Here is a 55,419-nt window from a genome sequence, read left to right as displayed (position 1 = left end):
GGTTCTGCACCGTCGCGCGCGCGACGCGCAACTGCTTCGCGAGCGCGACGACCGACAGCCGCGCGTTGTCACGCAGCAAGCCGATCAACTGCCGATCGACGTCGTCCAGCGTGATCATCGGGGCGAACCTCCTGTCGTGCGTCCTGTCCGTGCGCAAGCGCGTCCGCACCCGCATTTCCGAGCATTATGCTCATTCAAGTCGGCATTTTGCCAAACATCCGGACAAATCTGACACTTTTGCTGTCTTTTTGTTGGCTGTCGTCCCGGAAATAATGTCTCCAGTACACGGCGCACGTCGCCGCATCCCAACTTGGTGGAGACATTGCATGACCCGCTTTCTCGACGTTCCCGCAACCGCCCGGCTGATCGCGCAAACCGGCATCACCCGCTTCCTCGGCGAGCTCGTCGACACGCTGCGCGCCGACTACCTGCGCTGGAACGAATTCGACAAGTCGCCGCGTGTCGCGAACCATTCGCACGACGGCGTGATCGAGCTGATGCCGGTCGCCGACGCGACGCACTATGGCTTCAAGTACGTGAACGGCCATCCGATCAACGCGTCGCGCGGCATGCACACGGTGATGGCGTTCGGCGCGCTCGCCGAGGTCGAGACCGGCTACCCGTTGCTGCTCGCCGAGCTGACGCTGACGACCGCGACGCGCACCGCCGCGACGTCGGTGCTTGCCGCGCGCGCGCTCGCGCGGCCCGATTCGCGCACGATGGCGCTGATCGGCAACGGCGCGCAGAGCGAGTTCCAGGCGATCGCGTTCCACACGCTCGCCGGTATCGACGAGATTCGCGTGTACGACGTCGATCCGCGCGCGACCGACAAGCTCGTCGCGAACCTTGCCGCGTGGCCGAAGCTGCGCGTCGTGCGCGCCGCGTCGCCGCACGACGCGACGCGCGGCGCCGACATCGTGACGACCGTGACCGCCGACAAGGCGTACGCGACGATCGTCACGCCCGACATGATCGAGCCCGGCATGCACCTGAACGCGGTCGGCGGCGACTGCCCCGGCAAGACCGAACTGCACGCGGACGTGCTGCGGATGGGCCCGGTGTTCGTCGAGTTCGAGCCGCAGTCGCGCATCGAGGGCGACATCCAGCAGATGCCGGCCGACTTCCCGGTCACCGAGCTGTGGCGCGTGCTGCGCGGCGACGCGGCGGGCCGCACGGACGCCGCGCAGGTCACCGTGTTCGACTCGGTCGGCTTCGCGCTCGAGGATTTCTCCGCGCTGCGCTACCTGTACGCGCTCGCGCAGCGGCACAACGCCGGCGTCGAGATCGCGCTGATCCCGCCCGCGGTCGATCCGAAGAACCTGTTCGCGCTGATCGACGATCCGTCGGCAACCGCCGGCCGCCCGGCGCCGCTCGCGGCCGCCGAGGCCGCGCTCGAGCCCGATGCAGCACTCGCGCGCTGATCGCGTCATGAACCGGCGGGGCGCGTGCCCCGCCGCCCCGCAGACCTTCGCCACCCGCATCCCTTTCGATGAACCCCGTATCGATTCAGGCGCCGGCCGCCGTCGTGATGATCCGGCCGCACCGCTTCCTTCCCAATCCCGAAACCGCCGCGGACAACGCGTTCCAGCGCAACGCAACCGCCGATAGCGATGGCGACGACGGCGCGCGCACGCTGTCCGCCGCCGCGCGCGACGAGGTGAGCACGGCCGCGCAGACGCTGACGGAAGCCGGCGTGCGCGTGCACGTGTTCGACGACCACGGCGAGCGCGAAACGCCGGACTCGGTGTTCCCGAACAACTGGTTCTCGACGCATCCGGGCGGGCACGTCGCGCTGTATCCGATGTACAGTCCGAGCCGCCGGCGCGAGCGGCGCGGCGACGTGATCGAGATGCTGAAGGCCGAATACCGGGTGCAGGACGTGATCGACTACTCGGGCCTCGAATACGACGACGTGTTCCTCGAAGGCACGGGCGCGATGGTGCTCGACCACGTCGCGCGGATCGCGTATGCCGCGCGGTCGCGCCGCGCCGATCCGGTCGCGCTCGAACGCTTCTGCACGCACTTCAACTTCGAGCCGATCTGCTTCGACACCGCCGATGCGAGCGGCCGGCCGATCTATCACACGAACGTGATGATGAGCGTGGCGACCGAGTTCGCGCTGGTCGGCCTCGAGCTGATCGCGAACCCGGCGCGCCGCGACGAGATCCGCCGCCGGATCGCCGAGACCGGCCGCACGGTGATCGCGCTGACGCCCGCGCAGATCGCGAACTTCGCCGGCAACGCGCTCGAGCTGTCGGGCCGCGACGGCCGCGTGCTCGCGCTGTCGCAGCGCGCGTTCGACTGCCTGACGCACGACCAGCGCGCGCAGATCGAGCAGTCCGCGCGCCTGCTGCCGCTCGACGTGCCGACGATCGAGATGGCGGGCGGATCGGTGCGATGCATGCTCGCGGGGATTCATCTGTCGCGGCGATGAGCGCCGCGCGAATGCGCTCCGCGGTATTCACCGCGTGAATGGATCCGCATTAGCACAATGAGTTTGACAACGCGGGGGACGCGGGCGAACACTACTCCGTTATCCCCTCGTTGACTGGAGCGATCTCGATGTCCTCCCTGGAACAAGTGCGCCCGCCGGCCGGCCAATCCGGCTGCACGCCCGAAGAATGGGCAATTCGCGTGGAACTGGCCGCGCTGTACCGCCTCGTCGCCCATTTCCGCATGACGGACATGATCGACACCCACATCTCCGCGCGGCTCCCCGGCGATGTTCCGACCTTCCTGATCAATCGCTACGGCGTGCTCTTCCACGAGATGCGCGCGTCCGATCTCGTGAAGATCGACCATGCCGGCAACGTGATCGACGAGCGCGCCGAGGCCGAGCCCGAGCGCTTCCGCGTGAACGCCGCCGGCTTCACGATCCATTCCGCCGTCCACATGGCCCGCGACGATCTGCATTTCGTGATCCATACGCACACCGCCGCCGGCATCGCCGTGTCCGCGCAGAAGGAGGGCCTGCTGCCGATCAGCCAGCACGCGCTCAAGTTCTACGGCAAGCTCAGCTATCACGATTACGAAGGCGTCGCGCTCGATCTCGGCGAACGCGAGCGCCTCGTGCGCGACTTCGGCCCGAACAAGTCGATGATCCTGCGCAATCACGGGCTGATCGTCGGCGGCGCGACCGCCGCCGAAGCGTGGCACGAGATCTACTTCCTCGAACGCGCATGCCAGGCTCAGGTGCAGGCGATGGCCGGCGGCGCCGCGCTGAACTTCCCGCCCGTCGCAGTCCGCGAGCTCACCGCGAAGCAGTTCGCGCAGGCGGTGCCGATGGGCATCGTCGACATCGGATGGAAAGCCGCGTTGCGCCTGATCGACGATCCGCATTCCGATTACCGCTGCTGATTCCCCGTCACGTCCCATTCACGCGCTGGCCATCCGCGCCGGCGCACGCCACGCCCGCGCCATGACCACCATCGTTCTGCTGAGCAAGAGCACCGACCTGTCGTTCCTGATTTCCTCGATCCAGCGCAGCGCGCCCGAACTCGACGTCGTCACCCACGACGATCCGCGCGCGCGCGACGCGGAGATCGCCGTGTGCTGGGAGCCGCCCGAAGGCGCGCTCGCCGCGCTGCCGAAGCTGCGCCTGATTCAAGGGATCGCGGCCGGCGTCGACAACATCCTGTCCGATCCGACGCTGCCCCGGCTGCCGGTCTGCCGGATCGTCGATCCGCAGCACGCGCGCGGGATGAGCGAGTTCGTCACGTGGGCCGCGCTGCATTACATGCGCCAGCTCGACGTGGTGCTGCGCAATCAGCGCGATGCGGTGTGGTTCCGGCCGAAGCAGGCGCATCCGTCGCAGTGCTCGGTCGGGATCATGGGCCTCGGCGAGATCGGCAAGCACGTCGCCGCCGAACTGCATCGCCTCGGCTTCGCGGTGCGCGGCTGGGCGCGGCAAGCGCGCGATTTGCCCGGCATCGAGGTGTTCGCGGGCGCGGACAACCTGGGCGCGTTCCTCGCCGGCACCGACATCCTCGTGTGCCTGCTGCCGCTGACGAACGAGACCCGCGGCATGCTCGACGCGAAAACGTTCGGGATGCTGAAGGCCGGCGCGAAGCTGATCCACGTCGGGCGCGGCGAGCATCTGGTCGTGCCGGATCTCGTCGCCGCGCTCGACAGCGGGCAGCTCGGCGGCGCGATCGTCGACGTGTTCCCGGTCGAGCCGCTGCCCGCCGACGATCCGCTGTGGCGCACGCCGAACCTGATCGTCACGCCGCACATGGCGTCGGTCGCGAGCCCGAAGACGATGGCCGAGCAGATCGCGGAGAACGCGCGGCGGCTCGTCAACGGCGAGCCGCTGCTGAACGTCGTCGACGTCGCGCGCGGCTACTGATCGCCATCGGCGCCGCCGCAGAAGCCGCCGCCGCGCGCGCCGCGCATCATTCGCCTTCGGCCGCGAGCCGGTCGACCAGCGCCGTCGCGCACCGCACGGCCAGCTCCGCGCTGCGATCCGGATCGACGCTCGCGCCCGCCGCGAGCGTGCCCCGCACGATCGCGCCGAGCAGATCCTTCGCCAGATCGGCAATGTCGTTCTGTCGCTCGGTCATGATGGTTCACCTCCTCGGAGTCGGGTACCGTCCCGTCGACGATTGTCCGCCCGTTGGCCGACGCGCGCACACGCGGGCGCGGCCGACGTCATCGCGCGGCCGCCCGCACGACGATCTGCGCGTGCGTATCCCGGTCGATGCGTTCGAGCGACGCGCGCATCGCGTCGAAATCGTCCGGCGTGCAGACCTGGCGGCCGAAGCCCGCGCGCAGGCGCCGCGTGATCTGCACGGTGCGCGTCGCCGGGTCGAATACGTAATGCGACGCGAAATCGATGAAGCGGTCGCGCACCGCCGTATCGGCCGGCACGTCGGTGACGACGACGCTCGCGGGTAACGCGATCTGCGCGGTCTCGTCGAACGTGCCGTCGAAGCACACCCACGGCTGCGTCCGCTCGGGCTCGTCGAGCCAGTTCCGCACCTGCGTCGCAATCCCGCCGCTCAGGCTCGACAGCGCCGGCAGCGCGGTCGTGCCGTTCGGCCAGACGACGTGATCGAGCGCGCCGGTGATCTCGGCCGAGAACGGCCCGCCCGTCGCGCCGACGTCGCTCGTCGATAGCCGCGCGGTGCCGCGCAGCCCGCTGAGTCGCAGCCGATCGAGCGCGATCTGGTTCGCACGCTCGCGCGTCGCGCGCCGGAACGCGGTGCGTTCTAGCTCGGCGGTCCAGCCCGCATCCTCGACGTAGAACTGATAGCGCGCCGCGTTCGGCTGCGTCGCGTCGATCTGCAGGCGCGCGGTGCGCATCCGCGGCTGCGTCGCCGGCGTGCGGGACAGCACGCCGTCGTCGACCAGCAGCGCGGGCCGGTCGAGCACGATCGGCGGCAGATCGCCGAACGCGATGCCCGGCGTCGTCGTATCCGCATAGAGCCCGAGATCGGGCAGCCACGTGATCGCGTGATTGATCGCGCTGCCGCCATAGCCCGGCACCGACGGCAGCGTGTAGATCGAGCCGAGGTTCAGCAGCACCGGCTCGCTGCGTATCCCGACCGCCGCGAGCAGCGCGCCGAACAGCGCGACGTGATCCTTGCAGTCGCCGTAGCGGTTGCGCAGGATGTCCGTCACGCGATGCGGCGCCGCCGCCGTTTCGCCGAGAAAGAGCGCGACGTAGCGGACGTTCGCCTGCACCCAGTCGTACAGCCTGCGCGCCTTGTCGCGCGGTGTCGAGGCGTTCGCGGTCAGCGACCGCGCGAGCTGCTCGACGGCCGCGTCGCGCGCGCTCGGGTCGACGGCCGACGCGTGATAGCGCGCGGCGAACGCCGCATAGTCGGGCAGCGTCGACACCATCAGCCGGTCGCCGTACGTCGCGTAGCCGACCGCGCCGCTCTCGATCCGCGGGTACGCGCCATGCCGGTAGTCGAACTCGTAGCGCGTGCGGCCGTTCCCGGTCACCGGCTCGCGCGCGACGTAGCCGCGCGCGTCCGCATGGAGCGGCATGTCGGCGGGCAGGTCGAAGATCAGCCGCTGCTCGTCGACCGGCTCGCGCGACGGCTCGACGAAGTACGTAAAGAAGCCCGGATTGAGCGGCTTCGTGCGGGACTTGCGGAACACGAGGCGCGTGCGCGAGCCCGCCTCGACGCCGGGAAACACGACCGTGCGCAGTATGCCGTCCTGGAACGTCGGCGCGCCCGCGGAGCGCGGCTCCTGCACGTCGCGGATCGCATCCGGACCGACCGCGTGCACGGTGCCGTCCGGGTCGATCGTGTCGGCCTCGAGCAGTTCGACTTTTTCGATGTCCTTGTCGAACCACACGTAGCGCTGCGCGATCTCGTCGACACCGCTCGCGGTGTTCGCGCGCAGCGTCGCATCGTCGTACTCGTCGAGCGAACCGTCACGCTGGAGCACGAACACGTGGACGTCGCTGACGAGCGTCGCCGGCGCCTCGTCGCCAGTATCGGCGGCGGGCGACACCGTGTCGGCACTCGCGCCGGCACTCGCGCAGCACGCGGCGACGCACGCGCACGCCGCGCCCATCCATCTGACGAAAGAATGCATCGAATCGCCCTTGTTGCGCGTTGCCCTTGTTGCGCCCGCTCGGAGCGGAACCGCACACCGGCACCGTATCCGAACCAGTGTCGGCCGACGGGCGCGCCCCCGTCAAGCGCGGGCCGGTCGCGCACATGGGCGGCCACGCACGAGACCGGATCGCGCTTCCGACCCGCTTTCGAACGTCGCGCGCGAGCGCCGTCAAACGGCTGCCGTATATATCACATCATGACATATACTTCGTGCATGGCCGGTCGCGGCGCCCGAGCCGTCGCAGCGTGCGACGAGCCGACGGGAAACGAAGCCGGACCGGAGCGGGCCGGCGCGCCCGTCCGACCGAGGCCGATACGATGACGCCCTATCACCGCGTACTACTCTGCTATGACGCCAGCGTCGAAGGCCAACGCGCGCTCGCGCGCGGCGCGCTGCTCGTGCGCCGGCTCGGCACCGACGCGCACCTGCTCGCGATCCTCGACAACACGCGCCGCGTCGGCGGCTACGACATCGTGTCCGCGATCCCGTACGAGCTCGACGAGGAGGCCGCGAAAAGCATCCTCGAGGACGGCGTCGCGCGAATGACGTCAGAGGGCATCACGGTGCACGGACATCTCGCAATCGGCGATCCGGTCGACATCATCACGCGATACGCGAACGAGCTCGACATCGATCTCGTGGTCGTCGGCCATCACCCGACGAGCCCGATGAAGCGCTGGTGGAACGGCGAGCATCACAAGCAGCTGATCGACAAGCTGCCGTGCGGCGTGTTGTTCGAGATTGTCCGGTCGTAGCGCCCCGCCGGCATTGCAACAGGAGTCTTCATGATGGATCAGCGCTTGTATCTGACCTACCGGCACTGCGAGATCTGCGCGCGCGCACTCGTCGATCCGGTCGCGGGCGAAGGGCTCGAGCTCGGCGCGTTATACGAGGCTGTCGCGGTCGTGCGCTGGAACGACGGCTGCGGCTGTCACGAAGCGCATCTGCTCGATCCGAAACATCACGTATTCCGAAGCGATCACGACGCGCTACGCATCTCGGTCGCGCTCGCGAAGCGCTTCATCGACACGAAGCTGAGCGATGCGGCGACACCGGCGGACTGAACGCGCGCCATCCTGCGATAGCCGACTTCGTCCCGATCCGGAGGCAGCATGGGAAACGATATCGTCAACACCGTGATGGGCATCGCGGTCGTCGCGTTTGCGCTGGTCTTCTTCGCCGGGCTGGTCAGGCGTGGCCGGATTCGCGAACGCCTGATGGGCAGGCCGATGCGCGGCGTCACCCGACGTTCATAGGCAGCAACACCATCTGCTTGCCCTGCATGTGCAGGCGCGCCTGCAACTCGACCGGCGTCTGATTGTGCAGCCACGCGGTCAGGAAGTTCACGCGCTTGAAGATCAGCTTGCTCGCGAAGCACACGCTGTTCGGGAATTCGTCGAGCGTGTTCGACGTCAGATCCATGAACTCCAGAACCGGATTCGTGCCGAACGCGATCCGGTAATCGGCTGCGATGCCGTACCGGCGGCAATGCGCGACGTAGTAGTCGAGCGATTCCGTGATCACGTGCCTGAGCCGTTCGAGATGCTCGTGCCCGTCGTACGCCTTCGCGTCGACTTCGCCGACCGCGAGGAAGATCATGTTGCGGAAGTGCCCGGGGAACAGCCGGTTGACCCACAGCAGCGCATGCATGCTCGCGCCGCGATGCTTGCCGACGAGCACCACCGCGGTCGGCAGCGACGGGTCGGGCTTGCCTGGCGCCTGCGCTTCGTCGACGGCGGGCGCCGGGCCCGAGAACAGCCCGTCTTCCTTCGCGAGCTGCGCGCGCGTATCGACGTAGTGCCGCTTGATCAGCAGGCACGCGACGATCACCGCGCTCGTCACGAGCACCGTCAGCCAGCCGCCGGCGGTGAACTTCTCGATCAGCGTGATCACGAGCACCGTCGCCGTCACGCACAGGCCCAGCGCGGACAGCGCGAATTGCTTGAGCCAGGCGCCTTCCGACCGATGCTTCCACCAGTAGAGGCACATCCCGAGCAGCGACATGCTGAACGTCAGGAACACGTTGATGCTGTACAGCACGACCAGCACGTCGACGTTGCCATGCGTCCAGAGCAGGATCAGGAAGCTCGACACGCCGACGACGATGATCCCGTTCTGCCGCACGAGCCGCGCGGACAGATCGCGGAAATGGCGCGGCACCCACGAATCGGACGCCATGTTCGACAGCACCGCCGGGCCGTCGAGGAAGCCGGTCTGCGCGCCGACGAGCAGCAGCCCCGCCTCGAACGCGAGCACGGCCGCGAGCAGCGCATGGCGCGCGAGCGACGAGCCGAGGCCGAGGTGATCGATCACACGGCCGAACACGACCGCGTTCAGCGTCTGGCCTTCGACCGGCGTCGCGTGCCACAGCATGTACAGCAGGATGATGCCGCCGGCCGTGAACGCGAGCGACGTCGCCATGTAGAGCATCGTCACCTTGCCGCTCGGCACGCGCGGCTCCGCGAGCATATTCACGTTGTTCGACACCGCTTCGAGGCCCGTGTACGTGCCGCCGCCGAGCGAGAACGCGCGCATCAGCAGCGCGAGCATCACGAGCGGCCCGACCGCCTGCGACATCCCGTGCGCTTCGTGCACCGCGTCCGGCACGACCGCGGCCAGACGGCTGCCGTGCGCCGCGACGCCGTAGACGATCAGCGCGAAATGCAGCACGACGAAGCCCATGAAGATCGGCAGCAGCACCTTGATCGATTCCTTCATCCCGCGGAAGTTGAGCCCGGTCATCAGCACGATCAGGATCAGTTCGGTCGCCAGCTTGAACGTCTGCGCGCCGACGGGCAGCAGGCTGAAGAACGCGTCGACGCCGCTCGAGAGCGACGTCGCGACGGTCAGCACGTAGTCGACGAGCAGCGCCGCGCCGGACACGAGCCCGGGCTTCGGGCCGAGCAGCGCGGTCGCGACGCGATAGCCGCCGCCGCCCGTCGGGAACAGCTCGATCACCTGGTTGTAGCCGAGCGCGATGATGAACACGGTCGCCGCCGTCGCGAGCGCGAGAAACAGCGCGAGCGGCCCGTGCTGGCCGAGCGCGAGGAACGCTTCCTCCGGGCCGTAACACGACGACGACAGGCCGTCGGCGCCGAGGCCAACCCACGCGAGCAGCGGTGTCACCGCGATCGCGTGCCGCGTGCGCGGATCGAGCGGGTCGAGGGGCTTTCCGACGAATAGCTGCCACATCTTCTGGAGTGCGGTCATGATTCCTCCGGCGTGCGCGACCCGACAGGTCCTCGCGTTGCAAAGGTAAATGACTTCCGCGCGGGCTGCCAGCCCCGTGTATTCCTTAGGGGTGGAGCATGTCGCGACATTCTTTCATTTGGCCGACGCACATGTTAGTCGGGATGGCGAAACGTCGCCGGATTGTAAGAAGATGCGTCGTCGAATGCGGGGCAAACCGTCGGCCGCGGATTGGTCGGATAAATAGTCTGCACAAAAAAGACGCCGGTGGCCGCTCCGCGGCCCCGGCGCCCCTGTCGATCACGTATCCGGCGGGCGATCACATATGCACGGTATCGTCCTCCGTCCGGTACAGAACGCGCATCGGCGCCCGGGTCCGCTGCCGGTCTTCCCAGCCTTCGGCAAGCCCGACCTTCGCACCGGACGGCGTCAGCATCGCCTTCCCGCGCACGATATCGGACGCGCGTTCGGCCAGCATGATCGTCGGCGCGTTCAGGTTGCCGTTCGGCTCGGTCGGAAACACGGACGAATCGATCACGCGCAGCCCGGCGACGCCGCGCACACGCAGCTGCGAATCGACGACCGCCATCTCGTCCTCGCCCATCCGGCACGACCCGCACGGATGCATCGTGCTCTCGAGATTCGCGCGAACGAACGCGTCGATCTCGTCGTCGGTCCGCACGTCCGGGCCGGGCGCGAGCTCGACGTCGCGGAAACGGTCCATCGCGGGCTGGCCGATGATCTCGCGCGTCAGACGCACGCAGCGCCGGAAGCCCTCCCGGTCCTCCTCGCGCGCCAGGTAGTTGAAGCGGATGTCCGGATGCACATGCGGATCGGCCGATTTCGCGTGCACGTGGCCGCGGCTCTTCGGCTTGTTCGGCCCGGTCAGCACCATGAAGCCATGCCCCTTGAACGGCTTGTCGCCGTCATAGCGCATCGCGGCCGGCAGGAAGTGGAACTGGATGTCGGGCCAGCGCAGCCCCGCTTCCGAACGGATGAATCCGCCCGCTTCGAAGTGGTTCGACGCGCCGAGCCCGTCCTTGAACAGCAGCCAGCGCAAGCCGATCATCAGCTTGCTGAAAGCGTCCATCTTGCCGTTCAGCGTGACCGGCTCCTTGCACGCGTACTGAATGTAGATTTCCGCGTGATCCTGCAGATTCTCGCCGACGCCGGGCAGATCGTGCGCGACGGCGATGCCTGCGTCGCGCAGCACGCCGGCCGGCCCGATACCGGAACGCTGCAGCAGGTGCGGCGAGCCGATCGGCCCCGACGCGATCAGCACCTCGGCCCGGCAGCGCGCGACGTGCGTGAGCCCGCCGCGCTCGTACTCGACGCCGACCGCGCGCTTGCCTTCCATCACGACGCGGCGCGTCATCGCGTGCGTGACGACGCGCAGGTTCGGGCGCGTCATCGCCGGACGCAGGTACGCGTTCGCGGTCGACCACCGCACGCCGTCCTTGACCGTCATGTGCATCGCGCCGAAGCCTTCCTGCATGTAGCCGTTGCAGTCGTCGCTCGCGTACGTCGACCTCTACTCGGAGCCGGACGCGCTCTATTGCAGCGGAAGCCACCCGCTTTACGCGCTCGACGACGACGATCCGTCGATGCACGATGCGATCGCGTCGAGCCGGATCGTCGCGCGCGGATATCTGCAGCAGCACGACCTGCGGATGCTGAGCGCGAGCAAGGCGGCGGCGACCGTCGACAACGTCGAGGCACAGGCGATGCTGATTCTGTCGGGCGCGTACATCGGCTATCTGCCGCGGCACTATGCAGCGCGCTGGGTCGCGACCGGCGAAATGCGGCCGGTCAGCCCGGCGCGGTATGGCCTCGAGTGGCCGTTCTGCGCGACGATCCGCAAGGGCGCGTCGACGCCGCCGATCCTGAAGGTGTTCATGGTCGACCTGCAGCAGAGCTTCGAAGCGTTCGCGCAGCGCGACGCGCGCACCCGGGAGAGCGCGAAGGCACCGTCAAGGAAACGCTGAGTCACGCCACGCGGGCGCATACGGCCGTGCTAGCGTGCGGGGGCCGCGACCGAGCCGCGTTCCACCAGCGGACACGGCAACAGCACGCGATTGCCGGAGGCGGGCGCGTCGCCGAGCAGACGATCGACGCCCCAGCACCCCATCTCGTAGTGCGGCAACTGCATCGTCGTGAGGCCCGGCAGCAGATGTGCGGCGATCACTTCCTGGTTGTCGAAGCCGATGATCGACACGTCGTCGGGCACGTGCAATCCGAGCCTTTGCAGCGCCATGTACGCGCCCATCGCAACACGGTCGTTGAAGCAGAACAGCGCGGTCGGCGGATCGGGCTGCTGCATCAGTTGCAGCGCGCCCTGGAAGCCCGCCTCCTGCTCGCCGACGAGGCGCAGCACGCGGTCGTCGCGCACCGGCAGCGAGGCTTCCTCCATCGCGAGCCGATAGCCTTCGAAACGCCCCGCGGCCGCTGGAATCCGGTCGCTCTTGTTCAGGAAACCGATGTCGCGATGCCCGTGCTCAATCAGATAGCGCGTCGCGTCGTAGCCGCCCCTGACCTCGTCGGGCACGACGGACGGCACCAACGCGCCCGCGTCGAAGCAGTTCACAAGCGCGACCGGAATGTCGCCGAGCCCGGCCGGCAGGCTGATCTCGTGGTGGTACATCGTCGCGAACATCAGGCCTTCGACCTGATGCTTGAGCAGCGCCTCGACGGCCTTGCTCTCGAGATCCGCGCGGCAGTCGGTGTTGACGAGCGTAAGGATCCGGTTGTACTTCCACGCGGCATCCTGCGCGCCGCGGATGATGAGACCGGCATAGGGCGTCGTCGCGACTTCGTCGGTCACGAGTCCGATCAGGTTGGATTTGCCGAGCCGCAGCGCCTGCGCCATCGCGTTCTCGCGGTAGCCGAGATCGGCGACGGCCTTGTGAATGCGGGCGCGCGTCTCCTGCGGAATGTTCGCGTCTGCGCGGTTGTTCAGCACGAACGACACGGTGGTTTGCGATACGCCCGCCGCCTTCGCGACGTCGGTCATCGTCGGGCGCGACGCGCGCATGCCGGATTTTGGAGTTCGAATACTCATCGGAACAGGGATCGAGGCCGGCCGGCGATCCGCGCACGTCGACTGGCGGATCCCCGAATTGGCCTCAATCATATTCGAATGAGCGGATTATTGCTGGCGCGTGTCGCCTGCCATGATTCTGCGCCCGCGACATATCGCGCGTCACGAACCGCGTCCGGACACCCTCACCGTCAGGCGGCTGACCACTTCAGCGCCCCCGGCGACGCTCTGCGCATATCGCTTCGCGCGATCGATCTGCGCGTAGTCGGGCACCGTACCTTCGAGGATCACGCGCTGCTGCCCGCCAAGGACGGCGATGCGCGACACATTGACGTCGGACGCGCCGGCGAGCGCCGCTCGCACGCTCGTCGCGAGCGCGCGGTCGGGCTGCGTGCTTGCTGCACCTTGCGCATGGGCGCCGGGAACCGCGGCCGCGAGCCCGAGCGACAGCATCAGGATCGAGAATCTGGCATGCATTTTCCTTCTCCTTCAAAAGTGACGCGGCCATCACATACAGCCCCAATTCAATTCGCCGATACCGGAGAGCGGAGTCCTGACGTGAGCGCGCTTCGACAGCATAGTGCGAATCGAGCGTATCCGCTTTTCGTGCGGGATGGGCGAACTCGGGACATTCGGGAACAAAAAAATGCGCGACGCCCTTTCGGGACGCCGCGCCAATACGCGCTCTCGCAGCAGCGTGGAACCGGTGTTGGAATCGATCCGGTCGACTGGCCTAATCAGAAAGAATGCTGGATACCGACGTAGACGCCCGACATGCTGTGGCCGTACAGCGGATTGTCGTTGTATGTGCCGTTGACGTTGCCGCCGGGGCCTTCGGCCGCGTTCGGATCGAGGCTGAAGTTCGCGGTCTTGCTGTTGTGCAGCGTCGCGACCTGGAAGTCGAGCAGCGTTCGCTTGGACAGGTTGTACGAGCCCCCGATCGTATAGATCGTCGCGTTGCCGCCGCCGTTGTTCGCGTTCACGTGATAGACGGCGCCCGTCAGCGCCGCTTCCGGCGTCGCCTGCCAGGTCGCGCCGCCCCACACCAGGTTCGTCGTGGTCGGCGTGCCGTACGCCGCGTTGGTCATGCCCGACGTCCGCGAAGCCTGGTAGGCCGCACGCAACGTGACCGGCCCGAGGAACACGTTCGCGCCGGCGAAGTATTCGCGCGATGCGGTGAACGGATTGTCGAGCTTGCCGTTGAGCGGATCGCGAATCTCGTCGTAGATGCCGCGCACCTGGAACAGCGCTGACGTGTAGGTCAATTGCATACCGGCGTTGCGACCTTGCGGCGTCATGCCGTTGCCGTTCCACGACGTCGAGTTCGACAGCGAATACTGGCCGTACACGTCGAAGCCGGCAAACTTCGGCGATTGATACATGATGTTGCTGCTCGACTTCTGCCAGTTCCGGCCGCGCACCAGCGTCGCAGTCGCCCAGGCGGTCTGGCCGAACGGATCGAAGTCCCAGATGCCGTTCGAGATGAAGTTGTTCCGGCCGATGAGGAACGTACCGTATGAATCGTTCTGCAGGCCGACAGTTGCCTGATCGAAGAACATGTAATTGGTGCCCGCACCCTGCCCGTTCATCGTGTTGAACGCGCCTTCCATCTGGAACAGTGCCTTGTTGCCGCCGCCGAGGTCCTCGACGCCCTTCACGCCCCACAGGCTGCCGCCCCAGTTGCCGGCTTCCGCGCGAACGCGCGACGTCGAGCCGGTGTAACTGGCGGTCGGCAGGCCGCTCACGTACTCGAGACCGGCGTCGATGCGGCCGTACAGTGTCACGCTACTCTGCGCGTGTACCGTGACGGCAAAGGTCAACAACGAAGCAACGCAAATCAGCTTTTTCATTTTAGGAGTCTCCAAAAAAATATTCCGACTCGGCCGGGCGAGGCGTCGACGGTGTCAACGCCACTTCCGCCCGACAATTTCGAATCTTTATGTCGTCATGCAAATTGATCGATCTGGTGCTCGGCACGCGCAGGCCCCGACCACGAACGAATCCTTCTAGATTTTCTCTCCTCCCTTTCATTTATATTCGGACTACGAAATATATTTTTGCCTCGACATCCCTTTACGCTCGCCGAGTACCGGTCGCCCTTACGGGCGACCGCCCATCAGGCCGCCAGGCGCTCCAGATCGCGCGTTTGCGCGAACGACTGGTCGTCGGCGTCGAACACGTGCAGATGCTCGGCATCGAATACGAGCTTCACGCGGTCGCCGATCCTGACGCGCACGGTGCCGCCCGCCTTCGCGATGACCGTCACGCCGGACTGCAGCGCGACGTGCACGTAGCTGTGCTCGCCGAGGAATTCGGCGAACACTACCTCGCCGGCCTGCCCCGGCTCCGCGCCGCCCGCGTCGGCCAGACGGATATGCTCGGGCCGAATGCCGACCATCAGCGGATCGCCGGCGCACGCGCTCTGCGCCGCGTTCGGCCGAACGCACGCGGCGAGCTGGCCGCCGCCCTTCAGCGCGACCGTGCACGTATCGGGCTCGACCTTCTCCAGCGTCGCCGGCAGGAAGTTCATGTTCGGCGATCCGATGAACCCGGCGACGAACCGGTTGCGCGGCCGGTGATACAGCTCGAGCGGCGCACCGACCTGCGCGATGCTGCCGTATTTCGCGACCGCGTCGCCCGCGTTGAGCAGTACGATCTTGTCGGCGAGCGTCATCGCCTCGACCTGATCGTGCGTCACGTAGATCACGCTCGCCTTGCCGAACTCGCGATGCAGACGCGCGATCTCTATTCGCGTCTGCACGCGCAGCGCCGCATCGAGATTCGACAACGGCTCGTCGAACAGAAACAGCTTCGGCTCGCGGACGATTGCACGCCCGATCGCGACGCGCTGCCGCTGGCCGCCGGACAGTTGCTTCGGATACCGGTCGAGCAGCTTGTCGAGCTGCAGCACCTTCGCCGCACGCTGCACCTTCTCGTCGATCTCCGCCTGCTTCAGCTTCGCGAGCTTCAGCGCGAACGCCATGTTCTGCGCGACCGTCATGTGCGGATACAACGCGTAGTTCTGAAACACCATCGCGACGCCGCGGTTCGCGGGCGGCACGTCATTCACCATGCGGTCCGCAATCCGCAGCTCGCCGCTCGTGATCTCCTCGAGCCCCGCGACCATCCTCAGCAGCGTCGACTTCCCGCAGCCGCTCGGCCCCACGAACACGCAGAACTCGCCGGCGTCGATCTGCAGATTGAAGCGGTTGATCGTCGGCCGCGCGTCGCCGTAGGCCTTGTTGATCCCCACCAGTGAAACGTTCGACATGTGTGTGCTCCTCTCCGGTCTCTCACCGATACTGTTGTTCGCGCGTCCGTCGTCGATCGCGGGCGCGCCGTCGGCCGCTCGTCACGCCGGCTCGCCGTAGATGTCGCCCATCTGCCACGCCTTCAGCGCGACGTTCGCGTACCCCTCCGCAAACACGGACGCGCCGACGCTGCTGCCGAGCGTCGGGTAGACACGGCTCGTCAGATTCACGCGATCGTTCGCGTATACCTCGATCACGGTCGCATCGAGCAGCACACGCAGGCGCAGCGGCTCGCCCGGCTCCAGATACAGATGCGCGTGCTGGTTCTGCCGCTCGGTCTTCGGATTGAACGAGCTGCGCGCACGTTCGACCGTCAGGCGCCGCATGTTCGGGTTGTAGACGATGCGCGTCGCTTCGAGACCGTCCGGGGACGCAAGCAGCGTCAGGCCGACCGGCTTCGCGTCGAGCAGCTCGACGTCCAGTTCGATGTCCAGATGGCGGCCTTCGAACGCCACAGTCTCGGCGCCGCCGACCCGGCACGTCGCGGCGGCGGCGACATCGCCGCGCAGCGCGCCGATTTCATCGACGGGCCGGATCGTGAGCTGGCCCGCATCGGTCAGGCCGAGCACGCGCGGCACAGTCATCGCCCCAGCCCAGCCGTCCGCGCGCATCAGGTCCGCGCTGCGCTGCTCGTTGATCCATGCCCATTGCAGCGCACGACCATCCGGCGCCATGAAGGTCAGATGCGCGAACGCGCTGCCGTCGACGTCGAGCACGTCGTCGAACTCGGGCACGAAGCGCTCGTTCTCGAAACGGCCAACGAAATAGTGCGCGCCCATGTTCTGCCACACCGACACCGATAGCACCCACTTGTCGCCGATCGGAAAGAAGTTCGGGCATTCCCACATCACGCCGAGCTGCAGGCGCGGCGATGTGTACAGCGGATGCAGATATTTCCAGTCGCGCCCATCGTCGCTGCGATAGAGCAGACATTGCCCGCGCTCGCCGTTCAGCGACGCGCCGACCACCATGTACCAGACGTCGCGATGCTGAAATACGTACGGATCCCGGAACTGATCACGCGGCACGCCGGCCGGCGGCAGCTCGATCAACGCGCCGTCGACCTTGCGCCAGCGCTGCAGATCGTCGCTCGTCGCCATGCACTGCACCTGCGCGGTATCGGTGTATCCGGTGTAGTAGATCGTCGGCTGACCGTACACCAGCGCGAAGCTGCCCGAGAAGCATCCCCCCTCGTCCGGGCCGCTCGACGGCGCGAGCGCGACAGGCTCGTCGCGCCACCGCACGAGATCCGCACTGCTCGCATGGCCCCAGTGGATGTCGCCCCACAGCGCATCGTTCGGGTTGTACTGGTAGTACAGGTGATACCGCCCGTCGTGATGGCAGATCCCGTTCGGATCGTTCATCCAGTTCATCGGCGGCGTGAAATGAAACCGCGGGCGGTGCGGATCCCGCACGCGCACGGCGTCGACCGCCGGCTTGTTGATGTTTTCTGTCATGCTCATGAATTAACCCTTGACGCCACTGCTGGCGACACTCTGGACGAACCAGCGCTGGAACGTCACGAAAATGGCCAGGACCGGCAGCGTCACGAGCGATGCGTACGCCATGATTTGCCCCCAGGCCGGCGAACGGTTGAAGAATTCCTGAATGCCCGGCATCAGCGGACGCACGTCGCCACTCTGCACGACCATGATCGGCCACAGGTACTGATTCCACATCGTCAGGAACTGCAGGATCGCGACCGTCGCGATGACCGGCCTCGACAGCGGCATCACGATCCGCCAGTAGATCTGGAACGGCGTCGCGCCGTCGAGCCGCGCCGCTTCGTCCAGCTCGATCGGCAGATCGCGGAAGAACTGGAAGAACAGAAAGATCGTGAACGCGTTCGCCGCGAACGGCAGGATCTGCACCGTGTATGTGTTGAACATCGAGTCGCTGAACGACAGGCCGTGCAGCCCGAAGTCGACGCCCGGAAACTGGCTGACGAGCATCACGAGCGGAATCGCGATCGCTTCGAACGGGATGATCAGGATCGCGATCACGAGCGCGAACACCCCCTTCCGCCCGCGCCAGTGCAGCCGCGCGAGCGCATACGCGGCCATGCTGTTCACGACGACGCTCAGCACGACGGTGATCGACGTGACCACGACCGAGTTCACGAAGTAGCGCTCGAAATTGCCGCGCTCGAACACATAGCGATAGTTTTCGAACGTCAGGTCGCCGACTGGCAACAGCGCTCGCCACGAACGCAGATCGGCGAAGATCGCGGTCGTATGCTTGAAGCCCGAGACCAGCATGAACAGCGTCGGCAGCAGGAACACCAGCGTGAAGAGCGTGAGCAGCGCATAGCTGACGGCCTGGCCGATCCGGCGCCGATGTTTCAGAGTGAGATCGCTCATCGCTGCTTCCCCGCGATCAGGCGTCGCTGCACGAACGCGAAGCCGAGAATGAAGAGGAAGAACACCACCGTGATCGTGCTGCCGTAGGCGATGTCCTGTTCGCGGAAGCCGCTGTTGACCGCGTGATACATGACGGTCACCGTCGAATTGTCCGGGCCGCCCTGCGTCATCACGTCGATCTGTGTGAAGAGCGAGAATGCCTGCATCGTCGTCGCGGTCAGGATGAAAACCAGCGTGTTGCGCAGGCCCGGCAGCGTCACGTTGACGAAGCGCTGCCACGCGTTCGCGCCGTCGAGGCACGCGGCTTCGTACAACTCGCCCGGAATGCCCTGCAAGCCTGCGAGGAAAATCACCATCTGGAAGCCCATTCCCTGCCACGCACTCATGATCACGATCGCGAGCATCGCGACGTGCGGATTGCCGAGCCAGTCGATCGGCTGGATGTGACCGAACGACATGGCGGACAGCATCTGGTTGATCAGGCCGAACTGCCGGTCGTAAAGGAACGACCAGACGATGCTGATCACAACCATCGAGATCACGACCGGGCTGAAGAATGCCGCGCGGAAGAACGTGATCCCGCGCAGCTTCCGGTTGATCAGCAGCGCGGTTGCCAGCGCGAGGCCGCACTGAAGCGGCACGACGAGCAGCGCGAACAGCACGATGTTCGCGAGCGAGCGCCAGAACACCGGGTCTTTCGCCACGAGCATGTAGCGCGCGCCGGACACGTCGACGCTCGTCATCTCCTTGTAGCCGCGCAAGCCGCCGCCGTCGCGCTCGAGCGAGCGCAGGCGCGGATAGCTCGGCTGCCCGTCATCGCCGGGAATGATCCTGCCTGTTTCGTCGCGCACGGGTTCGATCTTCACGACCGTGACCGCGAGCAGACGCTCATAGTTGCGCAGGCCGACGAATTCAGTCGGGTTCGGCGACATCAGGCGCTGGTCGGTCAGGCTGAACACGGCCGCCATCACGAACGGCAATACGACGAAGACCAGCAGGCCGAGCAGCGCGGGCGTGCTCATCAGCCACGCCGTCCACGTTTCGCGCCCGAGCTTCGCGCCGCGCGCGTGCGCGTTCGCGTCGGGCGCCGCGAGCCGCGGATCGTTGGTAGTCTCAAGCATCTCCATTCCCTCCTGCGCGGTGGGCCGTCGCGCGGCCCACCGGCTCTGCCGCTTCGATCAGATCCTGAAGCCGTAGCCCTTGTTGTCGCGGATGTTCCGTTCAATCGCGTCAGTCGCGTCGTCCAGCGTCGACTGCACATCGGCGCCGTTGATGATCTCGCGCATCGACTTCTCGAACGTGCTCGTGATGATCGGATACGCGGGTGTCGGCGGGCGGGGCACCGCGTAGCGCTGCGCGAACTCGAAGTAGAAACGCAGGTCGCCACCGGAACGATAGTCGGTCGACAGGTTCGCGGCGGATTGCGTCGTCGGCAGCACCTTGGTCTGGTCGACAGTCTTCGCGACTTGCTGCGGCTGCATCATGTAGTTGATGAACGCGGCCGCGCCGTCCGGCGCCGCGCACGTCGTGCTGATCCCGTATTGCCACGACGCGGCGCCCGTCTTCGGGCCGCGACCGAAATCCGGCGGCGGCAGCACGATCAGGTCGTTGCCCCACTTCGCCTTTGCGTCCGCGTAATTCCAGTTGCCCGAGTAATCGAGCGGCACGCGGCCCAGTACGAACGACTTGTCGTCGACCGGGCGCTTGTTCGCGTAGCCCATCTTGAACAGGCTCTGGAACCACTTGCCGAACGCGACCGCCTGCTTGCCGTTCAGCACGCCGTCCGCGCGCGTCATCGTCGTCCGGTCGATCAGATCGCCGCCGAAGCTCTGCAGCCACGGTGAATACGCGTACGTCCACCATTCACCGTCCGCGTTGTTGTGCATGTCGATCACGTATTCGTAGCCGGGCAACTTCTTCAGCTTCGCGAGCGCGTCATTGAATTCGGCGAGCGTCCACGGCTTGTCGATGGTCGGGATGCGCACGCCGGCCGCGACGAGCGCCGACTTGCGCGCGAAGATCCCGAGCGATGCGTCGTACGGCCCGACCGAATACAGCGCGCCCTTGTACTCGCCCTTGCCGCCGGCCGTCAGGCTCGCGGCAACCTTCGGGTCGAGCAGTCCGGCGAGCGGACGCAGGTAGCCCGACCACGCGAAGTTCGGCACCGTCGGCTCGTCGAGGTCGAGCACGCACGGCAGCTTCTTCGACACCGCGGCGGCCGTCACCGACTCCGTGTACGAACCCTTCGGCAGGTTCTCGTACACGACGCGATATCTGGATTGGGAACGATTGAAGCTGTCGATCAGTTCCTTCGTTATCCTTACTTCGGCGTCGCCGCTGTCGTGCCGCCACAGCGACACGTTGACGGGCGCCGCCGCGGCGATGCCGATGCCGCCACACGCCAGCAGCGCGGCGGCCATGATGCATTCGAACTTGAGGTGTGACACCGTCTCCTCCTGGTAATACGTATTACTTTCTCGTCGTGCTTATAGATACCACCCCAATCGCGAACCATTTTTTTGTATGCGCTCGGCAGGGGGCGGGCCGCTAGTAATTCGAATTACTAGCGGAGCGGAGTATGGAAGTGGGGCGATGGGTTGTCAAGGGAATCTCAAAAAAAACCGAAAACGGATGAGAGGCGGGATGGTGGCTAGAGCAAGACGAGAAGCGGCCGCCCACCGGCCAATCGGCGAATCGGCGAATCGGCGCCGTCATGCGCGCGGCCCGACTGGACCGGACCGGCCGGATGCGAGAAGATCACACGCCGCGTTCCTGCCCGAGCCGAACCTGCCGGGCCGCGCGCACGACGGCGCCGCGCTCGCGATGTGCGCCCACCCTTCCCTTCGACGGAGCATCAGCGATGATCAAAGTGAGCGTGTTTTACCCGAATACCGACGGCGGCACCTTCGACTTCGCCTATTACCAGGACAGTCACATGCCGATGATTCAGCGGCTGGTGGGCGACGCATGCAAGCGCATCGAGATCGACGAGGGGCTCGCGGGCGGCCTGCCGGGGCAGCCGCCGACCTACCGTGCCGCCGGCCACCTGTTCTTCGAATCGCTGGAGGCGTTCCAGACGACGTTCGGGCCGCATGCGAAGGCGATCCTCTCGGACGTGCCGAACTACACGAACCTGGCGCCGATCGTGCAGATCAGCGCGGTGCGGACGTAGCCGCGTCATAGGCCCGCGCGAGCCGCGCGACGCCTTCGCCGATCTGCTCGACGTTCGGCGCGGCGAACGACAGCCGCAACGACGACTCGTCGACGTCGTCCGCAAAGAACGCGCCGCCGGGCACGAACACGACCTTCTGCGCGATCGCGTGCTCGAGCAGCCGTTTCGACGAGACCGCCGGCACGCGCGCCCACACGAACATCCCGCCTTCGGGCCGATGAAACGCGATCGCGCCGCCGAGCTGCTCGCGCAGCGCATCGCACATCGCGCCGCCCTTGCGCCGGTACGCATCGGCGATGCGCGGCAGATGGCGCTCGAGCGCGCCGGCGGCCAGATATTCGGCCGCGATCGCCTGGGTCCACGGCGCGCTGCACAGATCGACCGTCTGTTTCGCGATCACGCAGCGTCGCACGATCTCGGCGGGCCCGATCGTCCAGCCGACGCGCAGCCCCGGCGCGACGATCTTCGACAGGCTCGAGAAATGCACGACCCAGTCGCGCGCGCCGTCGACGTCGTCCGCGAGCGCGAGCAGCGACGGCACCGCGTCGCCGTCGAAACGCAGATCACCGTACGGATCGTCCTCGACGATCAGGATTCCGTAACGCACCGCGAGCCGCAGCAGCGCGACGCGCCGCTCGCGCGTCAACGTCGCGCCGGTCGGGTTCGCGAACGTCGGCACCGTGTACAGCAGCTTCGGCCGGCTCGCCGCGGTCGCCGCATTTGCTGCATTTGCCTCGAGCCACGCGGCGAGCCGGTCGACGTCGAGGCCGTCGCGGTCGACCGGCACCGTGACGATCCGCGCCTGCTGCAACCGCAGCGCCTGCAGCGTCGCCGGATACGCGGGCTGCTCGGTCAGCACGACGTCGCCCGGCGCGACCATCACGCGCAGCAGCAGATCGAGCCCCTGCTGCGAGCCGGTCGTCACGAGCATGTCGGCCGGCGTGCAGCGCGCGCCGCGGCGCGCGGTCAGCGCGATCAGCTCGTGCTTCAGCTCCGCGAGGCCGTCGGTCGGGCCGTACTGCAGGCAACGCGCCGGCGCCGCATACGCGCGCGCGGACGCGGCCTGTAGCCCGTCGACGTCGAACAGGTCGCCGGCCGGATAGCCGCCCGCGAACGAGATCATCCCGGGCTCGCCGAGATACTTGAACAGCTCGCGGATCGGCGATCCAGCCGGCTGCTCGAAGGGGGAAGTGAACGAATACATAGGGATCGTTAAACGACGTTCCTTTCTACGATCGGCCGATTCTCGAGCACGCGCGTCCAGCTCAGCTTGGACAGATCGAGTGTCGCATGGCGCCCGCCGAGGATCCGCTCGCTGACGCCGCGCCCGGTTGCGCGAGCGTCGGCCAGATCACGTCGTCGCGATGAACGGCGCGGCCCGAAGGCCGCGCCGCGGACGACGCGGTGCCGGCGCCCGGCTTCAGCCGAGGTTGAAGTCGATCCCCTGCGCGAGCGGCAGCGCCGACGAATAGTTGACGGTGTTCGTCGCGCGGCGCATGTAGGCCTTCCACGCGTCGGAGCCGGACTCGCGGCCGCCGCCCGTCTCCTTCTCGCCGCCGAACGCGCCGCCGATCTCCGCGCCGCTCGGCCCGATGTTCACGTTCGCGATCCCGCAGTCGCTGCCCGATGCGGCCAGGAAGCGCTCGCTCTCGCGCATGTCGGTCGTGAAGATGCACGACGACAGCCCGTGCGACGCGGCATTGTTCGCGGCGATCGCGTCGGACAGGTCGCGATATTTCAGCACGTAGAGGATCGGCGCGAACGTTTCCTTCAGCACGACCGGCGTCTGCGACGGCATCTCGACGATCGCCGGCCGCACGTAGAAACCGCGCTCGTGGCCCGCGACGGCGTGGCGCTCGCCGCCGTGCACGGCGCCGCCCTCTTCGCGTGCCTGGCGCAGCGCGGCCTGCATCCGTGCGAACGATTCCTCGTCGATCAGCGGCCCCATCAGCACGCCCGCTTCGAGCGGATTGCCGATCGCGACCTTCGAATACAGCGCCTTCAGCCGCTCGACGGTCTTGTCGTACACGCTTTCATGCACGAACAGGCGGCGCAGCGTCGTGCAGCGCTGGCCCGCGGTGCCGACCGCGGAGAACACGATCCCGCGCAGCGCGAGCTCCATGTCCGCGGAACCGGTGACGATGCCGGCGTTGTTGCCGCCGAGTTCGAGCAGCGAGCGGCCGAAGCGGCGTGCGACCTCGACGCCGACCGTGCGGCCCATCTCGGTGCTGCCGGTCGCGCTGACGATGCTCGAGCGCGGATCGGCGACGAGCTTCGCGCCGACGTCGCGGCCGCCGTTGACGAGCGCGGTCAGGCCTTCCGGCGCGTCGCCGAATTCGCGCAGCGCGTCCTGCAGGATCCGGTCGGCGGCGAGCGCGGTCAGCGGCGTTTTCTCGGATGGCTTCCAGATCACCGCGTTGCCGCAGACGAGCGCGAGCGCCGCGTTCCACGACCACACGGCGGCCGGAAAGTTGAACGCGGAGATCACGGTGCACACGCCCATCGGATGCCACGTCTCGGCCATCCGGTGGCCGGGGCGCTCGGATGCGATCGTGAGGCCGTAGAGCTGCCGCGACAGGCCGACCGCGAAATCGCAGATGTCGATCATTTCCTGCACTTCGCCGAGGCCTTCCTGCAGGATCTTGCCGGTTTCGAGCGAGATCAGCGCACCGAGCGCGCGCTTCTTCTCGCGCAGTTTGTTGCCGAGAATCCGCACGAGCTCGCCGCGACGCGGCGCGGGCACGTCGCGCCAGACCGTGAACGCGGCCTGCGCGCGCGCGAGCGCCGCGTCGGCCTGCTCGACGGTGTCGCTCGCGACGCGGCCGATGAGCGCGCCGTCGATCGGCGAATGGACCGCGAGGTCGCCCGTCTGCGCGAGAGGGGCGATGCCGAGTTCGGAGAGGATGTCGGATGCTTTCACTGGATGGCCTTCAGGATTTTCGATTCGGGATCGTGGAGGGTCCGTCGGCGGCAGGTGCCGCGCCGGACGGGGATGACGAGATTGTCCGCAGTCAATGCTGGCGCGGCAACCGACATATCGGAACAAGGTGTTGAGAATTTTGCATCAAGTGGGGATGTTGCTTGAAGTTCTGGGCCGGGAAACGTCCACGATATTGCGCTCAAATTTTAAGCAAAATGCGCATTTGCTATCTCGAATTAATATCTTGACATTGATTTGTTATACATCAAATCTCGGTAAATTTTGCATTGCATTCTCATGCATCCCCGATACCATTCGAATTCGGTGCCGAACATATAACTGACAGGCAGTTATATGCCAACTTCGTTTTTGCCAGGATATTTGACAATGAATGAATTGACAATTAACGAGATGGAGCAAGTCGGTGGCGCTTTTGGGCCGGTCGGGGCTGCAATTGGAGCAGCCGGTGGCGCCGCAAGTTATTTTTTGCAAAACCGGATCGGGGGATCGCCGTGGTCATGGACAGGCTTTGGTGCATCCACGATTGGCGGCGCAGCGGCTGGAGCTGTGGCCGGGCCCGCGGCAGTAGTATGGAGGTTTAACGCCGCAGTTGCCGGCGGAACTGCGAAGGGAATCGCAGATCACTACGGCTGGTAATTTCATGGCGCTCATCAAGAGAAAAATTGCGATGGCTGCGACTGCTGTGATGGGCGTCATCTTTATTTTATCAATTTTCTTCAAGAGCTCGCAGTCATTTCCCACATTCACCGCCAGCATCACTCTATTGAGTGCCATGTGGGAATATAACTCGGTATTTTCATTCAATAATAAATTTCTTCTATTTTGTTGGTCGCTATGGATTTTTTGTATTTTTACGTGGATTTCAAACAGTCTTTTGGGATGGTTCACATGGTAACGCTCACCCAACAGGCTAACACCCAGCTTCCGACGAAGCCACATCACAAATGAAACTCGCCCTGATTCTCCCGCTGCTCATCATCGCCAATCCATACTGGTTCGGCCGGCTCCCCATCGTGACCAACGGTCAACGGCTTTTCCTGCTCCGTGAGCTCCCGTTCGACCGATTCGACTTTCCCCGCTGGCAGTCCGTGCTCGCGATAACGATGATCGGCCTGCTGAACGGAATGGCCCCCTCCATGACTACCGCGCACCACGGCGTACCCGCCGCTCCGCTGTGGCTCGCGTTGTCGCTCGGCCTCGTCACCGTCTGGATCGGGTTCCTCGCGTCCATTCTGATCCTGCGCCTGTGGATGAAACGCGGCGGGCGCTGGGACGGTCATGGCAATCTGTTCAATCTGATCGCCGCCGCCGGACTGGTGGCCGACACCGGGAGTGCCGCAGTCACCGCGCTCGGCGTGCCTGCACTGCTCGTGCTGCCTCTGTGGTTCTATTCGATCTGGGTCGGCGGCAATGCGCTATCGGGCGCGATGCCCAAAGCCAGCCTCGGCTATAGCACCGCAGGCATCCTAGTCTCCATGATCCCGGTCATCGCCCTATCCATGTCAATAGGGTTCGCATTGGCGCTGCACGCTATCGCGGCCCGGTGAAGCACCGCCCGCGCCCATCACGCCGTCTTCACTTCGTTCGCCGTCATCTTGAAAATGCCCTGCGCGTTGCCGGCATCGAAGCGCAGATCGGTCACCCAGCGGCGCGCGGCCTGATCGAACGTGCGCTTGCGCGTGATGAACTCGTAGAACGAGCCCGGCACGCTGCGCGTGACGAGCGCGCCGTCATGCGTGCGGAACTCGCGCTCGACGACGTCCGCGCGATACGCGGTCTGGAACACCCGCCCCGAGCGCGAGCGCTCGACGTCGGGCTTCATCGGCCGGCCCTTCGCCTTTTCGTCGTCCGACAGACTGAACACATCGGCGACACGGTCCGTCGCATGATTGAACGCATTGCCTTCGGTCGCGATCCACGCCATCTCGGCCGATTCGGCGAGCAGCACCTCATAGTCGGCTTCGCGCGGCACGTGGTGTTGGCGCGCGAACGCGCCGACGACCACCGGCAGCAGTACCGCCGCCGCATCGAGCGGCAGCCAGCCATCGCGCTCGATCTCCCACAGCAGCCCGACCGCGGCAGGCGTCAGCGGATCGCGCGACGATCCGACCACGTTCGTCACCGCCTGCCGGAATTCGGCGGAGAAACGCTCCGGATGCAGTTCGCTCACGAAGAACTGCGCGATCTCGTCCGGCGCGTCCTCGTGCGCATAGGCGCGGCCGGTCATCCCGAGCTTGTCGAGCGGATAGCGGCCGTTCAGCCGGAAGCCGAGCGGACGCAGAATCCGCGTGAACGCCGCCTCGCCCGGCGGCAACGCGCCGTTGTGCGGCCAGCGCACGGTGCGCAGCGCACCGTGATCGAAGTAGACCGAGCCGCCGTTCGCGATCGCGTCGTCCGTATACGCGCGGCCGTTCGGCGAGCGCTCGAGCAGCCCTTCGAACAGCGCCATGTTCATCGCTTGCGCGAGCTCCGCGCGCGTGACGACGCCGGGCTCCCATTCGTCGAACAGCGCGGGGATCGTCAGCGTCGCGAACAGCGCGTCGGTCTTCGCGCGGCCGAGCACGCGCGTCAGCAGGGTGTCGATATTCGGATTACGCATCGCATTTCTCGTCTGGTGAGTCGCGCCGGCGCCATCGCCGGCAATGCACAGGCCAGCGCACGAATCGCCAGCCTTGCCTGGCACGCATTATTCGAATGGTTGCGGTACGCGTAAAGCGAGATTAAATTGCCATGTAATGAGTTTTTGGAATGATCATGCGCAAATTCAAGATCCCGAACATGGGCGCGCTGGTGGCGTTCGAGGCCGCGTCCCGGCACGAGAGCTTCACGCTCGCGGCGAAGGAGCTGTTTCTGACCGAGAGCGCGGTGTCCCGGCAGATCGCGACGCTCGAAGCAAGCCTCGGCGTGCGGCTGTTCGCGCGCGTGAAGCAGCGCGTGGTGCTGACGCGCGCCGGCAGGCTGTACGGCACGCAGGTGCGGCGTGCGCTCGAGTCGCTCGACCGCGACACGCTGTCGATCATCGCGCACGGCAGCGGCGGCGGCTACCTGGAGCTCGCGGTGCTGCCGACGTTCGCGTCGCACTGGCTGATCCCGCGGATCAAGGATTTCAACGACCGCACGCCGGACGTGCGCGTGAACATGGGAATCCGCACCGACATGTTCTCGTTCGAGGACACGCACTTCGAGGCCGCGATCCACTACGGGAAACCAACGTGGCCGGGCACGTCGGCGGATTATCTGTTCGGCGAGGAAGTCGTGCCGATCTGCTCGCCGTCGCTGCTGACGGGGCCGGTCGAGCGCGTCGACGACCTGCTCGCGTACCCGCTGCTGCATTCGACGACACGCCCCGGCGCGTGGACGCAATGGTTCGACGCGCACGGCGTCGAGGACAACCGGACGATGCACGGCGTGCGCTACGAGCTGCACACGATGCTGATCAGCGCGGCCGCCGCGGGGCTCGGCGTCGCGCTCGTGCCGAAGTTCTTCGTCGACGGGCAGCTCGCGCAGCTCGGGCTGATTGCGCCGTTCGACGCGACGGCGGTCGAGGACGGGGGGTACTACTTCGTGTACCCGACCGAGCTCAGCCATGGCAAGCCGCTCGAACGATTCCGCGCGTGGCTGCTCGAGCAGGCGAGCGCGTATGCAGGGCCAGCGTCCGACGCCTGACGCCCGATGCCTGACGTGCCGCGCACCCGATCTTCCGCGCGCGGCACACGATTGTTGTAAGCACTTGCCCGAACATTCGAGCTTGCATCCGCCCGTGCATTCCTTTTTAATGGAACTGGTTCCATTCCGCATTTCGCAGATGCCGGCCCATCGCGCGCCGCCGTCTGCGCGTCATCATCACGCCGCAGAATCGAAGGCCCACGGAGATTCCGCGCCGCCCGGACACTTACAGACAAGCGAGGTCGTCATGCCCGATTCCGATTCCCTGCAGAAACTCTTCCCGGCTTTGTCGGACATTCCGGCCGAGGTCCGGCTGAAAGCGCCGATTCATCAACGCGTGTCGCTCGTCGACGGCGAGCTGGTGCCGTGGGACGGCGCGAGCAAGACCGTGCTGTCGCCCGTCTGCGTGCGGCAGCCGGACGGCAGCGTCGAGCAGCTCGAGATCGGCAGCTACCCGGTGATGGGCGAGCCCGAGAGCGACGCGGCGCTCGACGCCGCGGTGCGCGCGTACGACGCCGGCCGCGGCGCATGGCCGACGATGAAGGTCGCCGAGCGGATCGCGTGCATGCAGGACTTCATCAGGCGGATGGTCGCGCAGCGCGAGCTCGTCGTGAACCTGATCATGTGGGAGATCGGCAAGAGCCTTGCCGATTCCGCGAAGGAATTCGATCGCACTGTCACCTACATGACGCAGACGATCGACGCGCTGAAGGAGCTCGACAACGGCAACTCGCGCTTCGTGATCGCGGAAGGCACGATCGGCCAGATCCGCCGCACGCCGCTCGGCGTCGTACTGTGCATGGGGCCGTACAACTATCCGCTGAACGAGACGTTCGCGACGCTGATCCCCGCGCTGCTGATGGGCAACACCGTCGTGTTCAAGCCGCCGCAGTACGGCACGCTGCTGTTCGAGCCGCTGCTCGAGGCATTCCGCGACGCGTTCCCGAAGGGCGTGATCAACACGATCTACGCGCCGGGCGCGGTCGTCGTGCCGCACATGCTCGCATCGGGCAAGATCAACGTGCTCGCGCTGATCGGCTCGAGCAAGGTCGCCGACCATCTGAAGAAACAGCATCCGAAGTCGCACCGCCTGCGCGCGATCCTCGGCCTCGATGCGAAGAACGCGGCGATCGTGTTGCCCGACGCGGATCTCGAGCTGACCGTGAAGGAATGCCTGCTCGGCGCGCTGTCGTTCAACGGGCAGCGCTGCACCGCGCTGAAGATGCTGCTCGTGCATCGCTCGATCGTCGAGCGCTTCCTCGCGCGCTTCACCGAGGAGCTCGCGAAGATGAAGATCGGAATGCCTTGGGAGAAAGGCGTCGGAATCACGCCGCTGCCCGGCATGCATCGCACCGCGTACATGACCGATGCGATCGACGACGCGAAAGCGAAGGGCGCGCGCGTCGTCAACGAATCGGGCGGCGTGTTCTGCAAGACGCTGTTCTATCCGGCGGTCGTCTATCCGGTGTCGGAAGGCATGAAGCTGTATCGCGAGGAACAGTTCGGGCCGATCATTCCGGTCGCGCCGTTCGACGACGTCGAAACCGCACTCGATTACGTGACGACGTCCGACCACGGCCAGCAGGTCAGCATCTTCGGCTCGGACCCGGAACAGATCGGCGCGCTCGTCGATCCGCTCGTCAATCAGGTGTGCCGCGTGAACATCAACTGCCAGTGCCAGCGCGGGCCGGACGTGTTCCCGTTCGCTGGGCGCAAGGATTCGGCGGAAGGCACGCTGTCCGTGACCGATGCGCTGCGCGCGTTCTCGATCCGGTCGATGGTCGCGGCCAAGCAAACCGACGGCAGCAAGGCGCTGCTCGATGCGATCGTGTCCGAACACTACTCGAAGTTCGTCAATACCGGGTTCATTTTATGAAGTAAAAAGAATGTATCGCCGCTCGATGACCGTCGTCACGGATCGTCCGACGATTTCTTCAAAGAGCCCAAGCGAGGTCATCGTGAGACAAGTGCTGCTTCTGATTGCCGGCCTCGCCGGCTTTCTGTGTTCGACCGCGAACGCCGGCGCCGACATCGCCGGTGCGGGCAGCACGTTCGCCGCGCCGCTCTATGCAAAATGGGCCGACGCTTACCGAAAATCGGGCGGCGACAAGGTCACGTACCGGGCCGTCGGTTCGACGGAAGGCATCAAGGCGATCATCGCGAACCAGGTGGACTTCGCCGGTTCCGACGAACCGCTGACGGACGTCGACCTGCTGAAGAACGGATTGCTCCAGTTTCCGGCCATCACTGGCGGTGTCGTGCCCGTCGTCAACATTCCCGACATCCGGCCCGGCCAGCTGACGCTCTCCGGCAAAGTGCTCGGCGACATCTATCTCGGGAAAATCGTCAACTGGAATGCGCCCGCGATCGCCGCGCTGAATCCCGGGCTCAAGCTGCCCGATCTCGCGATTGCCGTGGTGCGTCGCCAGGACGGCTCCGGCACGACGCGCATCTGGACCCATTACCTCGCTCAGGTGAATGCCGACTGGAAAGGCACGGTCGGCGAAGGCAGCGCGGTGCATTGGCCGCGCGGACTCGGCGGCCTCGGGAACGAGGGCGTCGCCACTTTCGTGCACTACGTGCCGGGCGCGATCGGCTACGTCGCGTGGGACTTCACGAAACGGAATCATCTGGCCTACGTCGCGATGAAAAACGCCGCCGGCGCCACGGTTGAACCGGAGCCCAGAACCTTCCAGGCCGCGGCGGCGAGCGCCGACTGGTCGGGCGCGTACGATCAGTTTCTGACCAATGAGCCGGCTTCCGATGCATGGCCCGTCGTCGGTGCGACCTACGTGCTGCTGCGCGCCGACAGCGGCAAGCCGGAGCGCAGCGACGCCACGCTGAAGTTTCTCGACTGGATATACGAGAACGGCAATCAGGCGGCCATCGCGCTCGACTATATTCCGCTCCCCGCGCAAGCGCTGACGGAGATACGCGAGCGATTGCACGCGCAGGTTCGAGTGGGGTCGACGAACACGAACGACGATCGGTGACGCGCCGCGCCACGCGCGCCCTAGGCCAGCAGCCGCGCGCCCCGCGCGGATGCCCCGCCCGCCGCGGCACGCAGATCGGCCAACAGCGCGTCACCCGTCCACGATGGACGCACGTCGCTTCGCTCGGCCTGCCGCACGAGCTCGCAAAGGCGCTCGTTCACCGGCGCGCCGTGCCCGACACGCCGCGCGAGCTTCACCACTTCGCCGTTGATCCAGTCGATTTCCGTCGCGCGCCCCGCCGCAAGGTCATCGGACATCGACGAGCGCGCCAGCGGATCGATCGTCAGCATCGCGCGGCCGAGCCGCGCGAACCACGCATCGGGTATCGCGAGCACGCGCGGCATCCACGCGGGCGGAATCGGCGTCAGACGGGCCGGCCGGATGCCGGCGCGCGCCAGCAGCGCGAGCGCTTCCTTCTGCGCGAGGCCGAGGCAGACGCGGTAAGCGCGCTGCGAAAGCTCGTCCTTCAGCGGCCGGTTCGACAGCGCGTTGATCGCGTTGTTCAGGTTGAGCAGCAGCTTCGCCCACTGCACCGTCAGCATGTCGTCGTGCTGGATCAGCGGCAGCCCCGCCCTGTCGAAATCGCCGACGAACGGCTGCAAGCCCGGCACGCGCCGGATCTCCAGTTCGCCCGCCGTGCCCTGGTGAAACGCGCCGGGGCCGCTTTCGACGACGTTGAACGGCACCATGCCCTCCAGCACCGTGTTGCGCGGCAACGCGGCCCGCAACACGTCGGCGTTGCCGACGCCGTTCTGGAAGCTGACCACGATCGTGTCCGGACGCAGCACGCCGGCCAGTTCCGCCGCGACCGTCTGCGTCGCCGCGGACTTGACCGTGACGAGCACCAGATCCGCGGCGGCGGCCGCGGCGGGGTCCGTCGACACGTCGATGCGCTCGTGCGGCACGAACCAGCCGCGGTTGCCGAACTGCGACAGCGTGAGCCCGTGCGTGCGCAGCTGATTGGCGACGCGCTCGCGCGCGACGAATCCGACGTCGCTTCCGCCGGCGAGCAGCCGCCCGCCGATGTAGCAGCCGACGGAGCCGGCGCCATAGATACAGATCTTTGCCATTCCATGCCTCGATGAGCCGCCAGTTGACACCGTCGATGCGCCGGACGGCGAGCCCGGCCCATCGTGCTCGCGCCGCCCGCTGTGCGCGTATCGCGCGTATCGCGCGTTGCGGTCGTTGCAGTCGTTGCGATCGTTGATCGGCGCGTCAGTCCGCGTAGCCGGGGTTCAGCCGGTCGAGCCGGCGCAGCAGCCCCGGCCACACGAGCTTCCCGGCGCCGACACCCCGCGTCACCTCGGCGATCTGCTGCTTGATGCCGCCGAGGATCGTCGGCGCGATCGGCGAGAGCTTCGAGCCGCCGGCTTGCGCACGCACCTGGATCATGCACGACGCTTCGAAGAAGTACATCGCGACGAATGCGTCGGCCGCCGTCGCGCCGACGGTCAGCAGGCCGTGATTGCGCAGCATCAGGTACGTGTTGCTGCCGAGATCGCGCACGACGCGGGGCTTCTCGTCTTCGTTGAGCGCGATGCCCTCGTAGTCGTGATAGCCGAGCGACGCGAGCACGCCGAGCGACTGCTGGGAAAGCGGCAGCAAGCCCCCTTCCTGCGCCGACACGGCGACGCCGTTGACCGAATGCGTATGCATCACGCAGAGCGCATCGTCGCGCGCCGCATGCACCGCGCTGTGGATCGTGAAGCCGGCCGGGTTGATCTCGTACGGCGAGTCGGACACCTTGCGGCCGTCGAGATCGACCTTGACCAGCGACGACGCGGTGATCTCGTCGAACATCATCCCGTACGGGTTGATCAGGAAATGGTGCTCGGGGCCGGGCACGCGCGCGGAAATATGGGTGAACACGAGATCGTCCCAGCCGAACAGCGCGACGAGACGGTATGCCGCCGCGAGGTTGACTCGTGCTTCCCATTCGGCGGGGGACACTGCGTGCTTCAGGCTGACATCGGAAGAGGCCACGTCGATACTCCTTATCAAGGGTTTCAGCATCAGGAAAAACCGCGGCGGCGCGCTGCGCATGCACGCCGCGACAGCCGTTGACGCATGATGCTGGGATTCCCGCGTAGAATCTGTCGGATAGCCGACAGGTCGAGAGGCTCATGGAATCCAGGCTGCTTCGCTATCGTCCGCAACTCGAATCGACGTCGTGGTTCCGCAGCCTGCCCGTCGAGCTGCGGGACGACCTCGTGAACCGCGCGACGCTGCTCCAGCTGGAAAAGGGACAGGCGTTGTACCGGTGCGGCGATCCGTCTTATGGCCTGTACGCGGTGCTCGAAGGGGCGCTGTCGGTCGGCACGGTCGGCGCCGACGGCAAGGAAGCGCTGCTCGCGGTGCTGGGCCCGACCGCCTGGGTCGGGGAGATCTCGATGTTCGACGGGCTGCCGCGCCCGCATGACGCGATCGCCGTCAGTCGGGCGCTGTTCCTGCACGTGCCGGAAGCCGCCCTCCAGAGTCTGCTGGACGCGACGCCGCGCTACTGGCGTGATTTTGCGCTGCTGATGGCGCAGCGCCTGCGGCTGTCGTTCAAGAACGCCGAATCGTTGACGCTGCTGCCCGCCGCGCAGCGCGTCGCCGGCCGTCTGCTGATGATCGCCGAAGGGTATGACGGCCTCAATGCGACGCAGAGCAGGATCCGGCTGTCGCAGGAGAGTCTCGCGTCGATGGTGTCGCTGTCGCGGCAGACCACGAATCAGTTGCTCAAACAGCTCGAAAGCGAGCGGATCGTGAGCCTGAAATTCGGCGAGATCGCGATTCTGGATATCGAACGGTTGCGGGCGGCGAGTGCCGGTGATGTCTGACAGGCGCAAGATGGCTCGAACCGTCCCCCCTACCCCCGCTCAGGATCGGCCGCCCGACGATCCGCGCCCGACGCCTCCGCCGCAGCCCGACCTCGAGGATTGCTGCTGCAGCGGATGTTCGCCGTGCATATTCGACCTGTACCACGAAGCGCTGGAGCGCTACGAGGCGAAGCTGGCCGCGTGGGAAGCACGTCATGCGCGCTGAGCATCGGGCCGGCAATGCCGGCCGCCACAACGCCGGCCGCGTCCGTCAGAACCGCGAGAACCCGTGCTTGGCCATATCGCCCGGATTCCCGGCCACATACTCGAGCGCGCAACGCTCGGTATCCACGCCGACCGTCAGCAGCGTCTCCCAGCGCTCCGTATCGGGCAGCGCCGGATCCGGATGGAAGCAGACCACCGCCTGATCCCCTGCCGCGCCGCACAGCGCCTGCGCGCGCGCGCGCACGTCCGCGCTCGTCATCCCCGGCACCGAATCGGTCAGGTGCGCGAAGCGTTCGCGCGTCGTCGAGCTGTCCGGCATGCATTCGCCTTCGCTCAGCGCGCGGTCGAGGAAGTGATTCGTGTGCAGCAGCCAGCCGTCCGGGCGCGCGACGACGACCGCCGTCGCCGCCGGGCTCATCTCGATGCATGCGGCGCGCGGCGTCGCGTCGTCGCGCTGGAACACGGTCAGCACCGTCGATGCGCTGACGCGCGCGCTGCGCGCAAGCTCGATCGCCTCCTGCACGGTCGTCGCTTCCTCGAGCACGCGCCGCGCGATCGCATGGACCGGCACGCCCGCGCTGTCGTCGTCGCTCGCGTGATGCAGGATGTTGAAGTGCAGCCCGAGCCCCGCGCTGTTCACGCCGATCTTCGCGGGCATCCCGAACTCGGTGAACAGCTTCACCGTCAGGCCGCCGCGCGTCACGAGCTGCAGCAACAGCCCGTTCAGCGCGAGGCTGTCGTGCCAGTCCCACGTCTGCAGCGTGCGCGGCGCGTTCGGGCCGGACGGCGCGAACACCGTGGTCGAGCATTCGCCTTCGGCCGACGGCGGCGCGATCGCGAGAATCTCGGTGCGCGCGTTCAGGCACGCGAGCTGCCAGCGCGGCAGCGCCGCGCCGTCGGCGATCGCGTAGATTTCGTCGGCGAGACCCGGGCACCACGCTTCAAGCGACGCGAGGCTCGCTTCTCCGAGCGCACGCACGCGCTGCGGGTCGAGCCCGAGCTTCGGGAAGAAGTCGAGGTACAGCGACGTCGTCTGCTGGATCTCCCGCGCCCAGCGCTCGCCGATCAGGCGGCCGCGCGCGCGCGGATCCGGTGTGTCGGTCACGAAGGTATGAATCTTCACGATAATGTCTCCTTGTTCAGTCGGGCCGGCGACGCACACGTGCGTCGCGAATTCGATGGGCGGCGACAAGGGTAATGGAACCCGCGCCGCCCCATCGTGCCCAGTTTTTGCATAACTTCTGTGCCTGCCAGGAATAGATTCACATGGACAAGATGACCGCCCTCACGATGTTCGTCGCCACGGCCGAGTACGGCGGCTTCAGCCGGGCGGCCGAGCATCTCGGCAAGACGCCGTCGGCCGTGACGAAGGGCGTCACGCAGCTCGAGGTCGAACTCGGCGCGCGGCTGTTCGAGCGCACCACGCGGCGCATGGCGCTGACGGAGGCCGGCCACGTCTATCTCGAAGGCGCGCGTCAGGCGTTGATGCAGCTGCAGGTCGCGAGCGAGGAAGTCGAGCAGTTGCAGCGCGAGCTGCGCGGCAACCTGCGGATCGCGGCGTCACCGGCGTTCGGGCCGGCGTTCCTGAGCCGCGTCTGCTGCCGGTTCATGCGCGAGCATCCGCAGGTGCGCGTCGAGATCGAGCTCAGCGAGAGCGACCTGATGGACGGCACGTACGATCTCGCGCTCGCCGACGGCACGACCGACCTGCCCGGCGTGATCGCGCAGCCGCTGCTCGAGAACCGCCTCGTGCTGTGCGCGAGCCCCGCGTATATCGAACGCCGCGGTGCCGAGGTCACGCACGAGAACTACACGGAGCACGACTGGCTGATCTTCCGTCATCCGCTGATCAACCGGCATTTCTGGTGGGTCGCGCGCGACGGCGAGCGCATCCGCGTCAAGCAGCCGGTGCCGCGCCTCGCGAGCGGCAACTACGATTTCCTGCTCGCGTGCCTCGTCGACGGCCAGGGGCTACAGTTCGCGCCGAACTGGAGCGTCGCGCCGTATCTCGCGCGCGGCGAGCTGGTCGAGATCAAGGCCGAGCTGATGCGCGAGGAAAGCGCGCTCGGGCCGTGGATTCATGTGCTGTATCTGCCGCATCGCCGCAGCACGCGCAAGGTGCGCGTGTTCATTCAGTATCTGCGCGAATATCTGCTGACGCTCGGGCTGAACGTCGCGCCGGCGAGTTCGCCCGGCGGGCTGTCCGACGCGCACACCGAGTCGGCGGCGCATCACGAATAAAAAAAACGGCAGGGCGCGCAGTGCGCAGCCCTGCCTGTCGCAAGACCGGAGGGCGCCCCACCGAACGCCCAAGGCCGCAACAAAGCTCGCTTGGTGAAACCCGTTAGAACGCGTAGATGAACTGAGCCGCGGCGATGTCGTTGCTGCGCGAATAGGAGCCGTTGTTCTTCAGGAACACCGGATGATTCGCGGCATCGTGGCGATACTCGAGCTTGACCGTGATCTGCTGCGTCGGATAGAACAGCAGGTCCGCGGTGATCGCGTAGCGCTGCGCGCCCTTGCACTCGGTGCCGTTCGTCGACGAGTTCGCGAAGCACGACGGATCGACGCCGAAGCCGCTCGAGCCGTTCACCGCCGCATTGCCGCCCGACAGGCCGTACAGGATGCCCGAGCCGCCGCCGCCGTTCGCGGTGTCGTTCAGGTAATCCAGGCGCAGCGTCGCGCCCATCCGGCCGATCCACGACGTCGTCCACTTGGTATGGCCGAGCAGCGACATCCCGTACCACCGCGCGGTGCCGCCGTTCCATGCGCCCTTCTGCAGCTGGCCGTAGTCGACCTGCGCGTTGAACTGAGTCTTGTCATGCGTATACGTAACGTCCGATTCGACGTACGTGAAGAGGCCGGTCGGCGACGAGCCGTTGCACTGATAGCCGTAGCCGCCGGCCGGGCACGGCGAGAACAGCGACTGCCGGCCGATGCTGCCGGACACGCCGAGATCCCACGCGGTGTACTTCGCGTTGTCGTAACGCGCGCTCAGCGTCGGCGTCCAGTTGCTCTTCGTCGTGTTGTTCGCCGCGTTCGCGATCGCGCCGGCGGTGTGGAGCTGCTCGTTGCCGAGGAACACCTGCCAGAACTGCGTGTACGCCGCGTCCGAGCCCTTCAGGCCGACGCCGATCGAGCTGGCCGGCTCGCTGAAGTCGTACAGCAGCCCGTGCGTGAGCGTCAGCATCTGGTTCGATGCCGTCAGCTCGTAGCCGGCAAGGCTCGGCATCAGGCCGGCCTCGAACGTCTTCGTCGACGACAGCGGCACGGTCACGTCCGCCTGCGTGATGATGTTGTTGCCGAAGCCGCCGTGCTCGTTCGTCAGCGAGCTGCCGACGCCGCGGTTCGGCTGAATGATGATTTCCGCGGCCGGCGCCATCGGGCCGACGCCGAACGTCTTCTTGATGTCGAGATAGACGTCGCCGATCGTGCTGTTGAAGTAGTCGTACGCGCCCGGCTCGTGGTTCAGGAACTGGAAGCCGCCCGAATGCTGATCGCGGTTGTACAGGTAATACGGATCGATGTAGCCGGTGATGCTCAGGCCGGCGATCGGGCCGGTGGTCGCGGCGTCCGTCAGCGAATCGACCTTCAGCTGGGTGTTCGCGACCTGCTGGCGCATCTCCTGCATTTCTTCGGTCGTCATCGGCGGCACGGCGTTCTCGTCGGCAGCGGCGGTGGCGGTGGCCGCCGGTGCGGCCGCCGGCGCGGCGGCCATGCTCTTCTTCAATGCGTTGAACTGCGCCTGCAGTGCGTTCAACTGGGCCTGAAGCGCCTGAATGCGGGCCGATTCCGATTGCGGCGCTGCCTGCGCGAAGGCCGTCGCGGCTTCGAACGCGAGCACGCACATCGCGGTAACGTGTTTGATTTTCATGGTGTGTCGATCGTCAGGGATGAGCGTGCCCCGCCCACCCCCCAACCGGGGCGGGACACGTGCGATAGGGCTGAAAAGGCTGAAAAAGGCGCGCTTACTCGGTCTTCAGCTTCGCCCAGAGGCGGTTCATCAGGCGCGTCAGCTCGGCCGGAATCGGCTTGGCGGTGACGAGCTTGTGAATCGTTTCGGTCGACGGGAACACGGCCGGATCGCCGAGCACCTCGGGGCGGACCATCGGCTTCGAGCTCGGCACGGCGGACGGATACGACGTGTCGTTCGTCAGGCTCGCGCTTTCCTTCGCCGAGATCACGAAGTTGATGAACTTGAGCGCGTTGTCCGGATGCGGCGCATCCTTCGGGATAGCCATCATGTCGAACCAGATCGCGGTGTTCTCGACCGGGATCGAGTACTTGATGTGATACGAGCGATGTGCCTTCTCGGCGGCGATCCGTGCGGAGTTCACGTCGCCGGACCAGCCGAGCGCGACACAGATGTCGCCGCCGGCGAGGTCGTTGATGTAGCTGCTCGAGTTGAACTGCGTGATGTACGGGCGGATGCCCTTCAGCACTTCGTACGCAGCCTGATAGTCGGCCGGGGTCGTGCTGTTCGGATCTTTCTTCAGGTAGAGGAGCGCCACGCCGAACGCGTCGACCGGCGAATCGAGCACCGAGATCCCGCAGCCCTTCAGCTTCGCCGCGTACTTCGGATCGAGCAGCAGCGCCCAGCTGTTCGTCGGCGCGTCGTTGCCGAGCGCGGCCTTCACCTTCTCGACGTTGAACCCGATCCCGTCGGTGCCCCACGACCACGGAATGCCGTACTGGTTGCCCGGATCGTTCTTCGCGATCATCCGCATCAGATCCGGATCGAGCAGCCCGTAGTTCGGCACCTTCGACTTGTCGATCTTCTGGAAGATGCCGGCCTGGATCTGCTTCGCCCAGAAGATGTCGGACGGCACCACGACGTCATAGCCCGAGCTGCCGGACAGCAGCTTCGCCTGCAGCGTTTCGTTCGAATCGAACTCCTGATAGGAGACCTTGATGCCGGTCGCCTTCTCGAAGTTCGCGATCGTGTCCTTGCCGATCGAGTTGCCCCAGTTGTAGACGTTGACCGTCTCATCCGCCGCGTGTGCCGACGGCATGCCGAACGACGCGATCCCGCCGAGCGCGAGCGCCGCGCAAACCGTCTTCATGCGTTTGTTCCAAACCCCAGCCATTTGTCTCTCCTCCACCATTTATGTCCCGTTCTGCGCGAACGATGCGAGTCCGTCGGGAAAAATGTACCTAGAGGAAAAAGGCCGGTCTGCCCTCCCGAAAGGGGGGCATGCCGCAATCTCGACCAGGACGGACGCAACGTCCGTGCGGTCGCGAATTTGCCCCCAGGGAAACCATAAGGAAATCGAAAGAAACGCGCACCAATCCGGCGCGCGACGGCCCGCGCAAACGCTTGCGCGCCGGCCCGCGCGAAGGCATCCGCGCCGACGCGCGATTGACCCGCGCGGCGCGCGTCAATCGCGCGTGCCGGGCTTGATGCTGAACGCGCCGAGCAGATCCTGGCAGAACGCCTGCACGATCGGCTTCTCGGCCGCGCTGCGCTTCATCGCGAGATGCAGCGGCACGTCGAAGCTGAACGTCTTGCGGCCGAGCGCGCGGACGAGCCCGCGCTGCTCGAACGGCTCCGCGTGATGCGCGGGCAGATAGCCGAGATGGCCGCCGGACAGGATCAGGATCGTTGCGGCCTCGATGCTGTCGGCGATCGCGGTGACCTGCCGCTCGGTCAGCGGGCACTGCTCCTCGGGCACCGGATACGTGCGCCACACCCAGTCGTGCGCCTGCAGGTCGGCGGCCGTCACCGGCCGCGTGCCGTGAAAGAGCGGATGCCCGCGCCCGCAGTAGATCACCTGCTCCTCGGTGAAGAGCTGCGTATAGACGAGCCCCGGCACGCGATGCCAGAAGTAGCCGATCGCGAGATCGAGCTGGTTGTTGACGAGGCTTTCCTCGAGCTCCTGCGGCGACGACACCTTCATCGAGAACCGCACCGCCTGGTCGCGCTTGCGGAACGCGCCGATCGCCTCGGCCACGCGCGCGTTCTCGACGAGCGGCGCCTGGCCGATCAGGCCGATCGACAGCGTGCCGACGAGCTTGCGGTCGATGTCGCGCACGCGCGCGACGAACTCGGACGTCGCGGCCACCAGCGTGCGCGCGGTCGCCGCGAAGCGCTCGCCCTTCGAGGTCAGGCGAAAGCCGCCGCGCCCGCGCTCGCACAGCTTGAAGCCGACGCGCGCCTCGAGCGCGGACAACTGCGTGCTGATCGTCGACTGCCGCACGCCCAGCGTCGCTTCGGCCGCGGTGATGCCGCGCGCGTCGACGACGGCGAGGAACACCCGGATGAGTCGGAGATCGAGATCGGTCGTATTCGAGAACATGCTACTGCCCTGCCGCGGCGCCTATGCGTTGACGAGCGGCGCCGGCGCGCCCATGCGCGCCGGCTGCCGTCGCCGATGATAACGAACCCCGGCGCGCGCCGCCATCGGCCGCCGCACCACTCACATCGGGAAGCCCATGCGCTTCAATCCGTTGATCCACGCGCGCTTCCAGCCGCCTTCCGCGTCGGCGCCGTCGAACGCGTGGAACGTGATCTTCGCGCCGATCCAGCGGAACGGCTCCGGCGGGATGTAGGTCGGGCTCTGGTTCGCGACGTCGAGCTTGCGCTCGGGGCTGTCGCGGTCGAACAGGATGTTCAGGCCCATGAACGCGCCGAACCGGCTCGCCGCGACGCCGAAGCCCGTGTAGCCGGCGACGAACACCGCCTTGCCGCCGAGATAGCGCTTCGCGAACACCGAGCCGCGCGAGCAGTAGTCGATCGGGCCGCCCCACGCGTGTGAGAAGCGCACGTCGGACAGTTGCGGAAAGGTCCGGTAGAACGCCTGCGCGAGCCGGTGGTAGGTCTCGCGCCGGCTGTCCTGGTACGGATTCGATTCGCCGTCGAAGTGGTAGCTGACGAGCCCGCCGAAGATGATGTTGTTGTTCTTCGTCAGCCGGAAATAGTTGAGCTGCGTGCGCGTGTCGTAGATACCCTGGCGATTCTTCCAGCCGATCCGCGCGAGCTGCTCGTCGGTCAGCGGCTCGGTCGCGAGCACGTGATCGCGCACCTGCATCACGCGGCGATTGATGTCGGGAATCCCGACTTTCGCGGTGCCGCTGCCGAACATCACGCGCGCGGCGCGCACGCTGCCCTTCGGCGTCTTCACGAACACGGTGTCGCCTTCGTCGGTCACCGTCACGAGCGGCGATTTCTCGTAGAGCCGCACGCCGAGCTGCAGCGCCGCGCGCTTGAGCCCCCACGCGAGCTTCGCCGGATGCACGATCCCGCTGCGGTTGCGCGACCACAGCGCGCCCGCGAACAGCGGCGAGTTCAGTTGCTCGAGCGTGTCCTCGCGATTCAGCAGCACGACGTTGTGACCGTGGCTCTTGTGCAGATCGTAGTCGCCGCGCAGATGGTCGAGGTGGTCCGGATCGACCGCGACCGTCATCTCGCCGTTCCATTCGACGTCGGCGTCGATCCCGTAGCGCGTCAGCGTTTCCTCGAAACCGTCGAGGTTCTTGTGGCCGAACCGCTCGAGCTCGTCGATGTCGTTCGGGAACACGCGCACCGCGTTCGGCAGCCCGTGCATCACCGACGTCGAGATGATCCCGCCCGCGCGCCCGGACGCGCCGTGCGCGACCTTGCCGGCTTCGATCAGCACGACGTTCAGATGCGGCATCTGCTCCTTCGCCTGCACGGCCGACCACAGGCCGGTGAAGCCGCCGCCGACGATCAGCAGGTCGGCGCTCACGTCGCCGACGAGCTCCGGCTCGATCGGCGGCTCGGCCGGATTGTCGAGCCAGTACGGAAAGAGCTTCGTGTTCGCGAGCGCCTCTTCGACGCTCAGCGTCACGGGCCCGTTGCCCGCCGTCCGCTCAGGCGCGAACGATGCGGTGTGCTTCTTCATCTCCAAGACCTCAGCCATGATTCTTCATCCCGGAAAACTCACCCTGCGCATGCGTGACCCGACCGTTCATCATCGTCAACGCAACGTCCACCTTGCCGATCTCGTGCTTGCCGACCTCGAACAGGTCGCGCTCGAGCACGATCAGGTCCGCGCGCTTGCCGAGCGTGAGCGAGCCGATCTCGTGCTCCATCCCGAGCTGATAGGCGCCGTAGATCGTGTACGCGGCGATCAGCTGCGGAATGCTCAGCCGCTCCGCGACGTCCGGAAACACCGGCGCATCCGGCTCGCCCGCGAGCTGCCGCGTGTAGCCCGACTCGATGTGCTCGACCGGGCGATGCTGGCAGCGGCACTGGCATGCGAGGCCGTCCATCCCGATCGACACCGTCACGCCCTCCTCGATGAACGTGCGGAACTTGTACATCCGGTTCCAGCGCTCGTCGCCGTAGTACTCGCGGATCTGCGTCGTGTACGTGTCGACGACGCCCCACTGCAGCTGCGTGTTCGCGAGCACGCCGAGGCGACGGAAGCGCGGAATGTCGGCCGGATCCGTCAGAAACGCATGCGTGATCACGTGGCGACGGTCGCGCGGCGGGTTCTCGTCGTTCACGCGCTCGAATGCGTCGAGCGCGCGGCGCACCGCGGCGTCGCCGACGCAGTGAACCATCACGTCGACACCCGCGCGATCGGCCGCGAGCACGAGGCGGTTGAAATCGTCGAGCGGCATGTTCGGCTCGCCGCAGTGATGCGGACGGTCCGCATACGGTTCGAGCAGATACGCGGTGTGATTCAGCTCGGTGCCGTCGAGGAACAGCTTCAGCGTGCGCGCCTTCACGAGCGGCGAGCGATAGCGCTCGCGATACGCCACGATCGTGTCGACCGGATCGTCCGCGCTCATCCTTCCGACGTAGCTGCCGACGACCTTCAGCTTCAGCACGCTGTCGCGCTCCATCCGCTGCAGCGTTTCGTACAGGTACGTCTGATCGCCGCTCGGATCGAGGAAGCCCGCGTCGAACACGGTCGTGATGCCCGCGGCGACGAGCTTCTCCTGCCACTTCACGAACGAGTCGTAATAGAGCGCGTCCCACGGCGGCAGATAGCCGGCCGCCGACAGCCTGCGCATCAGCAGCGAATACGCGGCGCCGTCGACGATGATGCCGTTCGGCTCGCCGGTGACCGGATCCTTGTCGAACCAGCTCGCGCCTTCCTCGACGGGCGGCGTGCTCGCGGCGATTGCGCCGACCTCGAGCGCCTTCGAATTCGTCCACATCGTGTGGAAGTCGGTCGACAGCAGGCACACCGGGCGATCCGCGCAGATCGCGTCGAGCGTCTGTCGGCACAGCAGCTCGGGCGGCATCGCGGCCTGCACCCAGCCCATCCCGATGATGCTCTTGTCGTCCGGATGCGTCGCGACGTAGCGGCGCAGCTCGGCAAGCACGAGCTCGGGATCCTCGAAGTTCACGAACGCCTGCGACGCGAACGCGGTGCTCGAGAAATGCCAGTGCGATTCGACGAAGCCGGGCAGCATCAGCCGGCCGCCGGCGTCGACGACGCGCGTGCGCTCGCCGATGTGGCGCTGGGCGGCGAGCGCGTCGCCGACGAACACGATCCGGTCGTCGCGCACCGCGAGCGCGCTGGCCCACGGCCGATGCGGATCGACAGTGTAGACCTTCGCGTTCGTGAAGACGACGTCGGCGGGCACGGCGGAATGTTCTGCTGGGAGACTCATGATGGACTTCGAGGCGGAGAACCGAAAGGAGTACGAAGGAGCTACCGCCGGCGCGCCGCCCTGGGGGCGGCAGCGCGGCGGAGGGGGCGACTGCCGCGAGGCGGGATTACGACTGCTCGAGCAGCACGTAGAACTTCTTCGCGTCGGCGATCGTTTCCCAGCGGCCCGCGAAGCCTGCCGGCAGCAGATAGCCTTCGCCCGCGCCGAATTCCTTGCGGTTGCCTTCGACGTCGGTCAGCGCGATCCGGCCTTCGACGATCCACACGGCTTCGTCGGCGGCGGTCTCGGGGAACTCGACCGAGCCGACCTTCCCTTCCCACCAGCCGACGATGTAGTTGCGGCTCTTGCCTTCGGCCGCGCGCCAGTCGCTCTCGTCCATGCCGAAGTCGAGCTTCGTGAATTCACCCACGCCTGCGCCCAGCGGCGCGATGTCCTTGATCAGCTTGCTCATGTGTTTCAACTCGTCAATTGATGAAAGTGTTGCAAAGGTAATCATTCGGCACGCCCGGGTATGCCCCCTGCCGGGGGGGGCAACGCGCACGCGGCATGCCGGCACGCCAGCGCGGCGCGGTTTCGCGGGATGCGCGCGTTTTCCCCTAGTGACGAGGCGAAGCCGCTTCGGGTAGGTTGCGCGTTTTATGTTCAGGGGAACGACATGTCGCTGGGTGTCGGCCTGTCGAGCCGCGACGACGATCATCGCGGCGTGTCGTTCGAGGCGCTCGGCGGCGTGATCGGCACGGTCGGCACGCCGCATTTCGTGCAGCGGCTCAGCGCGCTGCTGCACGACGTGGTGCCGCTCGACGTCGCGCACGTCGAGCGCACGCGCGTCGACGGCACGGCGCCGGCCGGCTATCGCAGCGAATGGTTCGGCAGCGCCGGCGACGGCTTCCCCGCGTCCGACGTCGCGGACGTGATGTCGCTCTACTACGACAGCTTCCAGGCGAGCGACCCGCTGTTCTCGAGCCTGCGCGGCGCGCTCGGCACGCAGATCGTGCTGCGCGACGTCGACGCGCTGCCGCCGGACGAATTCCGCGAGCGGATCTTCGACGTCGCCGACATCACGCACGAATGCGTGCTCGCGAAAGGCACGCACCACGCGCAGTACTCGATCGCGCTCGTGCGCGGGCGGCGGCTGCCGCCGTTCTCGCTCGCGGAGCTCGCGCGGCTGCGCAATGTCGGCGACCTGCTGTTCCCGCTGCTCGAGCTGCACGCGTCGATGGCGGCCGCGAAGCGCGTCGCGCACCCGGGCGCCGACGCCGCGCCGCTCGCGGCGTTCGACGCGCGGATCGACGCGAGCCGTATTCGTCTGTCGAATCGCGAGTACGAAACCTGCAAGCATCTGCTCGCGGGCAAGACGGTGCCGGAAACCGCCGGCATCCTCGGCGTGCGCCTGACGTCGGCGGAGTCGTACGTGAAACGCGCGTTCGGCAAGCTCGGCGTGCGCACGAAGCGCGAACTGCTCGCGTGGGCGTGCGCGGTCGCGCAACCCTGGTAAACCCCGCCGTTCTTCGACGCGAATGCCGGCTTTGCATTGATTCCGGTCGATGTAAACGTCGCAACTTCGCAAATCTTCGCAGTCGCGATCTCCACTACCATCGGCCGATCCATATCAATCGAGCACCGGAGGCAGACCCATGAATCGCGAATTCAATCAACCGATGGGCGGCAACGCGATGCCGCGCTTCGGCGGCATCGCCACGATGATGCGGCTGCCGCAGGCCGACACGACGGACGGGCTCGACGTGTGCTTCGTCGGCGTGCCGCTCGACATCGGCACGTCGAACCGCTCGGGCGCGCGCTTCGGGCCGCGCCAGATCCGTTCCGAATCCGTGCTGATCCGCCCGTACAACATGGCGACGCGCGCGGCGCCGTTCGACTCGCTGCAGGTCGCCGACATCGGCGACGTCGCGACCAACCCGTTCGACCTGAAGGACTCAATGCGCCTGATCGAGGACGCGTACGACAAGATCGTCGCGAACGGCTGCCGTCCGATCACGCTCGGCGGCGACCACACGATCGCGTGGCCGATCCTGCGCGCGATCCACAAGAAGTACGGCAAGGTCGCGGTCGTGCACGTCGACGCGCACGCGGACGTCAACGACACGATGTTCGGCGAGAAGATCGCGCACGGCACGCCGTTCCGCCGCGCGGTCGAGGACGGCCTGCTGCAGTGCGACAAGGTCACGCAGATCGGCCTGCGCGCGACCGGCTATCACGCGAACGACTTCGACTGGTGCCGCGAGCAGGGCTTCACCGTCGTGCAGGCGGAGGAATGCTGGCACAAGTCGCTCGTGCCGCTGATGGCGCAGGTGCGCGAGCGCGTCGGCGACACGCCGGTCTATCTGAGCTTCGACATCGACGGCCTCGACCCGGCGTTCGCGCCCGGCACCGGCACGCCGGAAATCGGCGGGCTGACCGTCCAGCAGGGGATCGAGATCATCCGCGGGATGAAGGGCCTGAACATCGTCGGTGCGGATCTCGTCGAGGTGTCGCCGCCGTACGACCAGGCCGGCACGACGGCGCTCGTCGGCGCGAACCTCGCGTTCGAGATGCTCTGCGTGCTGCCGGGCGTGAACTACCGCTAACCGTCGCATACACGAGGAGACACCGATGTCCACGCTTCCCATTCGCCGGACCGGCGACGACATGATCGTGCTGCCCGCCGCGCGCATCGCCGGCGAACGCATTCGCGCGCATGCGGACGACGCCGGCACGCCGATCTTCAACGCGTCGACCGGCGAGACGATCGGCTGGCAGGAAAGCGCGTCGGCCGCGCACGTCGACAGCGCGGTGCGTGCCGCGCATCGCGCGCTCGGCGCATGGCGCGACACGACGCCGGCCGAGCGCGGCCGCGTGCTCGCGCGGATCGCCGAGCTCGTCGAGGCCGAGCGCGACGCGCTCGCCGCGCTGCAGATGCGCGTGAGCGGCAAGCCGCCGATCGAGGCCGAGACCGACGCGGGCGACGTCGCGACGACGTTCGCGTACTACGCGCAGCTGTGCGCGGACGGCGCCGCGTTCGCGGACGAACCGATCGCGCTGCCCGGCGATGCGGCGAAGGCCGTGCGCTTCTACGATGCGGTCGGCGTCGCGGCGCTGATCATGCCGTGGAATTTCCCGATGGTGACGACCGCGTGGAAGCTCGCGCCCGCGCTCGCGGCAGGCTGCACGGTCGTGCTGAAGCCGTCGGAGCTGACGTCGCCGACCGAGCATGCGCTCATCGACCTGATCGAGAAGGCCGGCGTGCCGGCCGGCGTCGTGAACGTCGTGAACGGCGGCGCGGACGTCGGCGCGGCGCTGACCGCGCATCCGCTCGTCGACAAGATTTCGTTCACGGGCAGCACCGCGGCCGGCAAGAAAGTGATGCGCACGGCCGCCGACGACATGAAGCGCGTGACGCTCGAGCTCGGCGGCAAGTCGGCGCTCGTCGTGCGCGAGGACGCGGACGTCGACGAGGCGGTCGCGCTCGCGGTCGGCGGCGCGTTCACGAACGCGGGGCAGATGTGCTCGGCGACCGCGCGGATTCTCGTGCACGACAGCGTGTACCGCAGCTTCATGGCCGCGTTCGAATCGGCGGTGCGCGGGCTCGTCGTCGCGCCGCCCGAGGTCGCTCAGGCCGCGCAGGCCGCGATGGGGCCGCTGATCTCCGATGCGCAGCGTCAGCGCGTGCAGGCGATGCTGCAACAGGGGATCGATACGGGCGCGACGGTCGCGTTCAGCGGGCACGTCGCGGAAGGCGCCGGCGAAGGGTTCTTCATGGCGCCCATCGTCGTCGCGGAGCCGGCGGCCGACAACGTGCTGTGGACCGACGAAGTGTTCGGCCCGGTCGCGTGCGTGAAGTCGTTCCGCACCGACGACGAAGCGATCGCGCTCGCGAACGATACGCGCTACGGGCTCGTCGCGACGGTCGCGACGCGCGACGCCGAAGCCGCGAAGCGCTATCGCGCGCAACTGCGCGCGGGGCTCGTGTGGATCAACACGCCGCAACTGATCTTCCCGCAGGTGTGCTGGGGCGGATTCGGGCTGAGCGGGATCGGGCGCGAGCTCGGGATCGCGGGGCTGCGCAGCTATCAGGAGCTGCGGCATTCGATGCAGGCGAACTGACCGGGGTCGTCGCGACGCTCGCTTCGGCGGGCGATGCCGCGCGTGATGCGCGGCGTCGCCCGCCGAATTTCGTTACGCGCGTCGCGACGCGATCAAACCTTCATCCCCGGCAAATTGAGCGACGCGGTGTTCCCGCCGTCGACGGGCAGCGCCTGCCCGGTGATGTAACTCGCATCGTCGCTCGCGAGAAACGCGATCGCGGCCGCGACCTCCTCCGGCCGCCCCGCCCGCCGCAGCTCGCAGCGCGAGCCGAGCTTGTCCTCCTTCCCAAGCGCCTTGGCCCGCGCGAACACGGGCGCGGTCATCCCGGTCTCGATCAGCCCCGGGCACACCGCGTTCACGCGAATCCCCCACTGCCCAAGATCGCACGCGCTCGTCATCGTCAAGTTGATGACCGCCGCCTTCGACGCGCTGTATGCGTTCCCGCCCGCGCCCGAGCGCACGCCCGCGACCGACGCGGTGTTGACGATCGCGCCGCGCTGGCGCTCGATCATTCCGCGCGACACCCATTTGGTGAAATGCACGACGCCCATCAGATTGACCGCGATGATCTTCGTCCACACGTCGGTCTGTGTTTCCGCGATGATCGAATAGTCGCCGCCGGCGATCCCCGCGTTGTTGCACAGCACGTCGATCGCGCCGAAGCGGCGCTCGATCTCGTCGACACACGCGGCGACGTCGTCCTCGTTCGCGACGTCGACGCCGCGATGCCAGACACGCGCCGCGTCCATCGTGCCCGCGACGTCGGCGAGCGCCTGCGCGTCGCGGTCGATCAGCGCGACGGACGCGCCCTCGCGATAAAGTCTCTGCGCGCTCGCGCGCCCGATGCCGCTGGCGGCGCCGGTGACGATCGCGACCTTGTCGTTGAAGCGCATCGGCTTCCTCCTGTCGATTACGTGAAGATCACGCGGCGTGCGGCCGCGATGACGAATGCCGGACGCGGCACCACGCCGCGCCGTGTCAGCAATAGCGGCGCGACACGAGCTCCGCGACGCAGACCGGCTTGTCGGCGCCTTCACGCTCGACGGTCACCTCGACCGTCATCTGCGCGCCGTTGCCGTCGAGCGGCGCGTACGCGAGCAGCCGGCACACGCCGCGCACGCGGCTGCCGGCCGGCACCGGCGCCGGGAAGCGCACGCGATTCAGCCCGTAATTCACGCCCATCCGCGTGCCGTCGACCTGGAACGCGCTCGCGCACAGCGCGGGCAGCAGGCTCAGCGTCAGGAAGCCGTGCGCGACGGTCGTGCCGAACGGGCCGTCGGCCGCGCGGGCCGGATCGATGTGGATCCATTGCAGATCGTCGGTCACCTCGGCGAAGCGGTCGATGCGCGACTGATCGATCGTCACCCAGTCGCCCGTGCCGATCGGCTGGCCGACGCACGCCTCAAGTTCGCGAAGCTGCTCAAAGACTCTCAAGAATGACCTCCATGCGTTGTGCAGTTTTTCAGAATTCAAATCTGCATTGCAGAATTTATCGACCCGGATGACGCTCGTCAAGCCGCCTCAACCCTCACAACCGAACACCCGCGCCCGAAGAATTTCTCCCAAAAAAATCAGGGTTTTCACGCTGCACATCGGGCTTTTGCCCGCCACACGGGCATTGGGTAGTTTCCCTAACGTGACTGCATAGCAGAATTCATTGCCAAATGCGTCCTCGGCCACACGCGGATCACAGCATACGTCCGCGTTAAAATTTGATCGAACGTTCGTGCCAGCAGACGACCGTTCGATCGCCGCAACGGCAGTCACCGATTAACCGCGTACAGGAGATCGAGGTGGATCTGTTCCTGCAGCAACTGCTCAACGGCATGACGCTGGGCGGCATCTACAGCCTCGTCGCGCTGGGGCTCACCCTCGTGTACGGGATCCTCGCGATCCCGAACTTCGCGCACGGCGCGTTCTACATGGTCGGCGCGTTCGCGTCGTTCTACCTGAGCTCGATGCTCGGCCTCGGCTACTGGTCGGCGATGCTCGCCTCCGCCGTCTGCGTCGCGGCGCTCGCGGTGCTTGCCGAGCGGCTCGTGTTCCATCCGCTGCGCAACGCGCCCGAGCTGTCGCCGATGATCGCCGCGATCGGCCTGCTGCTGTTCCTCGAGGCAGGCGCGCAGGCGCTGTGGGGCACCGACTTTCACCGGATTTCGTCGCCGTATCCGGGCGTCGTCCAGCTGGGCGGCGTGATCGCGCCGGTGCAGCGCCTGTTGATCATCGCGGGCGCGTTCGGGCTCGTGATCGCGCTGCAGCTGTTCCTGCACCGCACCGTGATGGGCGCGACGATCCTCGCGGTCGCGCAGAACCGCGAAGGCGCGTCGCTCGTCGGCATCGATCCGAGGAAGGTCGGGATGGCGACGTTCGCGATCTCCGGCGCGCTCGCAGCCGTCGCCGCCTCGCTCTATGCGCCGATCAACCTCGTCTATCCAGCGATGGGCGACCTCGTGATCCTGAAGGCGTTCGTGATCATCATCCTCGGCGGGATGGGCAGCGTGCCCGGCGCGGTCGTCGGCGGGCTCATCATCGGGCTCGCCGAGAGCTTCGGCGCATTCTACGTGTCGCCCGACTATCAGGATCTGATCGCGTTCGTGCTGCTCGTCGCGATCCTGTCGCTGCGTCCGCAGGGCCTGTTCTCGAAGGAGCTCCGCGCATCATGAAGACCCTGCGCCACCACGCGTGGCTCGCGCTGTTCGCGCTCGGCGTCGCGCTGCCCGTCGTCGTCCGCAACGACTATTCGCTGACCGTGATGTCGACCGCGTACATCTTCGCGCTCGCGACCGTCGGCCTGAACCTGATCACCGGCTACACCGGCCAGTTCAATCTCGCGCACGGCGGCTTTCTCGCGATCGGCGCCTATACGGTCGGCATCCTGACCGTCGACCATCAGGTGCCGTTCTGGATCGCGTTCGCGTGCGCCGGCGTCGTGACGACCGCGCTCGGCTTTCTCGTCGGCATCGTGTCGCTGCGGCTGAAGGGCCACTACTTCTCGATCTTCACGCTGTGCGTCGGCTACATCATCTTCCTCGTGATCGAGAAGTGGGACGACTTCACGCACGGCGTCGTCGGCATCATCGGCATTCCGGCGCCGCCCGCGATCGGCCCGATCTCGTTCGAGAACCCGCTGCCGCTCTACTACCTGACGCTCGCGTTTCTCGCGGCCGGGATGTGGCTGATGCGGCGCATCGTCGATTCGCTGCTCGGCCGCACGTTCATCGCGATCCGCAACAGCGAGCATCTCGCGCAGTCGCTCGGCATCAACCTGATGCGCAACAAGCTGCTCGCGTTCCTGATCTCCACGTTCTACGCGGGCCTCGCGGGCGGCCTCTACGCGGGCTTCGTCCGCTTCCTCGGCCCCGATCTCGCTGGCATCGATCACACGTTCGACATGACGATGTACATGGTCGTCGGCGGCATCGGCACGCTCGCGGGCCCGCTCGTCGGCGCGCTCGCGCTGCCGTGGGTCACGCAGACGCTGCAGTTCATGCAGTCGTACCGGTTCCTCGTGTTCGGTCCGATGCTGATCGCACTCCTGATCTTCCTGCCGCACGGGATCGTCGGGCTCTATCTGAACCTGCGGATGCGGCGAAACGCGCGGCGCGCGCCGTCGGCGGCACCGGTGCGCGGCACGGCGAGCGGAGACGGCCATGCTTGAAATCCAGAACCTCGGCAAACGCTTCGGCGGCCTGCTCGCGGTCAGCGACGTGACGACCCGCATCGAAACCGGCTGCGTGAACGCGATCATCGGCCCGAACGGCGCCGGCAAGACGACGTTCTTCAACCTGATCAGCGGCATGTACCGCCCGACGTCGGGCACGATCCGGCTGCGCGGCGACGACGTGACCGGCCTGCGCGCGGACCAGATGGCGCGGCGCGGCGTCGCGCGCACGTTCCAGGCGACCGCGCTGTTCGAGCAGGCGAGCGTGCTCGACAACCTGATCGTCGGGCACCGCCTGCGCACGCGCTCGGGGCTCGCCGACGCGCTGCTGCGCACGCGGCGCTTCCGGGACGAGGAACGCGCATGCCGCGACAAGGCACGCGACGCGCTCGACTTCGTCGGCCTCGGCCACATCGAGGAACGCCCGGCCGGCGACATCACGCAGGAAGAGCGCAAGCGCGTCGCGATCGCGCTCGCGCTGGCGACCGAGCCGTCGCTGCTGCTGCTCGACGAGCCGGCCGGCGGCGTGAACCCCGAGGAGACCGAAGGGCTCGCGACGCTGATCCGCAAGATCGCGAAGAACGGGATCACGGTCTGCCTCGTCGAGCACAAGATGAACATGATCATGAGCCTCGCGGATCGCATCATGGTGCTCGACCACGGCGAGAAGATCGCCGAGGGCACGCCCGCGGAAATCCGCGCGAACCAGGCGGTGATCGATGCTTACCTCGGGAGCGAACATGCTGACGTTCAATGACGTGAGCCTCGACTACGGCAGCTTCCGCGCGCTGCACGGCATCAATCTGCATGCCGAAGAAGGCGAGCTCGTCGTGCTGCTCGGCGCGAACGGCGCGGGCAAGAGCTCGATCTTCAACGCGGCGAGCGCGCTGCGCCGCGTGAGCGGCGGACAGATCCGCCTGAAGGACGCCAACCTGGCCGGGATGAAGCCCGCCGACGTCGTGCGCGCGGGCGTGATCCACTGCCCGGAAGGGCGCAAGCTGTTTCCCGGCCTGTCGGTGCTGAAGAACCTGATGCTCGGCGCGTATCTGCATCGCGGCGACAAGGCCGGCAACCGCACGCGCCTCGATCAGGTGCTCGAACTGTTTCCGACGCTCGTGGGCCGCAAGGACGATCCGGCCGGCGCGCTGTCCGGCGGGCAGCAGCAGATGGTCGCGATCGGCCGCGCGCTGATGAGCCGGCCGCGCGTGCTGCTGCTCGACGAACCGTCGCTCGGTCTCGCGCCGCTCGTCGTCAAGCAGATGTTCGAAGTGATCCAGCAGATCAACCGCGCGGGCACGACGGTGCTGCTCGCCGAGCAGAATGCGCACGCGGCGCTGAAGATCTGCGATCGCGCGTATGTCGTCGAGGGCGGACGCATCGTCCTCGAAGGCACGTACGAGAGCCTCGCCGGCAACAAGGCGGTGCGGCGCGCGTACGTCGGCGGCTGAAGTTCCCGCCCGCGCCGGGCGGTTCGCGCCCCGGCCGGGTTCCTGACAAAAACACGCTAGGAGATGACGTATGGCAGTCAAACGCTGGTCCCTTCCGCTCGTTGCCGCCGCGCTCGTCGCGGCCGGCCCGGTCGCCGCGCAGGAAACGGTCAACATCGGCTACTCGGGGCCGCTGAGCGGCGGCGCCGCGAAGTACGGCAAGGAAGTGCTCGAAGGCATGCAGATGGCCGCGAGCGAGATCAACCAGGCCGGCTTCGACGTCGGCGGCAAGAAATACAAGATCAACGTCGTCGCGCTCGACGACCAGTACAACCCGAGCGAATCCGCGATCAACGCGCGCCGCCTCGTGCAGGAATCGAAGACGCCGGTCGTGCTGGTCCCGCATTCGGGCGGCATCTACGCGGTGCAGACGATCAACGTGCAGCAGAAGCTGCTGCTGCTCGCGTATTCGAGCACGCCGCAGATCAGCGCGCGCAACAACCCGCTGACGCTGCGCATCCCGCCGGAGTTCACGTCGTACATGAGCCCGTTCATCAAGTACGAAATGGGCAAGTACGGGAAGAAAGTCGCGATCGCGAACACCGACACCGACTACGGCAAGGCATGGACCGCCGCGTTCAAGCCCGCGTGGCAGGCGGCGGGCGGCACGATCGTCGCCGACAACGCGATGTCGTATAACCGCGCGACCGACTTCTACAGCGGCGTGAGCCGCGTGATCGCGTCGAAGCCGGACGTGATGTTCGTCGGCGGCCCGTCGGAGCCGACCGGCCTCATCATCAAGCAGGCGCGCGAACTCGGCTTCAAGGGCGGCTTCATCGTGATGGATCAGGCGAAGCTCGACGAGGTCGCGAAGATCGCCGGCGGCTACAGCCCGCTCGACGGCTCGATCGGCATCATGCCGGTGGTCGAGGATCCGTCGCCGGAAACGAAGGCGTTCGTCGAGCGCTTCCGCAAGTCGCACGACGGCCGCGCGCCGTCGCAGGAAGCGTCGCTGAACTACACGGCCGTCTGGGCAACCGTGGCCGCGATGAAGATCGCCGGCACGACGACCGATGCCACCGCGATCCGCAACGCGTTCGACAAGGCGATCAAGTCGCTGCCGCCGACGAACAATCCGCATGCGCTCGCGGGCGTCGACGCGCACGGCGGGCTGATGATCGGCCGCATTCCGGTCGCGGTCGTCGAGGGCGGCCAGATCAAGACGCTCGACGGCAGCACGCAAACCGCGGCGAAATAACCGTATCGGCATCCGCATCGATGCGCAGCGCGCAGTCCGGGACCCGGACGCGCGCCGCATGGCCGCATGGCCGCGCAAGGTGATGTGCCGCATGCGGATGCGCATTGAACGTTGCACGCACATCGACGTTGCTGTGCGGCAACGCTGCGGATTTGGAGCATTGCCGCGCGGCGACGAACATGCAACGCTTCAGCGATCGTTTCACCTCGACGCGAACGGTGTCGGTCCGCACCGCCATCGATCGAATCCCGGCTTTACTCCATCGATTCACATCCAATAAGCAAAGGAGACGCCTGTCATGACGAAGAAGAAGTCCGCCATTCGAGCCATTCAATATGCCGCCGCCGGCGCCTGCGCATTCGCCGCCATTCCCGCCGCCCACGCGCAGAGCAGCGTCACCCTCTACGGCATCGCCGACGCTTCCCTCCTCTACACCAGCAAGACTCAGGCCCCCGACGGATCCAATGCCGGCCGGCAGTTCTCGTTCCAGACCGCCGGACAGAACGCCACCCGCTTCGGCCTGCGCGGCTCCGAGGACCTCGGCGGCGGGCTCAGCGCCATCTTCAACCTCGAAAGCGGCATCAACATCGGCAACGGCGGCTTCGCCAACTCCAACGGCAACTTCTTCGGCCGCCAAGCGTGGGTCGGCATCAACGGCGGCTTCGGTACCGTCACCGCCGGTCTCCAGTTCTCCCCATTCCTGATGTCCGTCTTCGCCACCGATTCACGCGACCTCAAGCAGTTCGGCAGCGGCCTCATCAACTACGTCGACAACGTCATCGTCACCGGCCTGTTCAACCCGAACTCCGTCATGTACACGTCGCCCGACATCGCCGGCTTCCAGGGCCGCGCCATGTTCGCGCTCGGCGGCTCCGCAGGCAACTTCCAGGCCGGACGACAGTATTCCGGCGCCCTCACCTATCACTTCAGCGGCCTGCTCGTCAGCGCCGCCATGTACAGCGGCAATGCCGGCGGCTCCGCCGCCACCATTCCGTTCCCCAGCACCATCGCCTTCGCCGGCCGCAACATCGGCGCCAGCTATCACTTCGACAAGTTCACCGTCAAAGCCGCCTACACCCTCTACAAGGTCGCAGGCTCCTTCGACAACCGCGTGATCTCCGGCGGCGTCGACTA

The 55,419-nt window shown here is 66.7% G+C and carries 54 protein-coding genes and 1 pseudogene (1 of these 55 only partly in view); 25 read left to right on the top strand and 30 right to left on the bottom strand.

Annotation, left to right across the window (positions count from 1 at the left end; all coding sequences use genetic code 11):
• Positions 1–118 carry the beginning of an Lrp/AsnC family transcriptional regulator gene (locus HZI36_RS20725; RefSeq protein WP_179404532.1) on the bottom strand. Its footprint begins 314 nt before the window's first position, so 118 of the gene's 432 nt are visible here — the first part of the coding sequence; its start codon is at positions 116–118; its stop codon lies off the left edge, out of view.
• Positions 119–326: 208 nt separating this feature from the next.
• Here HZI36_RS20725 and HZI36_RS20720 point away from each other — a divergent pair, with 208 nt between their 5' ends.
• The 4 genes from HZI36_RS20720 to HZI36_RS20705 all read left to right on the top strand — a co-directional run bounded on the left by HZI36_RS20720 (position 327) and on the right by HZI36_RS20705 (position 4,345).
• Positions 327–1,421, top strand: coding sequence for an ornithine cyclodeaminase (locus HZI36_RS20720; RefSeq protein ID WP_179404531.1), 1,095 nt, complete (start codon positions 327–329; stop codon positions 1,419–1,421).
• Positions 1,422–1,489: 68 nt separating this feature from the next.
• Positions 1,490–2,434 carry a citrulline utilization hydrolase CtlX gene (gene ctlX, locus HZI36_RS20715; protein WP_179404530.1) on the top strand — a complete coding sequence of 315 codons (945 nt, stop codon included), beginning with the start codon at positions 1,490–1,492 and terminating at the stop codon, positions 2,432–2,434.
• A gap of 128 nt (positions 2,435–2,562) precedes the next feature.
• A complete protein-coding gene (locus HZI36_RS20710; RefSeq protein WP_179404529.1) occupies positions 2,563–3,357 on the top strand; it encodes a class II aldolase/adducin family protein in 795 nt (264 codons plus the stop codon).
• Positions 3,358–3,418: 61 nt separating this feature from the next.
• Positions 3,419–4,345 (top strand): 2-hydroxyacid dehydrogenase, encoded by a 927-nt coding sequence (locus HZI36_RS20705; RefSeq protein WP_179404528.1) that lies wholly within the window; start codon positions 3,419–3,421, stop codon positions 4,343–4,345.
• Positions 4,346–4,391: 46 nt separating this feature from the next.
• On the opposite strand, the gene HZI36_RS20700 is transcribed toward HZI36_RS20705, so the two are convergent.
• Both HZI36_RS20700 and HZI36_RS20695 read right to left on the bottom strand, forming a co-directional pair.
• The gene (locus HZI36_RS20700) at positions 4,392–4,559 is read right to left on the bottom strand and encodes a hypothetical protein (RefSeq protein ID WP_179404527.1); all 168 of its coding nucleotides are present in this window, start codon (positions 4,557–4,559) and stop codon (positions 4,392–4,394) included.
• A gap of 88 nt (positions 4,560–4,647) precedes the next feature.
• Entirely contained in the window at positions 4,648–6,549 is a 1,902-nt protein-coding gene (locus HZI36_RS20695) for a DUF3857 domain-containing transglutaminase family protein (RefSeq protein ID WP_179404526.1), read from the bottom strand.
• A 341-nt stretch (positions 6,550–6,890) separates the two neighbouring features.
• On the opposite strand from HZI36_RS20695, the gene HZI36_RS20690 reads away from it, so the two are divergent.
• Genes HZI36_RS20690 through HZI36_RS20680 form a run of 3 tightly spaced genes read left to right on the top strand, consistent with a single transcriptional unit; the run spans position 6,891 to position 7,829 of the window.
• On the top strand, positions 6,891–7,328 hold the full coding sequence (locus HZI36_RS20690) for a universal stress protein (RefSeq protein WP_179404525.1): 438 nt from the start codon (positions 6,891–6,893) through the stop codon (positions 7,326–7,328).
• Between the two features lie 30 nt (positions 7,329–7,358).
• Positions 7,359–7,637, top strand: coding sequence for a hypothetical protein (locus HZI36_RS20685; RefSeq protein ID WP_425485275.1), 279 nt, complete (start codon positions 7,359–7,361; stop codon positions 7,635–7,637).
• A 48-nt stretch (positions 7,638–7,685) separates the two neighbouring features.
• Entirely contained in the window at positions 7,686–7,829 is a 144-nt protein-coding gene (locus HZI36_RS20680) for a hypothetical protein (protein ID WP_179404524.1), read from the top strand.
• Here HZI36_RS20680 and HZI36_RS20675 read toward each other — a convergent pair.
• Together HZI36_RS20675 and HZI36_RS20670 are read right to left on the bottom strand one after the other, a co-directional pair.
• The gene (locus HZI36_RS20675; RefSeq protein ID WP_179404523.1) at positions 7,813–9,783 is read right to left on the bottom strand and encodes an APC family permease; all 1,971 of its coding nucleotides are present in this window, start codon (positions 9,781–9,783) and stop codon (positions 7,813–7,815) included. The genes HZI36_RS20680 and HZI36_RS20675 overlap by 17 nt on opposite strands.
• A 298-nt stretch (positions 9,784–10,081) precedes the next feature.
• Entirely contained in the window at positions 10,082–11,257 is a 1,176-nt protein-coding gene (locus HZI36_RS20670; protein ID WP_246327157.1) for a GMC oxidoreductase, read from the bottom strand.
• Positions 11,258–11,264: 7 nt separating this feature from the next.
• Between HZI36_RS20670 and HZI36_RS20665 the strand changes: the two genes are divergently transcribed.
• On the top strand, positions 11,265–11,747 hold the full coding sequence (locus tag HZI36_RS20665; RefSeq protein ID WP_179404522.1) for a LysR substrate-binding domain-containing protein: 483 nt from the start codon (positions 11,265–11,267) through the stop codon (positions 11,745–11,747).
• 29 nt (positions 11,748–11,776) lie between these two features.
• On the opposite strand, the gene HZI36_RS20660 is transcribed toward HZI36_RS20665, so the two are convergent.
• The 8 genes from HZI36_RS20660 to HZI36_RS20625 all read right to left on the bottom strand — a co-directional run bounded on the left by HZI36_RS20660 (position 11,777) and on the right by HZI36_RS20625 (position 20,917).
• Positions 11,777–12,820, bottom strand: coding sequence for a LacI family DNA-binding transcriptional regulator (locus HZI36_RS20660; protein ID WP_218884131.1), 1,044 nt, complete (start codon positions 12,818–12,820; stop codon positions 11,777–11,779).
• A 141-nt stretch (positions 12,821–12,961) separates the two neighbouring features.
• Complete coding sequence (locus HZI36_RS20655) at positions 12,962–13,276, bottom strand: BON domain-containing protein (RefSeq protein ID WP_179404521.1); 315 nt, start codon at positions 13,274–13,276, stop codon at positions 12,962–12,964.
• 260 nt (positions 13,277–13,536) lie between these two features.
• Positions 13,537–14,649, bottom strand: coding sequence for a porin (locus HZI36_RS20650; RefSeq protein WP_179404520.1), 1,113 nt, complete (start codon positions 14,647–14,649; stop codon positions 13,537–13,539).
• Positions 14,650–14,915: 266 nt separating this feature from the next.
• Entirely contained in the window at positions 14,916–16,070 is a 1,155-nt protein-coding gene (locus HZI36_RS20645; RefSeq protein ID WP_179404519.1) for an ABC transporter ATP-binding protein, read from the bottom strand.
• 81 nt (positions 16,071–16,151) lie between these two features.
• Positions 16,152–17,573, bottom strand: a complete 1,422-nt coding sequence (locus HZI36_RS20640) for a glycoside hydrolase family 32 protein (RefSeq protein ID WP_246327156.1) — start codon at positions 17,571–17,573, stop codon at positions 16,152–16,154.
• Between the two features lie 3 nt (positions 17,574–17,576).
• Complete coding sequence (locus HZI36_RS20635) at positions 17,577–18,470, bottom strand: carbohydrate ABC transporter permease (protein WP_179404518.1); 894 nt, start codon at positions 18,468–18,470, stop codon at positions 17,577–17,579.
• Complete coding sequence (locus HZI36_RS20630) at positions 18,467–19,591, bottom strand: carbohydrate ABC transporter permease (protein WP_218884130.1); 1,125 nt, start codon at positions 19,589–19,591, stop codon at positions 18,467–18,469. Before HZI36_RS20630 ends, HZI36_RS20635 begins: the two co-directional genes overlap by 4 nt.
• 57 nt (positions 19,592–19,648) lie before the next feature.
• Positions 19,649–20,917 (bottom strand): extracellular solute-binding protein, encoded by a 1,269-nt coding sequence (locus HZI36_RS20625; protein WP_218884127.1) that lies wholly within the window; start codon positions 20,915–20,917, stop codon positions 19,649–19,651.
• A gap of 413 nt (positions 20,918–21,330) precedes the next feature.
• Between HZI36_RS20625 and HZI36_RS20620 the strand changes: the two genes are divergently transcribed.
• A complete protein-coding gene (locus HZI36_RS20620) occupies positions 21,331–21,642 on the top strand; it encodes an EthD family reductase (protein WP_179404517.1) in 312 nt (103 codons plus the stop codon).
• Here the strand turns inward: HZI36_RS20620 and HZI36_RS20615 are convergent.
• The 4 genes and pseudogenes from HZI36_RS20615 to HZI36_RS20600 all read right to left on the bottom strand — a co-directional run bounded on the left by HZI36_RS20615 (position 21,623) and on the right by HZI36_RS20600 (position 25,471).
• Positions 21,623–22,846 carry an aminotransferase-like domain-containing protein gene (locus HZI36_RS20615; protein WP_179404516.1) on the bottom strand — a complete coding sequence of 408 codons (1,224 nt, stop codon included), beginning with the start codon at positions 22,844–22,846 and terminating at the stop codon, positions 21,623–21,625. The genes HZI36_RS20620 and HZI36_RS20615 overlap by 20 nt on opposite strands.
• A gap of 8 nt (positions 22,847–22,854) precedes the next feature.
• A pseudogene (locus HZI36_RS20610) lies at positions 22,855–22,992 on the bottom strand (FAD-dependent oxidoreductase); the annotation flags it as partial.
• 70 nt (positions 22,993–23,062) lie between these two features.
• Complete coding sequence (amaB, locus tag HZI36_RS20605) at positions 23,063–24,562, bottom strand: L-piperidine-6-carboxylate dehydrogenase (protein ID WP_179404515.1); 1,500 nt, start codon at positions 24,560–24,562, stop codon at positions 23,063–23,065.
• Positions 24,563–25,078: 516 nt separating this feature from the next.
• Complete coding sequence (locus tag HZI36_RS20600; protein ID WP_179404514.1) at positions 25,079–25,471, bottom strand: hypothetical protein; 393 nt, start codon at positions 25,469–25,471, stop codon at positions 25,079–25,081.
• A 56-nt stretch (positions 25,472–25,527) separates the two neighbouring features.
• On the opposite strand from HZI36_RS20600, the gene HZI36_RS20595 reads away from it, so the two are divergent.
• Positions 25,528–26,130: a hypothetical protein gene (locus HZI36_RS20595; RefSeq protein WP_246327155.1), complete on the top strand. Its 603-nt coding sequence runs from the start codon at positions 25,528–25,530 to the stop codon at positions 26,128–26,130.
• Positions 26,131–26,147: 17 nt separating this feature from the next.
• Here HZI36_RS20595 and HZI36_RS20590 read toward each other — a convergent pair whose 3' ends face one another.
• Complete coding sequence (locus HZI36_RS20590; RefSeq protein ID WP_179404513.1) at positions 26,148–27,182, bottom strand: DUF1338 domain-containing protein; 1,035 nt, start codon at positions 27,180–27,182, stop codon at positions 26,148–26,150.
• A gap of 155 nt (positions 27,183–27,337) precedes the next feature.
• Between HZI36_RS20590 and HZI36_RS20585 the strand changes: the two genes are divergently transcribed.
• The 3 genes from HZI36_RS20585 (at position 27,338) to pstS (ending at position 31,242) form a co-directional block, all read left to right on the top strand.
• Positions 27,338–28,249: a LysR substrate-binding domain-containing protein gene (locus HZI36_RS20585; protein ID WP_179404512.1), complete on the top strand. Its 912-nt coding sequence runs from the start codon at positions 27,338–27,340 to the stop codon at positions 28,247–28,249.
• A gap of 247 nt (positions 28,250–28,496) precedes the next feature.
• Positions 28,497–30,125 carry an NADP-dependent glyceraldehyde-3-phosphate dehydrogenase gene (locus HZI36_RS20580; protein ID WP_179404511.1) on the top strand — a complete coding sequence of 543 codons (1,629 nt, stop codon included), beginning with the start codon at positions 28,497–28,499 and terminating at the stop codon, positions 30,123–30,125.
• A gap of 82 nt (positions 30,126–30,207) precedes the next feature.
• A complete protein-coding gene (gene pstS, locus HZI36_RS20575) occupies positions 30,208–31,242 on the top strand; it encodes a phosphate ABC transporter substrate-binding protein PstS (protein WP_343050331.1) in 1,035 nt (344 codons plus the stop codon).
• 20 nt (positions 31,243–31,262) lie between these two features.
• On the opposite strand, the gene HZI36_RS20570 is transcribed toward pstS, so the two are convergent.
• Positions 31,263–32,312 (bottom strand): 2-dehydropantoate 2-reductase, encoded by a 1,050-nt coding sequence (locus tag HZI36_RS20570; protein ID WP_179404510.1) that lies wholly within the window; start codon positions 32,310–32,312, stop codon positions 31,263–31,265.
• A 145-nt stretch (positions 32,313–32,457) separates the two neighbouring features.
• Positions 32,458–33,225, bottom strand: a complete 768-nt coding sequence (locus tag HZI36_RS20565) for a class II aldolase/adducin family protein (protein ID WP_179404509.1) — start codon at positions 33,223–33,225, stop codon at positions 32,458–32,460.
• A 140-nt stretch (positions 33,226–33,365) separates the two neighbouring features.
• Here HZI36_RS20565 and HZI36_RS20560 point away from each other — a divergent pair, with 140 nt between their 5' ends.
• A complete protein-coding gene (locus tag HZI36_RS20560) occupies positions 33,366–34,064 on the top strand; it encodes a Crp/Fnr family transcriptional regulator (protein ID WP_179404508.1) in 699 nt (232 codons plus the stop codon).
• 10 nt (positions 34,065–34,074) lie between these two features.
• Positions 34,075–34,269 (top strand): oxidoreductase-like domain-containing protein, encoded by a 195-nt coding sequence (locus HZI36_RS20555; RefSeq protein WP_179404507.1) that lies wholly within the window; start codon positions 34,075–34,077, stop codon positions 34,267–34,269.
• 45 nt (positions 34,270–34,314) lie between these two features.
• On the opposite strand, the gene HZI36_RS20550 is transcribed toward HZI36_RS20555, so the two are convergent.
• Entirely contained in the window at positions 34,315–35,391 is a 1,077-nt protein-coding gene (locus HZI36_RS20550) for a C45 family autoproteolytic acyltransferase/hydrolase (protein WP_179404506.1), read from the bottom strand.
• A gap of 143 nt (positions 35,392–35,534) precedes the next feature.
• Between HZI36_RS20550 and HZI36_RS20545 the strand changes: the two genes are divergently transcribed.
• Entirely contained in the window at positions 35,535–36,509 is a 975-nt protein-coding gene (locus HZI36_RS20545; RefSeq protein ID WP_179404505.1) for a LysR family transcriptional regulator, read from the top strand.
• Positions 36,510–36,612: 103 nt separating this feature from the next.
• Here the strand turns inward: HZI36_RS20545 and HZI36_RS20540 are convergent, their stop codons facing one another.
• The 6 genes from HZI36_RS20540 to HZI36_RS20515 form a co-directional block, all read right to left on the bottom strand.
• The gene (locus HZI36_RS20540; RefSeq protein ID WP_179404504.1) at positions 36,613–38,142 is read right to left on the bottom strand and encodes a DUF3138 family protein; all 1,530 of its coding nucleotides are present in this window, start codon (positions 38,140–38,142) and stop codon (positions 36,613–36,615) included.
• 94 nt (positions 38,143–38,236) lie between these two features.
• On the bottom strand, positions 38,237–39,331 hold the full coding sequence (locus HZI36_RS20535) for a polyamine ABC transporter substrate-binding protein (protein ID WP_246327154.1): 1,095 nt from the start codon (positions 39,329–39,331) through the stop codon (positions 38,237–38,239).
• A 315-nt stretch (positions 39,332–39,646) separates the two neighbouring features.
• Positions 39,647–40,564, bottom strand: a complete 918-nt coding sequence (locus HZI36_RS20530; protein WP_179404502.1) for a LysR family transcriptional regulator — start codon at positions 40,562–40,564, stop codon at positions 39,647–39,649.
• 120 nt (positions 40,565–40,684) lie between these two features.
• Positions 40,685–42,130, bottom strand: a complete 1,446-nt coding sequence (locus tag HZI36_RS20525; RefSeq protein ID WP_179404556.1) for an NAD(P)/FAD-dependent oxidoreductase — start codon at positions 42,128–42,130, stop codon at positions 40,685–40,687.
• Positions 42,131–42,140: 10 nt separating this feature from the next.
• A complete protein-coding gene (locus tag HZI36_RS20520) occupies positions 42,141–43,856 on the bottom strand; it encodes an amidohydrolase (protein ID WP_179404501.1) in 1,716 nt (571 codons plus the stop codon).
• Between the two features lie 106 nt (positions 43,857–43,962).
• On the bottom strand, positions 43,963–44,307 hold the full coding sequence (locus HZI36_RS20515) for a cupin domain-containing protein (protein WP_179404500.1): 345 nt from the start codon (positions 44,305–44,307) through the stop codon (positions 43,963–43,965).
• A 204-nt stretch (positions 44,308–44,511) separates the two neighbouring features.
• Between HZI36_RS20515 and HZI36_RS20510 the strand changes: the two genes are divergently transcribed.
• The 3 genes from HZI36_RS20510 (at position 44,512) to HZI36_RS20500 (ending at position 47,957) form a co-directional block, all read left to right on the top strand.
• Positions 44,512–45,351, top strand: a complete 840-nt coding sequence (locus tag HZI36_RS20510) for a helix-turn-helix transcriptional regulator (RefSeq protein ID WP_179404499.1) — start codon at positions 44,512–44,514, stop codon at positions 45,349–45,351.
• A gap of 139 nt (positions 45,352–45,490) precedes the next feature.
• Positions 45,491–46,441, top strand: a complete 951-nt coding sequence (gene speB, locus HZI36_RS20505) for an agmatinase (RefSeq protein WP_179404498.1) — start codon at positions 45,491–45,493, stop codon at positions 46,439–46,441.
• Between the two features lie 25 nt (positions 46,442–46,466).
• Complete coding sequence (locus tag HZI36_RS20500; RefSeq protein ID WP_179404497.1) at positions 46,467–47,957, top strand: aldehyde dehydrogenase family protein; 1,491 nt, start codon at positions 46,467–46,469, stop codon at positions 47,955–47,957.
• A gap of 92 nt (positions 47,958–48,049) precedes the next feature.
• On the opposite strand, the gene HZI36_RS20495 is transcribed toward HZI36_RS20500, so the two are convergent.
• Together HZI36_RS20495 and HZI36_RS20490 are read right to left on the bottom strand one after the other, a co-directional pair.
• Complete coding sequence (locus HZI36_RS20495) at positions 48,050–48,832, bottom strand: SDR family NAD(P)-dependent oxidoreductase (RefSeq protein WP_179404496.1); 783 nt, start codon at positions 48,830–48,832, stop codon at positions 48,050–48,052.
• An 85-nt stretch (positions 48,833–48,917) separates the two neighbouring features.
• The gene (locus HZI36_RS20490; RefSeq protein ID WP_179404495.1) at positions 48,918–49,373 is read right to left on the bottom strand and encodes a MaoC family dehydratase; all 456 of its coding nucleotides are present in this window, start codon (positions 49,371–49,373) and stop codon (positions 48,918–48,920) included.
• A gap of 392 nt (positions 49,374–49,765) precedes the next feature.
• Here HZI36_RS20490 and HZI36_RS20485 point away from each other — a divergent pair, with 392 nt between their 5' ends.
• From HZI36_RS20485 to HZI36_RS20465, 5 genes are all read left to right on the top strand, one after another.
• Positions 49,766–50,602, top strand: a complete 837-nt coding sequence (locus HZI36_RS20485; RefSeq protein ID WP_218884133.1) for a branched-chain amino acid ABC transporter permease — start codon at positions 49,766–49,768, stop codon at positions 50,600–50,602.
• Complete coding sequence (locus HZI36_RS20480; RefSeq protein WP_179404493.1) at positions 50,599–51,597, top strand: branched-chain amino acid ABC transporter permease; 999 nt, start codon at positions 50,599–50,601, stop codon at positions 51,595–51,597. Before HZI36_RS20485 ends, HZI36_RS20480 begins: the two co-directional genes overlap by 4 nt.
• Positions 51,590–52,357 carry an ABC transporter ATP-binding protein gene (locus tag HZI36_RS20475; protein ID WP_179404492.1) on the top strand — a complete coding sequence of 256 codons (768 nt, stop codon included), beginning with the start codon at positions 51,590–51,592 and terminating at the stop codon, positions 52,355–52,357. The genes HZI36_RS20480 and HZI36_RS20475 overlap by 8 nt, the downstream gene beginning before the upstream one ends.
• On the top strand, positions 52,341–53,048 hold the full coding sequence (locus tag HZI36_RS20470; protein WP_179404491.1) for an ABC transporter ATP-binding protein: 708 nt from the start codon (positions 52,341–52,343) through the stop codon (positions 53,046–53,048). Before HZI36_RS20475 ends, HZI36_RS20470 begins: the two co-directional genes overlap by 17 nt.
• A 70-nt stretch (positions 53,049–53,118) precedes the next feature.
• Positions 53,119–54,285: an ABC transporter substrate-binding protein gene (locus HZI36_RS20465; RefSeq protein WP_179404490.1), complete on the top strand. Its 1,167-nt coding sequence runs from the start codon at positions 53,119–53,121 to the stop codon at positions 54,283–54,285.
• On the opposite strand, the gene HZI36_RS20460 is transcribed toward HZI36_RS20465, so the two are convergent.
• A complete protein-coding gene (locus HZI36_RS20460; protein WP_179404489.1) occupies positions 54,245–54,523 on the bottom strand; it encodes a hypothetical protein in 279 nt (92 codons plus the stop codon). The genes HZI36_RS20465 and HZI36_RS20460 overlap by 41 nt on opposite strands.
• A gap of 60 nt (positions 54,524–54,583) precedes the next feature.
• Between HZI36_RS20460 and HZI36_RS20455 the strand changes: the two genes are divergently transcribed.
• Positions 54,584–55,419, top strand: an 836-nt coding sequence (locus tag HZI36_RS20455; RefSeq protein WP_179404488.1) for a porin, incomplete at its 3' end; no start/stop codon positions are given.

Source organism: Burkholderia guangdongensis, assembly GCF_013403875.1.
Lineage (GTDB): Bacteria > Pseudomonadota > Gammaproteobacteria > Burkholderiales > Burkholderiaceae > Burkholderia > Burkholderia guangdongensis.
The sequence above is the reverse complement of the archived record's forward strand: the minus strand, read 5'-3'. Positions and strand labels throughout refer to the sequence as shown.

What these genes read in the sequence shown, in the direction of transcription:
- HZI36_RS20705 (WP_179404528.1), top strand. Translation starts at nt 3,419, where the DNA reads ATGACCACCATCGTTCTGCTGAGCAAGAGCACCGACCTGTCGTTCCTG.
- HZI36_RS20460 (WP_179404489.1), bottom strand. Translation starts at nt 54,523, where the DNA reads ATGGCGGTGCGGACCGACACCGTTCGCGTCGAGGTGAAACGATCGCTG.
- HZI36_RS20470 (WP_179404491.1), top strand. Translation starts at nt 52,341, where the DNA reads ATGCTGACGTTCAATGACGTGAGCCTCGACTACGGCAGCTTCCGCGCG.
- HZI36_RS20580 (WP_179404511.1), top strand. Translation starts at nt 28,497, where the DNA reads ATGCCCGATTCCGATTCCCTGCAGAAACTCTTCCCGGCTTTGTCGGAC.
- HZI36_RS20590 (WP_179404513.1), bottom strand. Translation starts at nt 27,182, where the DNA reads ATGCGTAATCCGAATATCGACACCCTGCTGACGCGCGTGCTCGGCCGC.
- HZI36_RS20555 (WP_179404507.1), top strand. Translation starts at nt 34,075, where the DNA reads ATGGCTCGAACCGTCCCCCCTACCCCCGCTCAGGATCGGCCGCCCGAC.
- HZI36_RS20520 (WP_179404501.1), bottom strand. Translation starts at nt 43,856, where the DNA reads ATGAGTCTCCCAGCAGAACATTCCGCCGTGCCCGCCGACGTCGTCTTC.
- HZI36_RS20540 (WP_179404504.1), bottom strand. Translation starts at nt 38,142, where the DNA reads ATGAAAATCAAACACGTTACCGCGATGTGCGTGCTCGCGTTCGAAGCC.
- HZI36_RS20615 (WP_179404516.1), bottom strand. Translation starts at nt 22,846, where the DNA reads ATGTATTCGTTCACTTCCCCCTTCGAGCAGCCGGCTGGATCGCCGATC.
- HZI36_RS20510 (WP_179404499.1), top strand. Translation starts at nt 44,512, where the DNA reads ATGTCGCTGGGTGTCGGCCTGTCGAGCCGCGACGACGATCATCGCGGC.
- HZI36_RS20650 (WP_179404520.1), bottom strand. Translation starts at nt 14,649, where the DNA reads ATGAAAAAGCTGATTTGCGTTGCTTCGTTGTTGACCTTTGCCGTCACG.
- HZI36_RS20500 (WP_179404497.1), top strand. Translation starts at nt 46,467, where the DNA reads ATGTCCACGCTTCCCATTCGCCGGACCGGCGACGACATGATCGTGCTG.
- HZI36_RS20635 (WP_179404518.1), bottom strand. Translation starts at nt 18,470, where the DNA reads ATGAGCGATCTCACTCTGAAACATCGGCGCCGGATCGGCCAGGCCGTC.
- HZI36_RS20690 (WP_179404525.1), top strand. Translation starts at nt 6,891, where the DNA reads ATGACGCCCTATCACCGCGTACTACTCTGCTATGACGCCAGCGTCGAA.
- HZI36_RS20720 (WP_179404531.1), top strand. Translation starts at nt 327, where the DNA reads ATGACCCGCTTTCTCGACGTTCCCGCAACCGCCCGGCTGATCGCGCAA.
- HZI36_RS20685 (WP_425485275.1), top strand. Translation starts at nt 7,359, where the DNA reads ATGATGGATCAGCGCTTGTATCTGACCTACCGGCACTGCGAGATCTGC.
- speB (WP_179404498.1), top strand. Translation starts at nt 45,491, where the DNA reads ATGAATCGCGAATTCAATCAACCGATGGGCGGCAACGCGATGCCGCGC.
- HZI36_RS20570 (WP_179404510.1), bottom strand. Translation starts at nt 32,312, where the DNA reads ATGGCAAAGATCTGTATCTATGGCGCCGGCTCCGTCGGCTGCTACATC.
- HZI36_RS20670 (WP_246327157.1), bottom strand. Translation starts at nt 11,257, where the DNA reads ATGCAGGAAGGCTTCGGCGCGATGCACATGACGGTCAAGGACGGCGTG.
- ctlX (WP_179404530.1), top strand. Translation starts at nt 1,490, where the DNA reads ATGAACCCCGTATCGATTCAGGCGCCGGCCGCCGTCGTGATGATCCGG.
- HZI36_RS20640 (WP_246327156.1), bottom strand. Translation starts at nt 17,573, where the DNA reads ATGAGCATGACAGAAAACATCAACAAGCCGGCGGTCGACGCCGTGCGC.
- HZI36_RS20545 (WP_179404505.1), top strand. Translation starts at nt 35,535, where the DNA reads ATGGACAAGATGACCGCCCTCACGATGTTCGTCGCCACGGCCGAGTAC.
- HZI36_RS20465 (WP_179404490.1), top strand. Translation starts at nt 53,119, where the DNA reads ATGGCAGTCAAACGCTGGTCCCTTCCGCTCGTTGCCGCCGCGCTCGTC.
- HZI36_RS20675 (WP_179404523.1), bottom strand. Translation starts at nt 9,783, where the DNA reads ATGACCGCACTCCAGAAGATGTGGCAGCTATTCGTCGGAAAGCCCCTC.
- HZI36_RS20485 (WP_218884133.1), top strand. Translation starts at nt 49,766, where the DNA reads ATGACGCTGGGCGGCATCTACAGCCTCGTCGCGCTGGGGCTCACCCTC.
- HZI36_RS20595 (WP_246327155.1), top strand. Translation starts at nt 25,528, where the DNA reads ATGAAACTCGCCCTGATTCTCCCGCTGCTCATCATCGCCAATCCATAC.
- HZI36_RS20585 (WP_179404512.1), top strand. Translation starts at nt 27,338, where the DNA reads ATGCGCAAATTCAAGATCCCGAACATGGGCGCGCTGGTGGCGTTCGAG.
- HZI36_RS20530 (WP_179404502.1), bottom strand. Translation starts at nt 40,564, where the DNA reads ATGTTCTCGAATACGACCGATCTCGATCTCCGACTCATCCGGGTGTTC.
- HZI36_RS20480 (WP_179404493.1), top strand. Translation starts at nt 50,599, where the DNA reads ATGAAGACCCTGCGCCACCACGCGTGGCTCGCGCTGTTCGCGCTCGGC.
- HZI36_RS20700 (WP_179404527.1), bottom strand. Translation starts at nt 4,559, where the DNA reads ATGACCGAGCGACAGAACGACATTGCCGATCTGGCGAAGGATCTGCTC.
- HZI36_RS20475 (WP_179404492.1), top strand. Translation starts at nt 51,590, where the DNA reads ATGCTTGAAATCCAGAACCTCGGCAAACGCTTCGGCGGCCTGCTCGCG.
- HZI36_RS20710 (WP_179404529.1), top strand. Translation starts at nt 2,563, where the DNA reads ATGTCCTCCCTGGAACAAGTGCGCCCGCCGGCCGGCCAATCCGGCTGC.
- HZI36_RS20655 (WP_179404521.1), bottom strand. Translation starts at nt 13,276, where the DNA reads ATGCATGCCAGATTCTCGATCCTGATGCTGTCGCTCGGGCTCGCGGCC.
- HZI36_RS20680 (WP_179404524.1), top strand. Translation starts at nt 7,686, where the DNA reads ATGGGAAACGATATCGTCAACACCGTGATGGGCATCGCGGTCGTCGCG.
- HZI36_RS20695 (WP_179404526.1), bottom strand. Translation starts at nt 6,549, where the DNA reads ATGCATTCTTTCGTCAGATGGATGGGCGCGGCGTGCGCGTGCGTCGCC.
- HZI36_RS20620 (WP_179404517.1), top strand. Translation starts at nt 21,331, where the DNA reads ATGATCAAAGTGAGCGTGTTTTACCCGAATACCGACGGCGGCACCTTC.
- HZI36_RS20535 (WP_246327154.1), bottom strand. Translation starts at nt 39,331, where the DNA reads ATGAAGACGGTTTGCGCGGCGCTCGCGCTCGGCGGGATCGCGTCGTTC.
- HZI36_RS20660 (WP_218884131.1), bottom strand. Translation starts at nt 12,820, where the DNA reads ATGAGTATTCGAACTCCAAAATCCGGCATGCGCGCGTCGCGCCCGACG.
- HZI36_RS20525 (WP_179404556.1), bottom strand. Translation starts at nt 42,130, where the DNA reads ATGAAGAAGCACACCGCATCGTTCGCGCCTGAGCGGACGGCGGGCAAC.
- HZI36_RS20495 (WP_179404496.1), bottom strand. Translation starts at nt 48,832, where the DNA reads ATGCGCTTCAACGACAAGGTCGCGATCGTCACCGGCGCCGCCAGCGGC.
- HZI36_RS20645 (WP_179404519.1), bottom strand. Translation starts at nt 16,070, where the DNA reads ATGTCGAACGTTTCACTGGTGGGGATCAACAAGGCCTACGGCGACGCG.
- HZI36_RS20630 (WP_218884130.1), bottom strand. Translation starts at nt 19,591, where the DNA reads ATGCTTGAGACTACCAACGATCCGCGGCTCGCGGCGCCCGACGCGAAC.
- HZI36_RS20515 (WP_179404500.1), bottom strand. Translation starts at nt 44,307, where the DNA reads ATGAGCAAGCTGATCAAGGACATCGCGCCGCTGGGCGCAGGCGTGGGT.
- HZI36_RS20560 (WP_179404508.1), top strand. Translation starts at nt 33,366, where the DNA reads ATGGAATCCAGGCTGCTTCGCTATCGTCCGCAACTCGAATCGACGTCG.